General features: G+C 32.9%; 34 protein-coding genes and 14 pseudogenes (1 of these 48 only partly in view). 24 read left to right on the top strand and 24 right to left on the bottom strand.

What is annotated here, in order from left to right; translation table 11 throughout:
• Nucleotides 1-60: 60 nt before the first annotated feature.
• Nucleotides 61-743: pseudogene (locus BWZ41_RS03290) on the bottom strand (IS6 family transposase).
• 87 nt (nt 744-830) lie between these two features.
• Between BWZ41_RS03290 and BWZ41_RS03285 the strand changes: the two are divergent.
• A complete protein-coding gene (locus tag BWZ41_RS03285) occupies nt 831-1,244 on the top strand; it encodes an ankyrin repeat domain-containing protein (RefSeq protein WP_277750551.1) in 414 nt (137 codons plus the stop codon).
• Nucleotides 1,245-1,653: 409 nt separating this feature from the next.
• Nucleotides 1,654-1,926 carry an ankyrin repeat domain-containing protein gene (locus BWZ41_RS03280; RefSeq protein ID WP_143689382.1) on the top strand — a complete coding sequence of 91 codons (273 nt, stop codon included), beginning with the start codon at nt 1,654-1,656 and terminating at the stop codon, nt 1,924-1,926.
• On the opposite strand, the gene BWZ41_RS08675 is transcribed toward BWZ41_RS03280, so the two are convergent.
• Nucleotides 1,809-3,443, bottom strand: coding sequence for a hypothetical protein (locus BWZ41_RS08675; RefSeq protein WP_458695265.1), 1,635 nt, complete (start codon nt 3,441-3,443; stop codon nt 1,809-1,811). The two genes, BWZ41_RS03280 and BWZ41_RS08675, sit on opposite strands and share 118 nt — an antisense overlap.
• Before the next feature lie 19 nt (nt 3,444-3,462).
• Here BWZ41_RS08675 and BWZ41_RS08345 point away from each other — a divergent pair.
• Together BWZ41_RS08345 and BWZ41_RS03245 are read left to right on the top strand one after the other, a co-directional pair.
• Nucleotides 3,463-3,723 (top strand): annotated as a pseudogene (locus BWZ41_RS08345) (ankyrin repeat domain-containing protein); the annotation flags it as partial.
• Nucleotides 3,724-6,255, top strand: a complete 2,532-nt coding sequence (locus BWZ41_RS03245) for an ankyrin repeat domain-containing protein (protein WP_338323584.1) — start codon at nt 3,724-3,726, stop codon at nt 6,253-6,255. It begins immediately after the preceding pseudogene.
• A 143-nt stretch (nt 6,256-6,398) separates the two neighbouring features.
• Here BWZ41_RS03245 and BWZ41_RS03240 read toward each other — a convergent pair.
• The 3 genes and pseudogenes from BWZ41_RS03240 to BWZ41_RS03230 all read right to left on the bottom strand — a co-directional run bounded on the left by BWZ41_RS03240 (nt 6,399) and on the right by BWZ41_RS03230 (nt 9,305).
• Nucleotides 6,399-7,243: pseudogene (locus tag BWZ41_RS03240) on the bottom strand (IS630 family transposase).
• 154 nt (nt 7,244-7,397) lie between these two features.
• Nucleotides 7,398-8,241, bottom strand: a pseudogene (locus BWZ41_RS03235) (IS630 family transposase).
• A 179-nt stretch (nt 8,242-8,420) separates the two neighbouring features.
• Nucleotides 8,421-9,305: an Rpn family recombination-promoting nuclease/putative transposase gene (locus tag BWZ41_RS03230; RefSeq protein WP_241653937.1), complete on the bottom strand. Its 885-nt coding sequence runs from the start codon at nt 9,303-9,305 to the stop codon at nt 8,421-8,423.
• Between the two features lie 128 nt (nt 9,306-9,433).
• Between BWZ41_RS03230 and wmk the strand changes: the two genes are divergently transcribed.
• The 3 genes and pseudogenes from wmk to BWZ41_RS03215 all read left to right on the top strand — a co-directional run.
• Nucleotides 9,434-10,891 carry a WO male-killing family protein Wmk gene (wmk, locus tag BWZ41_RS08670; protein ID WP_143689380.1) on the top strand — a complete coding sequence of 486 codons (1,458 nt, stop codon included), beginning with the start codon at nt 9,434-9,436 and terminating at the stop codon, nt 10,889-10,891.
• Nucleotides 10,891-12,051 (top strand): phage tail protein, encoded by a 1,161-nt coding sequence (locus BWZ41_RS03220; RefSeq protein WP_143689379.1) that lies wholly within the window; start codon nt 10,891-10,893, stop codon nt 12,049-12,051. Before wmk ends, BWZ41_RS03220 begins: the two co-directional genes overlap by 1 nt.
• Nucleotides 12,052-12,242: 191 nt before the next feature.
• Nucleotides 12,243-12,770, top strand: a pseudogene (locus BWZ41_RS03215) (IS5 family transposase); the annotation flags it as partial.
• Here the strand turns inward: BWZ41_RS03215 and BWZ41_RS03210 are convergent.
• The 3 genes from BWZ41_RS03210 to BWZ41_RS03200 all read right to left on the bottom strand — a co-directional run bounded on the left by BWZ41_RS03210 (nt 12,715) and on the right by BWZ41_RS03200 (nt 15,386).
• A complete protein-coding gene (locus BWZ41_RS03210; protein ID WP_143689378.1) occupies nt 12,715-13,518 on the bottom strand; it encodes a hypothetical protein in 804 nt (267 codons plus the stop codon). The pseudogene BWZ41_RS03215 and the gene BWZ41_RS03210 overlap by 56 nt on opposite strands.
• A gap of 115 nt (nt 13,519-13,633) precedes the next feature.
• Nucleotides 13,634-14,146, bottom strand: a complete 513-nt coding sequence (locus BWZ41_RS03205) for an RDD family protein (protein WP_143689377.1) — start codon at nt 14,144-14,146, stop codon at nt 13,634-13,636.
• Between the two features lie 175 nt (nt 14,147-14,321).
• On the bottom strand, nt 14,322-15,386 hold the full coding sequence (locus BWZ41_RS03200; protein ID WP_241653885.1) for an RDD family protein: 1,065 nt from the start codon (nt 15,384-15,386) through the stop codon (nt 14,322-14,324).
• 884 nt (nt 15,387-16,270) lie between these two features.
• Between BWZ41_RS03200 and BWZ41_RS03195 the strand changes: the two genes are divergently transcribed.
• The 5 genes and pseudogenes from BWZ41_RS03195 (at nt 16,271) to BWZ41_RS03170 (ending at nt 24,131) form a co-directional block, all read left to right on the top strand.
• Nucleotides 16,271-21,724 carry an ankyrin repeat domain-containing protein gene (locus tag BWZ41_RS03195; RefSeq protein ID WP_143689375.1) on the top strand — a complete coding sequence of 1,818 codons (5,454 nt, stop codon included), beginning with the start codon at nt 16,271-16,273 and terminating at the stop codon, nt 21,722-21,724.
• Between the two features lie 55 nt (nt 21,725-21,779).
• Nucleotides 21,780-22,209, top strand: a pseudogene (locus BWZ41_RS08665) (IS3 family transposase); the annotation flags it as partial.
• An 80-nt stretch (nt 22,210-22,289) separates the two neighbouring features.
• Nucleotides 22,290-22,460, top strand: a complete 171-nt coding sequence (locus BWZ41_RS07885) for a transposase (protein ID WP_241653884.1) — start codon at nt 22,290-22,292, stop codon at nt 22,458-22,460.
• Between the two features lie 104 nt (nt 22,461-22,564).
• A pseudogene (locus BWZ41_RS03175) lies at nt 22,565-22,744 on the top strand (IS481 family transposase); the annotation flags it as partial.
• Between the two features lie 94 nt (nt 22,745-22,838).
• A pseudogene (locus BWZ41_RS03170) lies at nt 22,839-24,131 on the top strand (IS4 family transposase).
• 42 nt (nt 24,132-24,173) lie between these two features.
• Here BWZ41_RS03170 and BWZ41_RS03165 read toward each other — a convergent pair.
• Both BWZ41_RS03165 and BWZ41_RS03160 read right to left on the bottom strand, forming a co-directional pair.
• Nucleotides 24,174-24,497: pseudogene (locus BWZ41_RS03165) on the bottom strand (transposase); the annotation flags it as partial.
• 15 nt (nt 24,498-24,512) lie between these two features.
• Nucleotides 24,513-24,854: pseudogene (locus BWZ41_RS03160) on the bottom strand (transposase); the annotation flags it as partial.
• A gap of 101 nt (nt 24,855-24,955) precedes the next feature.
• Here BWZ41_RS03160 and BWZ41_RS08660 point away from each other — a divergent pair.
• From BWZ41_RS08660 to BWZ41_RS03125, 4 genes and pseudogenes are all read left to right on the top strand, one after another.
• Nucleotides 24,956-26,102 (top strand): annotated as a pseudogene (locus tag BWZ41_RS08660) (IS3 family transposase).
• Nucleotides 26,103-26,146: 44 nt separating this feature from the next.
• On the top strand, nt 26,147-26,353 hold the full coding sequence (locus BWZ41_RS03135) for a transposase (protein WP_241653883.1): 207 nt from the start codon (nt 26,147-26,149) through the stop codon (nt 26,351-26,353).
• A 104-nt stretch (nt 26,354-26,457) separates the two neighbouring features.
• A pseudogene (locus BWZ41_RS03130) lies at nt 26,458-26,637 on the top strand (IS481 family transposase); the annotation flags it as partial.
• Nucleotides 26,638-26,731: 94 nt separating this feature from the next.
• Nucleotides 26,732-27,715: pseudogene (locus tag BWZ41_RS03125) on the top strand (IS4 family transposase); the annotation flags it as partial.
• Nucleotides 27,716-27,719: 4 nt separating this feature from the next.
• Here the strand turns inward: BWZ41_RS03125 and BWZ41_RS07870 are convergent.
• A complete protein-coding gene (locus tag BWZ41_RS07870; RefSeq protein WP_241653882.1) occupies nt 27,720-27,878 on the bottom strand; it encodes a hypothetical protein in 159 nt (52 codons plus the stop codon).
• The gene (locus BWZ41_RS03120) at nt 27,863-28,876 is read right to left on the bottom strand and encodes a collagen-like protein (protein ID WP_241653881.1); all 1,014 of its coding nucleotides are present in this window, start codon (nt 28,874-28,876) and stop codon (nt 27,863-27,865) included. Before BWZ41_RS03120 ends, BWZ41_RS07870 begins: the two co-directional genes overlap by 16 nt.
• 2 nt (nt 28,877-28,878) lie before the next feature.
• Between BWZ41_RS03120 and BWZ41_RS03115 the strand changes: the two genes are divergently transcribed.
• From BWZ41_RS03115 to BWZ41_RS08460, 3 genes are read left to right on the top strand one after another with little or no spacing between them, the layout of a single operon-like run.
• Entirely contained in the window at nt 28,879-30,036 is a 1,158-nt protein-coding gene (locus BWZ41_RS03115) for an IS4 family transposase (RefSeq protein ID WP_158619486.1), read from the top strand.
• Nucleotides 30,037-30,063: 27 nt separating this feature from the next.
• A complete protein-coding gene (locus BWZ41_RS08465) occupies nt 30,064-30,171 on the top strand; it encodes a transposase DNA-binding-containing protein (protein ID WP_143689681.1) in 108 nt (35 codons plus the stop codon).
• Complete coding sequence (locus BWZ41_RS08460; RefSeq protein ID WP_410543269.1) at nt 30,155-30,412, top strand: hypothetical protein; 258 nt, start codon at nt 30,155-30,157, stop codon at nt 30,410-30,412. The genes BWZ41_RS08465 and BWZ41_RS08460 overlap by 17 nt, the downstream gene beginning before the upstream one ends.
• A gap of 464 nt (nt 30,413-30,876) precedes the next feature.
• Here BWZ41_RS08460 and ltrA read toward each other — a convergent pair whose 3' ends face one another.
• Complete coding sequence (ltrA, locus tag BWZ41_RS03105; RefSeq protein ID WP_143689374.1) at nt 30,877-32,124, bottom strand: group II intron reverse transcriptase/maturase; 1,248 nt, start codon at nt 32,122-32,124, stop codon at nt 30,877-30,879.
• 984 nt (nt 32,125-33,108) lie between these two features.
• On the opposite strand from ltrA, the gene BWZ41_RS03100 reads away from it, so the two are divergent.
• Entirely contained in the window at nt 33,109-33,648 is a 540-nt protein-coding gene (locus tag BWZ41_RS03100; RefSeq protein WP_177429454.1) for a demethoxyubiquinone hydroxylase family protein, read from the top strand.
• A gap of 127 nt (nt 33,649-33,775) precedes the next feature.
• Here BWZ41_RS03100 and BWZ41_RS07865 read toward each other — a convergent pair whose 3' ends face one another.
• On the bottom strand, nt 33,776-34,006 hold the full coding sequence (locus tag BWZ41_RS07865) for a hypothetical protein (RefSeq protein ID WP_241653880.1): 231 nt from the start codon (nt 34,004-34,006) through the stop codon (nt 33,776-33,778).
• Between the two features lie 156 nt (nt 34,007-34,162).
• Complete coding sequence (locus tag BWZ41_RS03095) at nt 34,163-35,008, bottom strand: hypothetical protein (RefSeq protein WP_241653879.1); 846 nt, start codon at nt 35,006-35,008, stop codon at nt 34,163-34,165.
• Nucleotides 35,009-35,257: 249 nt separating this feature from the next.
• On the opposite strand from BWZ41_RS03095, the gene purF reads away from it, so the two are divergent.
• Nucleotides 35,258-36,643, top strand: a complete 1,386-nt coding sequence (gene purF, locus BWZ41_RS03090) for an amidophosphoribosyltransferase (protein ID WP_143689372.1) — start codon at nt 35,258-35,260, stop codon at nt 36,641-36,643.
• Between the two features lie 802 nt (nt 36,644-37,445).
• Here the strand turns inward: purF and BWZ41_RS08655 are convergent.
• A pseudogene (locus BWZ41_RS08655) lies at nt 37,446-38,067 on the bottom strand (transposase); the annotation flags it as partial.
• Between BWZ41_RS08655 and BWZ41_RS03075 the strand changes: the two are divergent.
• Both BWZ41_RS03075 and BWZ41_RS03070 read left to right on the top strand, forming a co-directional pair.
• On the top strand, nt 38,039-38,479 hold the full coding sequence (locus tag BWZ41_RS03075; protein WP_241653878.1) for a hypothetical protein: 441 nt from the start codon (nt 38,039-38,041) through the stop codon (nt 38,477-38,479). The pseudogene BWZ41_RS08655 and the gene BWZ41_RS03075 overlap by 29 nt on opposite strands.
• Nucleotides 38,480-38,510: 31 nt before the next feature.
• Nucleotides 38,511-39,303, top strand: a protein-coding gene (locus BWZ41_RS03070) for an IS5 family transposase (protein WP_143689370.1) whose coding sequence is annotated in 2 segments (ribosomal slippage) — nt 38,511-38,774 and nt 38,776-39,303 — 792 coding nt in all. Because the reading frame shifts where the segments join, the coding sequence is not laid out codon by codon here.
• A gap of 71 nt (nt 39,304-39,374) precedes the next feature.
• Here the strand turns inward: BWZ41_RS03070 and BWZ41_RS07535 are convergent.
• The 8 genes from BWZ41_RS07535 to BWZ41_RS07860 form a co-directional block, all read right to left on the bottom strand.
• Nucleotides 39,375-39,551, bottom strand: coding sequence for a hypothetical protein (locus BWZ41_RS07535; RefSeq protein ID WP_158619491.1), 177 nt, complete (start codon nt 39,549-39,551; stop codon nt 39,375-39,377).
• A 63-nt stretch (nt 39,552-39,614) separates the two neighbouring features.
• Nucleotides 39,615-40,856 carry a citrate synthase gene (locus tag BWZ41_RS03060; RefSeq protein WP_143689369.1) on the bottom strand — a complete coding sequence of 414 codons (1,242 nt, stop codon included), beginning with the start codon at nt 40,854-40,856 and terminating at the stop codon, nt 39,615-39,617.
• Nucleotides 40,857-40,936: 80 nt separating this feature from the next.
• Nucleotides 40,937-41,206, bottom strand: a complete 270-nt coding sequence (gene rpsT / locus BWZ41_RS03055; RefSeq protein ID WP_143689368.1) for a 30S ribosomal protein S20 — start codon at nt 41,204-41,206, stop codon at nt 40,937-40,939.
• A gap of 41 nt (nt 41,207-41,247) precedes the next feature.
• Nucleotides 41,248-41,835, bottom strand: coding sequence for a lysophospholipid acyltransferase family protein (locus tag BWZ41_RS03050; RefSeq protein ID WP_338323581.1), 588 nt, complete (start codon nt 41,833-41,835; stop codon nt 41,248-41,250).
• A 194-nt stretch (nt 41,836-42,029) separates the two neighbouring features.
• Nucleotides 42,030-43,016: a tyrosine-type recombinase/integrase gene (locus tag BWZ41_RS03045; protein ID WP_143689367.1), complete on the bottom strand. Its 987-nt coding sequence runs from the start codon at nt 43,014-43,016 to the stop codon at nt 42,030-42,032.
• A gap of 370 nt (nt 43,017-43,386) precedes the next feature.
• The gene (locus BWZ41_RS03040) at nt 43,387-44,022 is read right to left on the bottom strand and encodes a DnaA ATPase domain-containing protein (protein WP_143689366.1); all 636 of its coding nucleotides are present in this window, start codon (nt 44,020-44,022) and stop codon (nt 43,387-43,389) included.
• A 105-nt stretch (nt 44,023-44,127) separates the two neighbouring features.
• Nucleotides 44,128-45,201, bottom strand: a complete 1,074-nt coding sequence (locus BWZ41_RS03035; RefSeq protein WP_143689365.1) for an AI-2E family transporter — start codon at nt 45,199-45,201, stop codon at nt 44,128-44,130.
• Between the two features lie 49 nt (nt 45,202-45,250).
• Complete coding sequence (locus BWZ41_RS07860) at nt 45,251-46,141, bottom strand: alpha/beta hydrolase (protein ID WP_241653876.1); 891 nt, start codon at nt 46,139-46,141, stop codon at nt 45,251-45,253.
• 101 nt (nt 46,142-46,242) lie between these two features.
• Between BWZ41_RS07860 and ispD the strand changes: the two genes are divergently transcribed.
• On the top strand, nt 46,243-47,290 hold the 5' portion of the coding sequence (gene ispD / locus BWZ41_RS03025) for a 2-C-methyl-D-erythritol 4-phosphate cytidylyltransferase (RefSeq protein ID WP_029237641.1). The gene runs 158 nt beyond the window's last position; only the first 1,048 of its 1,206 coding nucleotides appear in the window; its start codon is at nt 46,243-46,245; its stop codon lies off the right edge, out of view.

Genomic DNA, 47,290 nt, shown 5'->3' with positions numbered 1-47,290 from the left:
GGTTCTGTCGCATCTATAAATTGTAGTACAAGAAGATTGTAAAAACTGGAATTATGAGAGTTATAGAGCCATTAACATAGCAAAATTTTCAAAAGTAGAACCATTATCATTAGCTTTAATAATTTGTCTTTTTTGAATCATACGAATATTTTCTATGCCTGTGATGGTGATCTTTGCAGAATGGAAGCTTTTAAACCCAAGCATTAGTTTTATTAATTTTTTGATAAATCTATCAACAATATTATTTAGATATCTTACTTGAAAAACCGTGATTCTATAAGGTTCAGGAATTTCCGTATTCAAGTCATCAAGAGCAGCAATATTACTGCCGCTTTTATCAATTACTACTTTCTCAGGAAGATTATTCCTTCTAAAGGCTTTACGAAAGAATGCAAGTGCTGCAGACTTGTCTCTACGAGTACACAGCAGAAAGTCTACAGTATTGCCGAGACTATCTAGTGCTCTGTATAGATAAACCCATTTACCGTTTAATTTTATGTAGGTCTCGTCCATTCTCCAGCTACTGCCAACCTGCTTCTTCCTTTTCCTCACCTCTTCATCTATCAGTGGCACAAATCCACCTTTGTAGCGTAGCATGATCAATTTTCGCTCCTCTTATACTCATCATTTCTTCCAAATCTCGATAGCTCAAAGAAAATCGACACTTCATGTATACTGATAACATCTGCTGAAAAGCTAAATCCTTTGAAATAGGGCAATAATTTTGGACTAATACGCAACATCTTTGCTTTTTTAAAGATGATTATATTACTTCTTTTCTATTTTCCTACAAATGAAACTGACTTCGCTCTATAGATGCGACAGAACCTGTGAACCTACAGAATGAAGATGGTATGAGTTCTTTGCACTTTGCTGCTGAAAGTGGTAACTTAGATATAGTTAAGTATCTTATAGGGAAAGTGGATGATATAAATTTACAGGATGAAGATGGTATGAGTTCTTTGCACTTTGCTGCTCAAAATGGTTACTCAAATATCGTCGAGTTTCTTTCCAGTGAGTCTAAGAAAAAAAGATTAGAAAATATGAGCACAACATCCGAAGAAAATACATCAAATATACAGCTATTTCAAGATAATCCATCAGATGTATTAATGCAATTCGAAGATTTTGATGATGGAATACAAAATGACATTTATAATAAGTCAGAGGGGAAAGTTAATAGTCAATTGGAAAATAGTGATTCACAGCAGTTAGTTGACGATAAGTACTGGTGCATGCAATAAAATGAAGAAGCATAAGTGATAAGGTATCTATGCCTTTATTTAACAGAATGGTGGCAGACTAACCCATCCCAAAACAAACTCTTCTCTCACTGGCTAATTTTGGTTGTTAAAAATGGCTGCAATATTTAAGTTATTAGTGATGTATATTATTAAGCTAATGATAGTTTATTTGAAAGTACAAAGAGAAATTTATGGTAGTTTTCTACTTTAACTAGAATAAAATTCTTCTGATTCATACCTCCCATTTTATGAAAATATTCCTAACTTTTCCGCTACTTTTTCTTGTCAAGGTCAATTCTTAAGAAGGGCTATAAGTTATTGCGTGACGATATAACCTATAGAATTTCATCCATAATTTTCCGATTATTAATAACTTTGCTATAAGAATATAATTTTGAAGGGGTGTAGGATGAGCGATTTAAGCAGAAATACAAATGATGAATTACTTAAGGCTGCTAAAATAGGTAGTACTGATGAAGTAACCCGTCTAATAAGTGAAGGAGTAAGTGTTAATGCAGTAGATGATAAAGGAAATACTCCTTTACATTTAGCTGCTGAAAAAGGTCATAAAGAGATAGTAAAGATCCTATTGGATAAAGGGACAAATGTTAATGCAAAAGATGTTGATGGAAAGCCTCCTTTCGGTTTAGCCACTAATGAAGAAATAAAAGCTCTATTGTAAAACACAGATGAATTACTCAAGGCTGCTAAAATAGGTAATACTAATGAAGTAACCCGTCTAATAAGTGAAGGAGTAAGTGTTAATGCAGTAGATGATAAAGGAAATCCTCCTTTACATTTAGCTGCTGAAAAAGGACATAAAGAGATAGTAAAGATCCTATTGGATAAAGGGACAAATGTTAATGCAAAAGATGTTGATGGAAAGCCTCCTTTCGGTTTAGCCACTAATGAAGAAATAAAAGCTCTATTGTAAAACACAGATGAATTACTCAAGGCTGCTAAAATAGGTAATACTAATGAAGTAACCCGTCTAATAAGTGAAGGAGTAAGTGTTAATGCAGTAGATGATAAAGGAAATCCTCCTTTACATTTAGCTGCTGAAAAAGGACATAAAGAGATAGTAAAGATCCTATTGGATAAAGGGACAAATGTTAATGCAAAAGATGTTGATGGAAAGCCTCCTTTCGGTTTAGCCACTAATGAAGAAATAAAAGCTCTATTGTAAAACACAGATGAATTACTCAAGGCTGCTAAAATAGGTAATACTAATGAAGTAACCCGTCTAATAAGTGAAGGAGTAAGTGTTAATGCAGTAGATGATAAAGGAAATCCTCCTTTACATTTAGCTGCTGAAAAAGGACATAAAGAGATAGTAAAGATCCTATTGGATAAAGGGACAAATGTTAATGCAAAAGATGTTGATGGAAAGCCTCCTTTCGGTTTAGCCACTAATGAAGAAATAAAAGCTCTATTGTAAAACACAGATGAATTACTCAAGGCTGCTAAAATAGGTAATACTAATGAAGTAACCCGTCTAATAAGTGAAGGAGTAAGTGTTAATGCAGTAGATGATAAAGGAAATCCTCCTTTACATTTAGCTGCTGAAAAAGGACATAAAGAGATAGTAAAGATCCTATTGGATAAAGGGACAAATGTTAATGCAAAAGATGTTGATGGAAAGCCTCCTTTCGGTTTAGCCACTAATGAAGAAATAAAAGCTCTATTGTAAAACACAGATGAATTACTCAAGGCTGCTAAAATAGGTAATACTAATGAAGTAACCCGTCTAATAAGTGAAGGAGTAAGTGTTAATGCAGTAGATGATAAAGGAAATCCTCCTTTACATTTAGCTGCTGAAAAAGGACATAAAGAGATAGTAAAGATCCTATTGGATAAAGGGACAAATGTTAATGCAAAAGATGTTGATGGAAAGCCTCCTTTCGGTTTAGCCACTAATGAAGAAATAAAAGCTCTATTGTAAAACACAGATGAATTACTCAAGGCTGCTAAAATAGGTAATACTAATGAAGTAACCCGTCTAATAAGTGAAGGAGTAAGTGTTAATGCAGTAGATGATAAAGGAAATCCTCCTTTACATTTAGCTGCTGAAAAAGGACATAAAGAGATAGTAAAGATCCTATTGGATAAAGGGACAAATGTTAATGCAAAAGATGTTGATGGAAAGCCTCCTTTCGGTTTAGCCACTAATGAAGAAATAAAAGCTCTATTGTAAAACACAGATGAATTACTCAAGGCTGCTAAAATAGGTAATACTAATGAAGTAACCCGTCTAATAAGTGAAGGAGTAAGTGTTAATGCAGTAGATGATAAAGGAAATCCTCCTTTACATTTAGCTGCTGAAAAAGATCATAAAGAGATAGTAGACATCCTATTAGAAAAAGAAGCGGATGTTAATGCAAAAGATGATAAAGGAAATACTCCTTTACATTTAGCTGTTATGAATGGCTGTTCAAAGGTGATAGAACAGCTTGTAGGGTCACCAGGTTTTGATCTTAATATAAGAAACAATTTTCACCATACTCCACTAAATTGTCCTCTTAAAATTTACTCATACGATAAATTAGATGCAGTTAAAATTTTAATTAAAGCTCTATTAAATAACGAGATTGATGTTACAGGCTCTGCCGATAGTATTTTAAGTTGGGCTGTAAAATTAGGCTACTCAAATATTGTTAAAGAACTTATCAAGCTACCAGGTATCGATGTTAATCAATTAGATATCCTTTTTAGTGATGGTGGATTTCCTCTATATCTTGCTGTTAAGGAGAACAAGATTAGTATAGTCAAAGAACTATTAAAGGTACCAGATATTGATGTTAACAAACAGCAAGTTCTGTATCGCATTGATAGACCAGAAAGTTATGGTTATAATCCTTTAAGTTTGGCTATTAAAAATGGTTATAAAGAGATAGTAGAGATCCTATTAGAAAAAGCGGATGTTAATGCAAAAGATGGCTATGGTAATATTCCTTTACATTTAGCTACTGAAAAAGATCATAAAGAGATAGTAGAGATCCTATTAGAAAAAAAAGCAGATGTTAATGCAAAAGATGGCCATGGCAATATACCTTTACATTTAGCTGTTGAAAATGGTTATAAAGAGATAGTAGAGGTCCTATTAGAAAAAAAAGCAGATGTTAATGCAAAAGATGTTTACGGAAAAACGCCTTTACTTTTGGCTGTTGTTTATGGTCATAAAGAGCTAGTAGAGATCCTATTAGAAAAAGCGGATGTTAATGAAAAAGGTGCTTATGGATGGACACCTTTAAGTTTGGCTATTCGAAATGGTTATAAAGAGATAGTAGAGGTCCTATTAGAAAAAAAAGCAGATGTTAATGCAAAAGATGTTTACGGAAAAACGCCTTTACTTTTGGCTGTTGTTTATGGTCATAAAGAGCTAGTAGAGATCCTATTAGAAAAAGCGGATGTTAATGAAAAAGGTGCTTATGGATGGACACCTTTAAGTTTGGCTATTCGAAATGGTTATAAAGAGATAGTAGAGGTCCTATTAGAAAAAAAAGCAGATGTTAATGCAAAAGATGTTTACGGAAAAACGCCTTTACTTTTGGCTGTTGTTTATGGTCATAAAGAGCTAGTAGAGATCCTATTAGAAAAAGCGGATGTTAATGAAAAAGGTGCTTATGGATGGACACCTTTAAGTTTGGCTATTCGAAATGGTTATAAAGAGATAGTAGAGGTCCTATTAGAAAAAAAAGCAGATGTTAATGCAAAAGATGTTTACGGAAAAACGCCTTTACTTTTGGCTGTTGTTTATGGTCATAAAGAGCTAGTAGAGATCCTATTAGAAAAAGCGGATGTTAATGAAAAAGGTGCTTATGGATGGACACCTTTAAGTTTGGCTATTCGAAATGGTTATAAAGAGATAGTAGAGGTCCTATTAGAAAAAAAAGCAGATGTTAATGCAAAAGATGTTTACGGAAAAACGCCTTTACTTTTGGCTGTTGTTTATGGTCATAAAGAGCTAGTAGAGATCCTATTAGAAAAAGCGGATGTTAATGAAAAAGGTGCTTATGGATGGACACCTTTAAGTTTGGCTATTCGAAATGGTTATAAAGAGATAGTAGAGGTCCTATTAGAAAAAAAAGCAGATGTTAATGCAAAAGATGTTTACGGAAAAACGCCTTTACTTTTGGCTGTTGTTTATGGTCATAAAGAGCTAGTAGAGATCCTATTAGAAAAAGCGGATGTTAATGAAAAAGGTGCTTATGGATGGACACCTTTAAGTTTGGCTATTCGAAATGGTTATAAAGAGATAGTAGAGGTCCTATTAGAAAAAAAAGCAGATGTTAATGCAAAAGATGTTTACGGAAAAACGCCTTTACTTTTGGCTGTTGTTTATGGTCATAAAGAGCTAGTAGAGATCCTATTAGAAAAAGCGGATGTTAATGAAAAAGGTGCTTATGGATGGACACCTTTAAGTTTGGCTATTCGAAATGGTTATAAAGAGATAGTAGAGGTCCTATTAGAAAAAAAAGCAGATGTTAATGCAAAAGATGGCCATGGCAATATACCTTTACATTTAGCTGTTGAAAATGGTTATAAAGAGATAGTAGATACTCTACTAGAAGTAAAAGGGATTAATGTTAATGCACAAGATGTTCATGGAAAAACGCCTTTACGTTTAGCTGCTGAAAAAGATCATAGAGAGATAGTAGATACTTTTAATGAAAAAATAAAAACTCTATTAAAAGAATCAGGATCAGAAACTACAAATCAAGGAGCTGATAAAATTGTAAGCTTAGAAAGCAAAGCACAACAGGGAGCTATTAATGCAGGACAAGAAACACAAACAGAAGAACAGACGAGCTCTTTTTTTGCCAATTTATTTAGCATAGTTATGAAGCCTTTTTCTTTAATAGGATCATTTTTCAGTGGATTCTTCTCATGGTTATTTGGTTTTAACACTGATGAACCTGTCTCACAATCTGATGATAATATTTATTCATCTGAATCTAATTTATTTGACGATAATAGTTATGATGCAACGCATATGAGTTTTATGGAGTAGCATGATATGTATTAAACAAGACTTGATCTGATACTTTAAAAAAGTAAGTTATAAAATAAAAAAAGAAAGGAGTGTTAGATATGAGTACAATACAAACAAAAATACTAAAACCAAAGTTAGAGTTATAGCTCTTCTCATAATAGTCAGAATAAAAAAGCAGAATCAACAGCTTGACGGAAAGACTTAAAAATAGGGATATTTTTTCTAGCTCTGTTCTTTATAGCAAACCACTGATGCTCAATTTTGTTAAAGTCTGGAGAATATGGAGGAAGATAAAGAATTTCAGCACCAACTCCTTTAGCAAGATTATCTATTTTTTTAGATTTATGAAAAGTAGCGTTATCAAGAATTACAGTTTGGCCAGACCTTAAAATTGGAGTTAAAAACTGCTCAAACCAAGCCTCGAAAACATCCTTATTACAATATCCTTCAAAGGTCAATGGAGCAATGATTTTCTCTTTATTTAGAGCTGCAATCATACTGACCCGCTGAGCTTTTTTACCTGATTTTAGTGAATGAAACCTCTCTCCTTTTCTGCAGTATCCGTATGGGTAGTCTTCTGTATTATCTATTCCAGATTCGTCAATATATACAAGATTTTCATGACGTTTTGTTGCTATAACCTTTGAAAAGTGAGCTCGCTTCTCTTCATTTCTTTCTTTATATCCGTAGGTCTTTTTTTCTTGTAAATCCAATATTTTAAGTGCACGGTGAATCGTTTGTCTACTGATATTGCCCCAGCATCTCTGACTGAGTTTTGCCACCATGGTTTTTTGCAAATTTGGTAAAAACATTCCAGTAAGTAATTTTATGCTACGCTTCCAGGCTTTTTTGACTGAAAATCTCCCGTTTCCTTACGTCTTTTCTGCCACTCATATAGAGTAGTTTTTCCAATTTTAAATCTCTCGGCAACATTTGCTCTACTTTCTCCTTCATCCAATGCTTCCATTGCTTTTTTCCTTAAGTCGTAACTATACGCTGCTGGCATACAAACCCCACTACCATAAATCCATATCTTAACTTCTTTGGATTATTATGAGAAGAGCTATATTATACCAAAATCCATTACTGACCGAAAAAATAAGAAACATTACAAACTCGTTTAATAGTAGTATAGCTCTTTTCATAATAGTCCGAAAAGCTTATAGAAAAGCAGAATCAACAGCATGACGAAAAGATTTGAATAAAGGACTGTTTTTCCTAGTTCTGTTTTTTATAGCAAACCAATAATGTTCAATTTTGTTAAAATCTGGAGAATATGGAGGAAGATATAAAATTTCTGCACCAACTCCTTTACCAAATCTTATTAGACTTATGAAAAGTAGCATTATCAAGGATAACAGTTTTTCCAGGTTCCAAAATCGGTGTCAGGAACTGCTCAAACCATTTATTAAAGATATCCATATTACAATGGCCCTCAAATGTTAACGGAACAACTATTTTTCTACCTTTTAAGGCTGCAATCATACTGATTCGTTGAATTTTTTTACCAGATTTTAGAGCATAAAACCTCTGTCCCTTCTGGCAATATCCATAACTCGGTGTTATCAACGCCAGACTCATCTATATAAACTAAGTTTTGAGGTTCTTTTGTTGCTATAATTTTCAAAAATTCAGCACGTTTTTCTTCATTCCTTTCTTTGTATCCATATGTCTTTTTTTGCGTGTGAGTGCAACTTTTTTAAGAGCTCGATGGACCGTTGGGATACTAACATTGCTCCAAGGCTTAGCCATTTCCAATAGAGTTTTTCCACCATGTTTTTTGGCAAATTCAGTAAATTTATTCCTGTCGGTAATTTTGTGATTATAACCTACATTTCCAAGTTTTTTTGACTGAAAATCTCCTGTTTCTTTTTTTCTTTGCTGCCACTCCCATAATGTAGTTTTTCCAATTTTAAATCTTGCTGCCACTGTTTCTCTGCTTTCCCCTTCTTCTAGCACTTCCATTGCTTTTTTTCTTAAATCATAACTATATGCTGCTGGCATACTTACCTTCACTACTATAAAAACTTATTTTACCTCGTTTGGACTATTATGAAAAGAGCTATAATTGAGCAGTTTCTCATGGCATTTTTACTATATGCTTACCGCATAACATTTGTGCTGCAATTACCGGGTTTTTATCTAATATAAGAATATTCATTTGGGTGTCAAAAGGGATAAAATCAGATCAAATCTTTGACTTCGTCAATTGTGAGACCAGTAGTTTGAACTATAATATCAACAGAAACGCCTGCTTTAAGTAGGTTTTTTGCAACTTCAATTTTACCTTTTTCTTTGCCGATTAGGATACCTTCTTGTCTACCTTTTTCTTGACCTACTTTAAGACCCTCATCAAATTTTTGAGCTAAAGCAGCTACCTCATCCATTATGCGTTTTTTCATTTGTTCATATGCTAGTAACTCTTCTTCTGACCAATTAAACTTATTCATTTCTTCATAAGCTCGTTTTATTATTACGTCACTACCAACTATCTTATCTAGATCCTCTTCGTTTGTTTCTGCTGCATAGCGAAAAAAGTAACACCATTTTTCTACTATATTTTCTAGTTGGTCTTCTTTTGTCTTTGTAAATTTTGGTAGCTCTATGAATACGAAGTAAAAATCCTTCAAGTCATGTTCAAAGCTATTTTGATCTAAAATGACATGATTAGATTTGTACTCAGCCTTATCTGGAAAGATGATACAATCAGCAACAGCAATAAAGATAATTTCCTTGAGATTATGATAATTATCACCTTGATCAGCTTGACTTGAGTATGCTTTGGCAGCATAATACTGAGCACGTTTTTCGAAGCCCTTGGTCTTAGTGAACTGCATTTCTATAATATATCTTGAACCTTGAGAGTCTTTACAAAGAACATCGACAATACTCTGCTTTTTAGCGGCAATTTCAGGGTCCAAAATGGTAGCTAGGAATTCAACATCGTGAATAGCAGCTAAGCCAGTGAAGCCTAAAATATCGTTCAAGAAATGAATGAGAATATCTTTATTCTTCTCGGTGCCAAATATTCTTTTAAAGGCATAATCATTGCGTGCATCAAAGTAAATTTAAGAAAAAGCCATGATAAACTAACCTAAAAAGCATTAATAATTATACACAATTGTGAAGAAATATTCAACTAAAATGCAAACATTTTGTATATCTTTATTTGGTAGTATTAACTTGTATAATATTTATGGCAAATATCTCGATAAGGTACCAAATAGCACAAAAAGTAAGGAGCTGGAGATTAAAACGAAAACATACTCTGAAGGATTTAGCAGGCAAAGCAAACATAAACTATCATACACTGCTAAGATATGAACAAGGAACATGTGGCATTCCAATTGAAAAGTTAAAAATATTAGCAGGGGCATTATCAATTCCTGTTGGAAATCTCTTTCCTAGACGAAAGGTGCTAAAAGAAGATAGTTGTTTTGACAAAGCTAAGACCCAGGAAATGTATAATTTCATAGAAAAAACAGGAGGACACAAAGCAATTTATATGTTAACCAAATCTGTCCGAGCTGAGGAAGAAAGTAATATAAAAGCAGCAAGAATAAGAATTGCAAAGAATCTAGTGAAGGCGGGGTTTGCTACTGAGATTATCTATCGGGCAACAGGCTTATCAACTGATGAATATGATAATAAGAAGGAAAAAGGTTCTGAGCATTCAAATGAAGGACAAGAGATCAAGAAGTGGAGAATAATCAGAGGATATACACAAGAAGAATTAGCAAAAAAGCTTAATGTAGGACCCTCACAGATACATCACTATGAACAAGGTAGCGTTACTCTTTTAAGTGAAAGGTTATGGGAAATAGCAAAAGAATTATCAGTGGATACTGAAGATCTGATAAAGGAATACAAAGAAAATGATTGCGAAGATGGTGAAGCAGAAAATGAGTTATTAGGTTTGGCAAGAGAATATAGAAAAATTGACAATCAAGAATCACGAGATGAGCTAAATATATGGGTAGAATTTTTATTGCAAAGAAAGCAAATTTACAAAGAGAAGATTGATAAAGTAGAGAAAATAAAAGTTACAAATAATTTACTTAAATTTGCAACAGGAGAAGATCTTGACTCTTTAGCTGAATTTTATGGAGTAGAGAGGCAAAATGAAGAAGATGATGAACATTTTAGAAAAAGAATAAAAGCAAAAATAGCAGGTTGGTCAACAGGAGGAAGTAAGGAATATTATAAATATCATGCACTGTCAGCAGATAGTAGAGTAAAAGATGCATTAGTAGAATCACCTATACCAGGGAAAGTACAGATCTCAATTTTATCAACAAAGTTATCCACACTGCCAGAAGAGCTACTTGAAATTGTAAGAAAGCAAGTTACTAGAGATGATATAAGGGTTTTAACAGATACAATAACAGTAGCTGGTTGCAATATTATGGAAATAGATATTCACAGCAGAATGAGCATAAGTCCTGTAATATCGAAGGAAGAAATCAAGAAGCAGTTTATTAAGAAGTTTGAATTAGCAAAAAGATTAGGGTGGAGTGTAACAAGATCATGGATAATAGCGAATCTATTTGTAGAGGGTGTAGAGAATGTAGAATTAATAGAACCAAAAGAGGATGTTGTGGTTCTGGGAAATGAATGTGCAAATTTGCGAAATTTAAAGATTGAGTTGAATTAATGTTACTGCCACCAAACGCAACAAAGCAAGAGCAAGTACTGGTTGATGCAATAGATTATAAGGTAGATCCAAGCTGTATAAGAGGGTTTAAATTTAGATTAGAAGAAAGAATATTACCTTGGCTAATTGAGGAATATGAATTGGGGGAAATTCTACGTTGGATAAGGGATAAAAGAAAAGCCGTAGTAGAAGGAGTAAAATTTCAAAGACTGAGAGGAACACCAGCATCACTCAAAATAGCACTCAAATGGGCAAATATAGAAGATATTACAATTATCGAAGAACCACCTGGCAAGCACTTTTTTGAATTACAGATAGGAATAAAAGATGTTCCAAATAACTTTTTTGTAGATGCAGTAGTAGAGCTTGCAAAACTATCATTACCAGCAAGATCAAGGCTAATGAGGATTTTCAATGATCACTACAACGTTGATAGGTTTATTTTAGATGAAAGTTTTTTTGGAAATTTGTTATCGGATTACTCAGGTATAAAGGTTGAAAAGGATGGACCAGTGTTATCATTTGGAAGAGTAAATTTTTTCAGGTCTAGTGGTCCAGTTATTAGGATTATAGAAAACTATCTACGCGATCATTATGAACGGGCTTTAAACAATGATATATATCGCCTAGATGTAGCAATCCTTGGAGAAACAGAGCCTCACACAAAGGATTACAAAGGCATTTATGAAAGAAGTCATCAGTGGTATAACTTAAAAGCCCTGTATCCTCTAACTCAAAGCTTATTACCGTCGATTAAATTTGCAAAAGCGCAAGTTATATTATCGGACAGTTGGAACTTAGGAGAAACAAATGCGTGCTTTCCAGTAAGTAGCGTAGAAGAAAAAGGAAATAAATTTGTATTGGGAAACGATAAACTTTCAGGGCAACGTTGGAATTTAAAACACAAGCCAATTTTAGAAAGGTTTAGCGTTACTCACCACTACAAAATAGAAAATTATACAGATCAGAAGGTCAGAAAATATGTTTTAGCAGAACACAACGTTTACTATAAAAACGACTTATATTCAGAGCAAAAAGACTCAATACACGAATTAGAAAAGCACATTTTAGTGTTTTACCCGGGAGTACTGAAATGGCACGAACATCGACATTTGCACAGAAGTTGGAAAAATAGTCAAGCAATATGTGTAATAAGTTAAATACTTATATTTAGATCCTCATATATTATATTAATAATAGTTTAAAGTGTATGAAATAAAAAGAAAAGGACTTGCTTTCTTATGCTAAAACGGACATGACTTGAATAGCAGCAGGTAAATATAAGAAATTTATCTAACGCTAGAAAAGCTAATTTTGTGAGGTATGAAATGAGTTTTAGTAAGTTTTTTANAAAAAAAATAGTTGGCGTGGTCCGACAAAACAATGGTCGGAAAGAAAAAACCAGCTTCTGCATAATTGATGCACAAAGCGTAAAAAATGCAGATACTGCTGAAGAAAAAGGCTATGATGCAGGCAAAAAGTTTCAGGAATAAAACGCCATATTGCGTTAGATACGCAAGGTTTACCCCACGCAATTTATATAACAACGGCAGAAATAACTGATCGTAGTAGCGCTGTGAGAATGGTTAAAAATGCTAAAGAAAACCTATCTGAAGTTAAAAATATACTAGTTGATGCTGGCTACACAGGAGAAAATTTTGCAACACAAATAAAAGCAACTATTGGCGCTACCGTTGAAGTAATAAAGCGAAACGAATTACACACCTTTGTCGTATTGCCGAAAAGATGGGTTGTTGAGAGATCTTTTGCTTGGTTGCAAAAATGTAGGCGATTGTGGAAAAATTGCGAGCGGAAACTCAACACTAGCCTGCAAATGGTCGTTCTTGCTTTCGCTGCTTTGCTTCTGAAAAGATTATGAACAGGCTCTGAGGTACTTCTGTAACTTGTTGCTTTCCCGTAACGTTTTGGCTTTCTGTTGTAATCTGCTGTCCTTGAGTAACTTGTGGGATTTCTGTAACTCGTTGTTCCTCTGTAATCTGCTGCCTTTCTGTAGTCTGTTGGTCTCTTGTGATCTGAGGAACTTCTGTGACTTGTTGTTCACTTGTTTCAAAAAGCTTATTTAATGTTTCAGAAATCTTCTCCTTGAATTCAGGTGGAAGATCAGAAATGATCTCTAAGATTTCTTGTATAAAACTCTTAAACTTTCCCTCCTGTATGTTAATTTGAGTAGTCGCTCCTTGTTGCGTTCTGCTTGACTCTGTAGTTGGCTGTTGATTTTCTACAACTGTATTAATCGGAGTAGTAGCCTTTTGTAGTGTCTTGTTATAAAGAATATAATCATAATCATCAAAATATTCTGCAACTTCCTGTGCTACATCCTTGGTTTTTTCCCTATTCTCTTTGTTATTCAATCTATTCCAAGCATGTTTTACACGAAACATTAACTTGCGTAACTCACTATATGCCTTTTCTCCTGCCTTCTTTAACGATTCCTTATCTACTCTTTGTAGTGTTTTGATTATCTTCTCGAGAAACGATGAGCGCAAATCTCTCTTTACACGATCAAACTTATCACTTGTATTAACAATATCACCTATCAGCCTACCTACTTCATCATAATCAATACTATCATCTTTTCTAACGCTACCAGATTGACCTATACTCATTCTATCCCCCAAATACATATAGTGAAGAACACCTATACTATCTTAAATACTAGTATAACTATACCTATATACAAATATTTGCAGTGTCAATATTTTTTAAATCAAACGTTAAGGCTTATAATCTTATTGCAACAGTCCTAGTAATTTTATCGTGAAGAAACTGTTTTTGTCTGTCAAATATCGCATGTATTGAAACTAATATTGTAGCTGCAAAAACTAAAAATAATGAAGGCTTAAACAACCACTCAGGAACATACTTATCAAAAAAATCGCAAAAGCATATAATCAATACAAAATACAACACTGGATTAACCACTTCAGATAAAGCATATCTAATTATTGCTTGCATCAAAGTAACATTTTTCAGTGTATTTGCGTCTTTTATACAGATACAACACAGTAGTTGCCCTGGAGTACCACCAACTCTTTTTACCATGATTACCCTGAATATTATTGATAGCAAAAAAAATAAGCAAATGTACATAATTAAGTATTTAGATTCAGTAAGATCAAGAGTTATTATTACAAGCAAACAATAAACTAACGAAGCTCCCATAACAACAGAGCAGTCAATAATATGTGCTATGACACGCCTAGCTATTCCTGCATAATTTACTTTAGTATCCATCTATACTCCTCACATGCTCACCTAGTATGTAATATTAGCAATTAAATAATAGTAAAATGAGTTTGCTGTTTGATTAAACTACTGGATAAAATTGATTTCATCACAAGAAACTGCATTTATAACTAATGTGAGAAACCCATTACAGTAAATATGAACTTGCGGCCAGAAGGAAAAATTAGCTTGAAGATTTGTGGTATATTGCCACTGTCTTTGCAATTTTATCATGAAGAAATTGCTTGCGTCTGTCAAATATTCCACATATGAAAATTAGTATTATAGCTGTAAAGGTTAAGTCTGATAAAGGTTCAGACCACCATTTAGAAATATACTTATTAAAAAAGAATATATCCATAATAAACAAAGAACTCAATATGAAGCTAATAACTTCAAGAGAAACATATCTAATTATTGCTTGTATTAGAGTAATATTGTTAAGTGTATCTGCATCTTTGATATGAATGCCGCATAACGATTGTCCTGGAGTACTACCAGATCTTTTTATCATGAATACTCCAAATACTATTGATAGCAAAAAAGATAAGCAACTACGTGTAATGAATAATTTAAATCCAGCAATGTGAAAAATTGCCCCTACAAGAACCAGCAAGACTAAAGAAATTCCTATAGTAATAAGATGGTCAATAATATATGCTATGGCACGTCTAGTTATTCCCACATAGTTTAAATTTAAATGACATTCTTCAGGTTTATAGTCTACCACTACCGTATTTGCAATTTTATCGTAGAAAAGCTGCTTGCGTTGATCAAATATTGAAGGTACTAGGATCAATATTGGTAAGATTAAAAACCACTCAGAAATGTAATAGACAGGTATAAACAAAAGCGCCTTGAGAGTACTTCTTGTCACTACTTGCATTAAAGCAGCGTTTTGAAGTGTATTTGCATCTTTTATATACATATCAAGTAGTAATTTTCCTGGAGTCCATCCAAGTTTTGTTATCATTAATACTTCTAATGCTATATATACTAAACTATCTAATAATATACCTATGTCTCCTAGTATTTCATGTCGTTCTGATATAAGGCCAGTATCAGTGTCGGTATCAGAAAAGACATAATTAAAAAAGTTAGTAAGAGATTCTTCTGGTAATATAAATGAAATTAACAAAAAAAAGAATGAACAGCAGACTAGGAATGTTGTTTGGTCAACTAAATACGCTGCAATACGTTTAGTAACTTTTGCATAGTTCACTCTAACACCCATTTTTGTATCCAACACTATTATCTAATGTTATTATGTTAGTGCTTAAATAATAGTAAAATTGCTGCTGGTTGAGAGCATGAGAAATATTTACATTCATATAGAAAACATGGGTTCCTTTAGCATCACAACAAATTGAATTATTTACTTCCTCCAAAAAACATAAAAAGATCGTATATTTGTGAGAACAAGCAGCGTAAAAATAGAGTTGTGAAAGCAGAAGCTTGAAATCTTTGCAACAAAGCTAAGCAAATTAGTTCATATGTAAATTTAGCTGAAGTAGGCTAATATGGATGGTTTTAGCGCACAGTGAAATTACCATATAAAAAAGTTCGCACGGATCATTTGGTAGACCATGCGATTCCAAAACAAACTCTTCTCACAATAGCTGACTTTGGTTACTGGAAGTGGCTGTATCATTTAAGTTTTTAGTGATATGTTGAAGTTGAATTAGTATTGAGAAATAGAAAGAGTACATTGTAGTAAAAAAACTAGAGGTGTTTTTGCTAAGGATTGGCTTTAGTTTTAAAAACATAAATTATGCATTTTAAATAAAATACTAAAACACGTAAAAGTTCTTGCTCTGCTAGATCTTTTTAGCTACAATACAGTTTAACATAATGAATACATGGAGTATTACATTAGATGCATTGTATTATGTACATCATTCAGAAAGCAATCCTGACTTTCTTAAGAATATATCTAGTTTAGTCAGAAATCAAAAGAAAAGCACACTGTTACTCAGCGATCAAAGTTGCTTAGGATTACCGTAAGGTTTCTACAGCAAATTGATTTGGTATAGGTGCATAAAAATCAAATGAATTAGATGTCAAAACCAATCTTCAGAAAAGAGTTTTACGACAAAACAATTCAAATATGATCATTAAAATATAGGGGGCTTTATGTTAAGTAAAGAAAATACAGGGAAACAGATAGCAGGTAATCAATCTAACAGAGAGGGCACACTGCTAACTAATAATCAGCAAATATTACAGCTGCCAGAAGGTTTTACAATAGGAAAAGCAATTGGAGGAGGGGATTGTTTCTTTGATGCGGTTGCACAGACACTTAGACAGCTTAAACCTAATATGGAATTTACTATTAGGTCGTTACGTCAGCTTTGTAGGGAACTAGCTTCAAGTGATCAACAATTAAGAAAGCAAGTTATACAGGATGCTAAAAAGCTTGAGGGTTATGGAGTAATACTTCCGCAGCCTGGTATTAATGATGATGAATTATGGGGTGCTTACTTGGATAGCATAGAATATACTGTTGAAGATATAGAAAAAATGAAGAGCACAAGTCTACCCTTGCATCAAGCATTAACTGGCTTAAAGTATGGAAGTACGTTGCAGGTTCCTATATGGGGCAGGCCTGAGATTGAGGGAAGGATGATTTGTAAAAAGTATAATGTCAAGCTACATGTTATAGAGAGCAATCTATGGTATACTGATGATAAGCAACAAGAGCCTTTTTTGCATCAATTAATAGATGATTCAGGTTTAAGAAATATAGGTGGATATGATAAAGTTGATTATAACGATGGTAGTATCTTGCATATAATAAATCGAGGATATTCTCATTTTGAGCCAGTCTTGAGAAAGAAAGACCAGCAGATATTAACTCATTCTAATCTAACTCAAAGTAAGCCATCTTGTGTTGACATTTCTTGGACGCGGGAAAGCAAAAAAATGGCCAGCGATGTGCCATTGATAAGTGAAATACATAGAAAATTCATTAGCATTATAGAAGATTCTAATCTCACCGAATATAGAAAGCTTGAAAAGCTAAAAGATTTTTTTAGGGTATATAAAAGGTTAGATGTCAATTTTCAAGTTAACCAACATAATGATACACCGTTACATATTGCTGTTTATAGTGGAGAATTGCGAATTATCAAATTTCTACTGAAGGTGGGAGCATGTACTGATATTAAAAATAGAGCGGGAAAGACTTCTATGGATATTGCTGAAGATAATGACAGAGAAGATATTTTTCAGATATTGCAGCCATTTGTTTTTTATAAAGAAGTTTATGTACCAGGAGATGGTAATTGCTTATTTTGGTCTGTTGCTTTAGCTTACTTAACTCCCGTAAAATTTGATGATGATATCTTCTGTGAGAGGTTTAAAAAACTATTTACAAACGATCATGATGTGCATGTAATACAAAGGTTAATTCAACAAGGTAAAGCAGATGTTTATGGAGATAGTACGCTAATAAAGTTGGTAACGAGTGTATTTCGTAGTGAAATTATTGATGCAATGCATTTAAATCAAAAAGTGCTTAAAGCTCAGATTAATATGGAGGATTTTCTTGAGAGTCAAAGTGGAAGTTATTTTATAATTGGTACATTTAAAAAAAATTTTGAATGTAAATTTGGTAATAAAAAAATTAAGCAGTGTAATATTGATACTAATAAACTCCAACCCAACATCTTTGATAAGAGCGCAGTAAAAGAGATTTGCACCGAGCTTAATAAGATAAAAAAATGTGAAATTCAGGAGTTTTTATTTGAAACATACTTAGAATGCATGAAAATGCCTGGAACTTGGGGTGGAAAACATGAAATAAATGTAATATCTGAGCTACTAGAGGCTGCGATAATAGTGTCTCAAAAAGATTTGAAAGATTATGTATTATACAATCAAGAGAAAAAATATTGTAATAAAATATACTTGTCCTATGAGGGATGGCAACATTATCAATTTTATCAAGTAAAGCATTCAAATTTAATAAAGTTTGTTCTAAGTTTTGTACAGTCATTTGAAATGAAGCTTACTATATATGATGTACTTGCAAGTACGCTAAGACAGGAAAATAGAGTGTTTTTTGATGGAATAGACACTAATAATTTTGTACTAAGCATCTTTGGATTTTCAGCGCATGCAGGTAGTAGAATAATGCCTGATGAGAGAGCATCTTTACAAATAGGTCATGTAATAAAAGCGACAAAGAGTTTTATTAGTTTATCAGACTTAATAGAAACATTTAATCAATACAAACTAGGCTTTAGAAAAGTATTAGTAGATGCTGGATGCGATATTTTTCAAAGTTTGGAAATGCAGTTTGAGAAAATTGGTTTTAATTATGTTTCAAAGGTAGTAGACGATATCACAGATAAGATCATTGAATATTATGTTCAAAAAGAACATACGAGAGATTTGAACCATATATGGGTAGCTGAAGCTCTTGTTTTGAATAAATATTTGCAAGAAATGTCTGGTGAAATAGTGCAATATGGAGAGAAAAATTATAATCTTAGAGATTTATATGAAAATATTGGAGTTGTAGAAAGACATAAAAGTTCTTTTATCTATTATAGAAAAAATAATAAAGATAGCCAGTATGGTTATCGTCGTTCCCTTATAGGTGAAAAGTCAAAAGAAGTATATGACACAAAATATACTAGAGTACAAACTACAAACTTAGAACTTGAAAGCTACGTGTATTCTATAGATCCGCAAGACTTCAAGGATATTGTGGAAATGGTATTTTATATTGTTAATAAGGAAATTTACATTCCAAATACAAAAAGATTTGAGGGTTTTATAGTAAGAATTAAATCCCATATTGAACAGGAGGTAAGCTTTTTAAACAAGCATATCTTATCTTATTATCAAGAACGCAAACGAAACTTAGATATGCATATGAAATCCTTGGAGTTCAGTAAAGATATAAAGTGGCTAAAAAAGGCTAAAAAAAACAGTGATGTTATATCTTTGATGGAGAAACATTTAAAAACAATACCAAATTCGTTTTATTATCAGAAAGTAAAAGAAGCATTTGTCAGCCATGCTGAAGTAATCTGTCAAGACTATAACAATCTCTTCGAATTACAGTGTAATGATACAGTGGAATTTAGAAACCTCTGGTCTTGTGTAAAGGCATCAAGTGTAAAAACATTGGCGCTTATGTTAAAGAGAATGGATTTTAAGGGTGTGTGTGCTCCAGTAGAAGAATTCACTGGAAGACAGGAACAAATAAATGATATATATGGGAAATTGCAAGAAGGAGCTGTAGTAATAGTAGGTCCATCTGGTATTGGCAAAACTCAATTAGCTAGAAAATTTGTTGAAGAGAATAAGGGAGTTTATCTTAATGTCTATGAGGTAAATACTCAAGATATGTTATCCATAGAAAGTTCTTTTACCTCTTTTGTTCGAGATAAGTTAGCCATTTCTATGAAAGAAGATAAAGAAAGGAAGAAACATCTATTTCTTTTTCAAGGGGCTAAGAAAGAAGACGTGGAGAAGATTTTGGAGATAAGAGGTCAAAGAGGTGGTTTTGATTGCTTATTTACTTCTTCTGATCAGAATTACAGAAATATGGCGGAAGTAGATTTGAATAGTCTCAAAGAAGAACAAGCTAAACAACTTGTCAAAAGAGTTTTAGAGATAGCAGACAAATCGCAAGACGAACAAATAGAAGCACTTGTAAGAAAGTTAAAAAATTTTCCATTAGCTATAAAGCAAGCAGCAGCATGTATTAAAAACAGGAAATTAGGAGAAGAATTTGGAATTTTTGAATATTTAGTACAGTATGAAGATTATGATCTGGTACTTCCAAAAAGCACCTTGCAAAACGAATACGATAGAGTATTGCAAATAACATTGCTAGTTTCTATAAAAGCAATACAAAAAATCGATTCTAGGAAAGAAATTTTTCAAATCTTAGGTACTATGGCTTATCTTGGTCTTGGTCAGATCGATCCAGATTTATTTTATACCTTAGTTAAAGATGAGCATGAGCTATACTTCATACTTGAATTACTGGAACGATATTCCGTAGTTTACATAGAAAAGAAAGATGAATACAAAGTGTACGTTATGCATGAATTGGTAAAAAAAGCAATACGTTTACAGTTTAGTATAGATGAGGAAGAACAAGTGTTAAGCCATACAATAAAATTAGTATTTGGAACCGAGGAAGATCTTTATATAAGAAATGTAGGTCATTTTTTGTCTTTGTTTTATCATAGCCAGGGGTATGAAAGTTTAGTGAAAGAAAGCTGTGATCTTGCATGCACGATTGTGAGCGTCTTCAATATGTTGTGCGAGTATAAAAAAGCTTTCACATTTGGATCAGAAGCATTAAAAGTACTTATTACAGTAGATGAAGAGACAGTAATAGCTAGATATGAAATAGCTCGTACAATGATTGCCTTAGGGGAATATGATTTAGCATTAAAAATACTTTGGGATTTAAAAAAACGAGACGACTTAAGTGATGTTTTTTCTCTCCTAAGTTTGGATAAAGAAATAATTCTTATTTACTTCAAACAGAAACGTTATGAAGACGTATTCTCTTATATGAGAAGTGATCATTTTCTACTCACAAAATTGCCTGACGAGAAAAATCGATGCTACCTGGATAACTATTTAAGTATAGCAAATACTATAACTAAAATATTTGTAATGCAAGGAAGATATTGTGATGCATTTACAATATTATACTATGGAAGAGAATTAAGGGATGAAATTTTTCTTAAAAGAAATGATTTTGACCCCTATGGTAATCTTTATCTTTATCCTTCTAATATGCATGAATTTTATAATTTAGAAGCAAGATATATCTATGCCTTAGCATCTTTCTTTATAAGTCAAGATAAGAAAAAAGTAACTATAAATGAAGAATTGTTACCACATAAAGAAGATTTACCTCGCGCATTTAGTGTACAAGCTTTGTTTAAGCAATTGCAAGATATTCTCAAAAATCAAGAAAGTAGTAAGTACTTACAACCAGCTCCTTATTCTGTTAAAAGTAATATAGGGGAAGAACTTCAAAAACAAGCAAGAGAGAAAGCATTGCAAAGTTTTGAAAGAGTGCTGCAGCTACAGAAAGGCTATGGATTTTTAGAGAGCCACCCTAAAGTACTATCTGTTAAGTTTTACATAGCCCTTTTACATAGCTACTTAGGAGATAGAGAAAAAGCATTACAGGAGCTTCGACAAGTGCAAGAAGCACAGGAGGAAGTTATAGGGATGAATCATCCTGATACTTTAGAGACTGTAGATGCTATACAAAAGTTGTTTACTAGAGATGAAGATAGATTGACATACTTAAGAAATGGGATAGAAAAAAGAGAGTCACTCTTAGAATTTGAGAAATCTGATTTAAATGCTCAGGGTATTTCAATCTTAAAAAGGCTTTATGTAGAGAAAGATAACAAAGATTCTCCTCCAGTCCATGCTTCATCAAGTGAAGAGTTACTGCTAGGAAATAAAAGGTTCCTAGGCACAGAGAGTACACAAACTAAAAGGAGAAAAATAGATAATCAGCAGCAAGTAAGTAGTTATTTAGATAGTGTCAGCGTTGACTTTAGCCATCAGCAAGATGCTGTAGTCAATTTATAGTATACTGACCTTACAAAAAAAACTCCTTTCTCTCTACTTTTTTTGGGTAAGGTCACTATATTTGGCAGCAATAATAGATTTATATTCACGCATGGTGATTGGCTGGTAAATGAGTAATGCAGTAAATAGGCAATTAGTTATAGATGCGTTATTCATGGCTATTGGTAGGCGCAAATCTGCTAAAAATCTACTATTTCATAGCGATCAAGGATCGCAATACACCTCTAAAAATTATCAATTTTTACTAAGTACAAAAAATATTACTTCTAGTATGAGTCACAAAGGTTGTTGTTATGATAATGCTGTTTCAGAGAGCTTTTTTTAGTTCACTTAAGAGAGAGTTACTCATTGATACTTCACAACACTCTGCACAACAAGCTAAAACCGCAATATTTGAATATATAGAAATTTTTTATAATAAACAGCGTAGACATTCTACTATTAACTATTGCATTCCTGAGCTTTTTGATTCATCATTCTCATAGCAAAAACGTCTTAACTTTCTGTCTACTTTTTCTGGGTAAGGTCAGAGTTTTACAGCAGCGTTACCATCAAGAGCTCTGAATTGCAAATTAAACTTAGGGATTGGGAAGAGTATTATAATAAACACCGCCCTCATAGCGCTCTTCAAGGAAAAACTCCTTGGGAAAAATATAAGGAACTGGAAAATACGATTCCTTGCTTAAGTGAAAAACTATATCTTATCAAAAGAGTCGTTTGTCATGCAAAATTATAAACACAATCAGAAACTACAATCACTTCAAAAATCCAAATCTCTTAACAAGCCAACTAGTTCAGACTCAATCTGACAAGTCAATTGTAATAACCTCTATGAATCACACACATAACCCTGGATACTTAGGTAGTCAAGATACCTATTATGTAGGCAATATCAAAGGTATTGTATCAACAAACTTTTATTGACACCTACTCTAGAGTGGCTTTCGCTAAGCTTTATACGGAAAAACTGCTATCACAGATGCAGATCTTCTCAATGATAGAGTTATACCATTTTTTGAGGGAGTATTAAATAAAGCATACGCGTCAAGTTAAGGAAATAAAGGTATGAAAGAGATAGAATAATAAGGTATAAGTTCTCCCAGAAATACTTTTAGTGAGAGAACCAATGAATAAAATAACTAGCTTATCAAAAAAGCTCAAAGAATTTTTTAATGAAAAAGCAGACAAAATCTCAATTACAACAAGGTTTATAAAAAGAAAGAGAAAGCTAAAAGGTTCATCGTTCGTAAAAGCCATGGTCTTGGGTAATATAGGGGTTGATAATTGTAGCGTAGAAACAATGTGTCAATTACTAAACGAGGACTCGATAGATATAACAAAACAAGGTTTGGATTTTAGATTTACTGAAGAAGCAGTGGAATTTATGAAAAGGATGTATAATGAATCTGTGGTTCTCTTTAAAAATATCTTGCAAGTTAATTGCAAAATCTTACAGCTATTTAATAGTGTTAAATTATTGGACAGTAGCTATATTACTCTACCTAACAATATGGAAGAGATGTATAAAGGTTATGGTACTAGCTACAGTGGCTATGAAAGCAATACTAAGTCTGGAATAAAGTTACAATTAGTTTTCGACTACATGAATCAGATAATAGACCAACTTAATTTAACGGAGGGAGTAAGATCAGACCAGGGATATAGGAAACATTTAAGTAATATATTAAGTAATGATTTGCTAATATCTGATCTCGGTTCAAGTTCTTTTAAACAAATCAATGAAATAGGAGCTTATTTCATAAGTCGTTATAAATCCGATACCAACATATATGATGTAGAAACAAATCAAAAAATGGAGTTATTAGAATGTTTAGAGGATAAGTTATTTTTAGAAAACGAGGTATTGTTAGGAAAAGAAGCAAAAATTAGAGTAAGAATTATATGTCAGAAACTAACTGAATATAGCCAGAAGAAGGAAAGCTAATAGATTAGCAAGATCGCAGATCCTCTAAAAGAAATCAAAAATTGTTGAACTGGTCAAAACTAATATTCCAGAGGATAAAATTAGTGCTGAGCAAGTATTACAGAGTAAGGTGGCAAATTGAGTTATTATTTAAATTGTATAAAAGGCATATCAGACTTAAAAGGAAAGCCATGCAGAGTATTATGTGAACTATATGCTAAATTGTGCGCAATTCTTATATTTCACGGCATAGTTGGTTGCATAGAAGTGAAAAAGAATACAGAACTTAGCTTAACAAAGGCATTTATTGAGCTAAAAAGGCGGGTTAGAGAGTTATTTTTAGCACTAAAGAATAAAGTTAATAGTTTGAAAATTTTTCTTAAAAAGATTACCATAACTTGGTCTCGATTTTCATTAAAAGACAAGTACAGAAAAACTAGAGTATCTACCTTAACTTCCCTGAATTTACTTACAATCTCTTAACTTGACGCGTATGGTTCATTGAACATTACCAAAAGCTTAGACCAAGTACAGATTTGAACTTGCAGCAGACATGGCAGCTGTAAAGAGATTTGAACGAACGTTACTTCTACCACCTATAATCCTTCGATAACCAACATCCTTACTATTTTCTCTAGGATAAAGTGCAACTCCGGCAAGACTTGCTACTTCTCTTCTGTTTAAATAACCAAGCTCTGGTATTAAACACATTGTGATAACTTTTCCAGGAACTTTTTTAAGGATTTTTTGATGTTCTTGTAACTCATGGCTTTCATCAATGATTTTTTGTATAGTATTATTGAGTTTATCTATCTGGCTATTTATAGTTTTTTGACAACTTTCCCTTATAACCTCAACTATGGATTAGCCAGCAAAGAAAGGCATAGAAATATAGAGCTTCTTCGACTGCATGGAATCAGAACAGAAAAAACATGAATTAGGAAATTTGTTGGCGATCTGTGTCTTGTGTGCTCAATCTCAAATTCGTTTTTCAAGGAGTCAAAAACAGTCTCAATCTTTTCCTTAGTAAAATCTTCTCTTTAAATGAGTACGTTTTTCATATCTTTTTTTACTTTAGTGACCTCTATCAAAGAGTTTCTCAAACAGCTCTTTCTTTATATAGACCTTATCTCTAAACAAAAGTCCAGTCTATCTTTTAGTCAGAGTTTGCAAAGGTTTTCTGTCATCAACGTTACCTTTGGTTAAATTGCAATTCAGAGCTCTTGATGGTAACGCTGCTGTAAAACTCTGACCTTACCCAGAAAAAGTAGACAGAAAGTTAAAACGTTTTTTCAAAGAGGTGTGGTATGACAAAAAGAAAAGAATATACAGCAGAATTCAAAATTGAAGCTATAAGACTAGTAAAAGAAACAGGTCAATCATCAGCAAAAATAGCAAGAGATTTGGGTATTAGCGGTAAGCAGATGGGTAAAAACATACAATGATAGAATGTCTGGAGTAGATGCGTTTCCAGAAAAGGGGAAAGTAGCTCATTGTGACAAAGAAAAGTTTGATTTAAAGAAAGAGCTGGCAAGAGTAACGAGGGAAAGAGACATTTTAAAAAAAGCCCTGGGATATTTTGCAAACCAAAAAGAGTAAAATATTCTTTTATAAAAGAACATGAAAACTGCTATAAAATACGGGAATTATGCAGATTTTTGAACGTATCTGCTTGTGGTTATTATAAATGGATTACTAAGGAAAAAAACAACAAAAAATCAATAAGAGAAGAGCTCATACAAGATATTCAGAAGGTATATCGATCATCACAATGCAGATACGGAGCTCCTAAAATTCACGCTGAATTAAAGGCTTTAGGTAAAAATTATAACATCAAAACAGTGCAAAATGTTATGCAGAAAAATGGCATTCAAGCTAAGCTTAGACGAAAGTTTAAAAGTAAAAAACCACAAATAGACAATAGAGTTATAACTCCTAACATATTAAATCAGAATTTCATTGCTGATCAACCTAACAAGATATGGGTAACTGATATTACGTACATAAAAACTAATGAAGGATGGTTATATTTGGCAGCAATAATAGATTTATATTCACGCATGGTGATTGGCTGGTAAATGAGTAATGCAGTAAATAGGCAATTAGTTATAGATGCGTTATTCATGGCTATTGGTAGGCGCAAATCTGCTAAAAATCTACTATTTCATAGCGATCAAGGATCGCAATACACCTCTAAAAATTATCAATTTTTACTAAGTACAAAAAATATTACTTCTAGTATGAGTCACAAAGGTTGTTGTTATGATAATGCTGTTTCAGAGAGCTTTTTTTAGTTCACTTAAGAGAGAGTTACTCATTGATACTTCACAACACTCTGCACAACAAGCTAAAACCGCAATATTTGAATATATAGAAATTTTTTATAATAAACAGCGTAGACATTCTACTATTAACTATTGCATTCCTGAGCTTTTTGATTCATCATTCTCATAGCAAAAACGTCTTAACTTTCTGTCTACTTTTTCTGGGTAAGGTCAGTGTTTTACAGCAGCGTTACCATCAAGAGCTCTGAATTGCAAATTAAACTTAGGGATTGGGAAGAGTATTATAATAAACACCGCCCTCATAGCGCTCTTCAAGGAAAAACTCCTTGGGAAAAATATAAGGAACTGGAAAATACGATTCCTTGCTTAAGTGAAAAACTATATCTTATCAAAAGAGTCGTTTGTCATGCAAAATTATAAACACAATCAGAAACTACAATCACTTCAAAAATCCAAATCTCTTAACAAGCCAACTAGTTCAGACTCAATCTGACAAGTCAATTGTAATAACCTCTATGAATCACACACATAACCCTGGATACTTAGGTAGTCAAGATACCTATTATGTAGGCAATATCAAAGGTATTGTATCAACAAACTTTTATTGACACCTACTCTAGAGTGGCTTTCGCTAAGCTTTATACGGAAAAACTGCTATCACAGATGCAGATCTTCTCAATGATAGAGTTATACCATTTTTTGAGGGAGTATTAAATAAAGCATACGCGTCAAGTTAAGGAAATAAAGGTATGAAAGAGATAGAATAATAAGGTATAAGTTCTCCCAGAAATACTTTTAGTGAGAGAACCAATGAATAAAATAACTAGCTTATCAAAAAAGCTCAAAGAATTTTTTAATGAAAAAGCAGACAAAATCTCAATTACAACAAGGTTTATAAAAAGAAAGAGAAAGCTAAAAGGTTCATCGTTCGTAAAAGCCATGGTCTTGGGTAATATAGGGGTTGATAATTGTAGCGTAGAAACAATGTGTCAATTACTAAACGAGGACTCGATAGATATAACAAAACAAGGTTTGGATTTTAGATTTACTGAAGAAGCAGTGGAATTTATGAAAAGGATGTATAATGAATCTGTGGTTCTCTTTAAAAATATCTTGCAAGTTAATTGCAAAATCTTACAGCTATTTAATAGTGTTAAATTATTGGACAGTAGCTATATTACTCTACCTAACAATATGGAAGAGATGTATAAAGGTTATGGTACTAGCTACAGTGGCTATGAAAGCAATACTAAGTCTGGAATAAAGTTACAATTAGTTTTCGACTACATGAATCAGATAATAGACCAACTTAATTTAACGGAGGGAGTAAGATCAGACCAGGGATATAGGAAACATTTAAGTAATATATTAAGTAATGATTTGCTAATATCTGATCTCGGTTCAAGTTCTTTTAAACAAATCAATGAAATAGGAGCTTATTTCATAAGTCGTTATAAATCCGATACCAACATATATGATGTAGAAACAAATCAAAAAATGGAGTTATTAGAATGTTTAGAGGATAAGTATTTTTAGAAAACGAGGTATTGTTAGGTAAAAAGAAGCTAAAAAATTAGAGTAAGAATTATATGTCAGAAACTAACTGAATATAGCCAGAAGAAGGAAAGCTAATAGATTAGCAAGATCGCAGTATCCTCTAAAAGAAATCAAAAATTGTTGAACTGGTCAAAACTAATATTCCAGAGGATAAAATTAGTGCTGAGCAAGTATTACAGAGTAAGGTGGATTCTTATCGTCTATTTCAAATGTATACTTTTTCATGCTATTACCTTAAATAACCAACAACTTGCTGATTAATGGCACTGAGGCTACTAGGAGGAGCAACATAAGTCATAAAACTCCTTGGCTGCTCATTATCTGCCACTCTTTTTTCAGTATTAACGAAAGCTCTTTGCTGCTCATTGTCTTTTAATCTTTTTTCCATATGATCTTTAAAGTAAACAAACATTTACTAGTTTGTTTGTAATTAGGGAGTGATTTTTTTGCAGTTACACGCAAGAACTCCAACAACTCGTTATGACTTTCATCATTAAGTAATGACTTATTGATAATGGTTGACTGCAGTTCTACTGGATTAAAATTTAGACTTTTCTTTGAAATGCCGCATTTCACAGCTGTTTCTCCTAATACTTCTTCAAATTTTTTTACAATATCTACTGCATCTATTATTTTTGTCACTCGATTAAGCTCCTCTATTTCATTTTTTACTTTATATTCGTCCTGTCCTACCGCAGAGTAAAAGAAATTTATTACTTGAGATATAAATGAAGTTGATCTGCTTGCTCTGCTTGTCACTGGTGAGTTTATCATTTCCCTCTTATTTCTTTTCTCTATAACACAACTTTTATCATCAGGCTGTATTACACAGAACATCTTTTGTGTTTGACTATAAAAAGTTTGAGTATTAGATTCTGAGACAGATGCATCACTTGCAGATTTTTTGCTAGCATTGCAGAAAACTTCAGCTTTCTTTGTGAAGTTTTCTGTTTTATTGTGTAGTTCTATAATGTTATTATTAGCATTTTTAGCTTCTTTAGCAAAACTTTCTGAAGCATTTTTGGCTACCTCTGCTGCATCTTTAGCATTCAGAGTTTCATTCTTTACTTTTTTTATCTCATACAAAAACTTATCAGCTAATGCAGCACCTATTCCATCTTCTCCCTTGGGGCCTGGTATTCCCGTTAGACCAGTATCTCCTTTACTACCCTTAAGACCAGATCTACCAACCTGACCTTTAGGTCCTTGCAAACCTATCTCTCCCTTAGGTCCTGGCAACCCATCTGATCCTTTTGGACCAATATCTCCTCTCTCACCTTTTAGACCTTTAGAACCAGGCTCACCTTTCCAACCCCTTGGCCCATAAGTGTTGAAAGTAGTATCAGAAAAGTATAAAGAACTGTTATTGCAAGAAAATGGAGGCAATAATGGATCAAATAGAAAGAGTACTAAATTTAATAAAAGATGAGGATTTAGAAAGGCTAGGAAAATTAAGTGAAGTAGATAAATGTAATACTAAATTGTTGGGCAAGATTATATTTAAAGGTCTAATGAAGTTAATATTAATGGGGCAAAAAACAAGCTTAAGAGCGCTAGAAATGGTAATAAACAGGTGTATAATGGATAAGAATAGCGATAAAAGTACAGTAACATACAGTGGTTTGTCAAAAAGGTTAAAAGTTATAAATCCAGAATATTTTAAGGGAGTATATATTGATTTGATGAGCAAGATTAAAAAGCTATTACCCCAAAAAACATCAAATAATTTACATAAGTTTGATTCGACAATCATAAATTTATCGGGATATCTCATAAAAGATGGGCTAAAAATAGGCGGTAAAAGTAACGACAGTCAAGTTAAAGTGAGTGTAGGATTAAAGGATCAATTGCCGACAAGTATAAGATTTTGTAAAGGACAAGAAGAAATTAGTGAAGATATAGCATTAGTGAGAGCCATTAATGAAGCTAAAGTTGAAAAAGAGGATATTTTATTATTTGATAGAGGAATCAGAAAAGTTGGAACTTTTGCCGAATTTGATGAAAAGGAGTACAAATTTATCACAAGAGTTAAAGTAGGAAGAAAACATGATGTTATAAGCAGGAACAAAGTTATAGGAGAACAAAAATCGGATGGATCAGAGATTTTAGAAGATATAATAGTTAATCTTTATCGTGCACGAGGTAAAGTAGCAGAAAAGCATGACCTACGTTTAATAAAAATTCGAAATAAGGCAGGAGATGAAATATGGTTTTTAACCAACTTGCTTGAAATGTTAGCTTATGAAGTAACAGAGCTATATAGGCGCAGGTGGGACATAGAGGTATTCTTTAAATTTATAAAGCAAAATCTTGGATATAAGCACTTTTTAAGCCATACTATGAATGGCATGAAGGTGTATATTTACATGATTATTATTACGGCTTTGTTATTTCTTGTTTATAAAATCAAAAATAATCTACACGGATTCAAAATAGCACTATTACAATTCACATTGGATCTTAATGATTCTTTTATACGTTCAATTGTTTTACTATCAGGAGGGAATTTACATGCCGTCAATCACCTTGTATCACTCCACTTATAGCACTTTCAACACTTATGGGATAAATGGCTGGAAAGAGAGTTAAAACATGTTAATTTAGGAGATACAAGACTTAATAAGAGACTTATTAAAACAGGCTATTGTATAGAGGGTAAGGCGTCTGAATCAAAGCTGTAGTGGATGGAAAGAAGCTAAGGGTGCATACAGATTATTTAGCAATGAAAAGCTTAAGGATAAGGAAATTTATTCTTCCCATTACAAAGAAACTATGGAGAGAATGAAAGGAAATCAGTTTGTTTTTTCAGTTCAAGATACAAGTTATTTGGATTTTGACTCTCATATAAAAACCAAGAGGCTAGGTAGTATTTCTAAAGCTTATACGAAGCATAAAATGGGTTTACTGTTGCACAGTGCCTAGCAAAAACGGATTACCTTTAGGTCTATCTTCTCAACAATGTTGGGCACGTTCTATTAGGGAAAAAGAAACGGCACAAGAAAAAGCAAACAGGTACCTCCATAGAAGAAAAAGAAAGTTATAAGTGGATAACAGCTCTCAAAGAAAGCATAAACAACCTTCCTGCAAATGTACAACTTTTGGTGATAGAGAGGCAGATATCTTCAAATTTTTATGGATCACTGAGACATTAGGTAGTGACCTTACCCAGAAAAAGTAGACAGAAAGTTAAGACGTTTTTGAAGTAAAATAAAACGTTTTTTCAAAGAGGTGTGGTATGACAAAAAGAAAAGAATATACAGCAGAATTCAAAATTGAAGCTATAAGACTAGTAAAAGAAACAGGTCGGAGAGTAGACCAGCGGAACTTCCCCACCAGTCTCTCGCAGAACTGTACGGAAACCTCTCGGTTTATACAGCTCCCATTATTTAGCCCTTTGATCCTAACCCAAGTGTCCAATGATAGAAAATATTTGGAGACCTCTTTCTCACTTTTCCTAGAAATTGCTTTGCTAGTCTTCCATGATCTCGAAGTTTCTTATATTTGGTTCTGACCCATCTTATGAGGTATCTCTCTATATTTCTGAGAGATGTATACATCTCCGTTTGGTAAAACCTGCCATAATACTGACACCAGCCTCTGACTATTGGATTTACTTCCTTTGATATTTCCTCCAACTTCTTTCCTGTAAATCTATGTATTTTCCATGACCTTATGGTTTGAGTGATCTTTTTCTTGGCCTTATTGCTAATTGCAGGTAGAAATCCAACAAAATATTCTCCTATTTTGCTCTTTGCTCCTCTAGCTCTAAAGGTATAGCCCAAGAAATCAAAGTTTTGTGTAGGAAACTCATCTCTCCTATTACCATCCTTACAGTACACTATCTGTGTCTTTTCGGGATGTAACCTCAATTTACACTTAGCCAATCTTTCTTCGATCATTACTTTCATAAATTCTGCCTGTCTCTTAGTTCTGCAGTGCACTATCGCATCATCCACATACCTCTCAAATGGTACTGTCGGGTAGTTCTTTTTCATCCATATATCAAACACATGATGCATGAATATATTAGAGATGATTGGGCTAACTGAACCTCCTTGCGGAACTCCCTTATTCCTCACTTCCCTAGTGCCATCTGCTTGTTGAATAGGGGCTTTCATCCACCTCTCAACATACAGTATGACCCATTTGCAGTTTGTATATTTCTTGATAGCTTGCAAAACTAATTCGTGATCCAGATTGTCGAAAAATCCAGATATATCAAGATCTATCGTCCAATCGTACCTCCAGCATCTCTTGCGTGCTGTATTTACCGCATCCAGTGCAGATTTATTCGGTCTATAACCATATGAATCCTCGTGGAATTTTGGCTCTACTAGCGGCTCAAGATACATAGAAGCTGCCGTTTGCCCTATCCTGTCGAATACTGAAGGAACACCTAAAATTCTTTGTCCTTCTCCCGTATCCTTCGGTATTGCTACAGCTTTTACTGGCTCTGGAAAATAACTTCCGGATGACATCCGATTCCATAGTTTGTATAGATTATCTTTTAGATTTTCCTCAAACTTTGTTATCGAAACCTCATCTACACCTGCAGCACCTTTATTTTTCGATACTTGTTTATAAGCTCTCCAAATAAGTTGTTTCGGTATATCAAAAGACTTTGTTTTATTCATTAATTCCTCCCATTACGGTTGACAAAATAATTAAAACTAAATAACTCAGCTCCTTCGCTCCATTTCCATTACAGAAACTTCTTCACTACTATGAGCTAATCCGCCCCTGTTTTTCGCATCGGTACTCTCATCCTCAGAGATCGGCTCTTTGGACTTCTTCCTTATCATCGAAACGACAGGTTCCCGCAGTTCCACACAATAGCCTAAAATAGGTTCACGCCACCTCTATGCCGGACGCCACCTATCCAGTAAACAAGTTCCTGATAGGTTTATCCCAAGAGATTCAGGAGCCCATGGTTTTGACGTCGTCTTTGGAATTTCGACACTTCATCAGTGGTTCATTTTCATTCGCCTCTCTATTTTACACATGATGCATAATTGCACCTTTTCCATAACGCTCACTACCATAGCTCTTTACCACAGCAGCTTATGGCTGTTTGAAGCCTGCTCTTGCAAACCGACTCCGAGGGACCCTCCCTCATCTATTGCATAGCTTCAACACTTCCCGTGTCTCTACAGCGCACTGTCATCTCAGTACCTTCTCCTATCATTCCAGACTAGAATGACACCCTATTGACACGCTGCCTAGTTCATGTTAGTTATAGATATTAAGAAATTTACCAAACAAAGAAAGGCAAAAGAATCCCCGTGTGACGAGTTTTAATAATTTAAATTGATAATGTACTAACAAGCGCGATTTGGCTGAATGTAGAAAAAATAAAAAAGACATGCAGCCGCTATAATTTTATGTAATCTGCCAATATATACCTGAGTTTTTTACTGAATTTTGTTGTTAAATCTGCAGAGATTAAAAACAAGGATAAATACTCTTATTGATATGATAAGGGAAAGTGGGAGAGTCTGTCAAGTAACTTTTGCTATTGCTACTTGAGTTCCTGTAATCACAATGTTGGTGCAATGTATGCATGGAATTTTATTTACTCTATAATATGTTGGTTTATAGTAGTACTAATGCAGAAATAAATGGAGGAGACATTGGAAAGCAATATAAAAAAATTGAAAGGAAATTTTTTAGAACGAGCAATTAGAGTAAATCATGCTGGCGAGTATGGAGCCATTTGCATTTATTCTGGTCAAAAATTTATTCTTAAAAAATCTTCTATAATTGATAAAATAATTGAAATGGAGGAGCAGGAAAAAGAACATTTCCACTATTTTAATGAGAAAATCAAGGAGCAAAGAGTTCGTCCTACTGTTTTGTTGCCAATTTGGCGTGCTTTAGGGGTGTCACTTGGTGTTGTAACTGCTATGATGGGTAAAAAAGCCGCTATGGCTTGCACTGCTGCAGTTGAAGAGGTGATCGGAGAGCATTACAAGAAGCAGGTCTTACATTTAGAAGATGGGGAATTAAGAGAAACTATAAGTAAGTTTCGTGATGAGGAGTTAGAACACAGAGATATTGCAATTCAGCACAATGCTGAAAGCGCACTTGGCTACAACGTTTTATCTTTGTTCATAAAAACAAGCTGCAAAGCTGCTATTTACTTCTCTAAATTGATTTAATCAATCACTATTTGACAACCATATTTGCCTTTAGTCCTTGTGCTAATTGCTGCCCCATATCCTCTACTCCAATCGAATGCGTATGGATGTTTATAATTAACTTCTTAATTCTTATCCTAAAAATACATTAATTTAATTCCCTACTAGAGTTTTCTTGTTGTTGTAAACATGTTTGCATAAGACTAGTAGATGGAACGTTTTTAATAGTCTGAGTTAACTCCTCAGGAATATTTTCAAAACTCTTGCCCATAACTTCTAAAACACTTTTCCCCTTTATAAGACAATTCCCTCCAAAGCTTGATTTGTTTTCTAACTTGCTAAACCTTATTTTGCTTTTCTCATCAATTTCTACTACCATTTTGTTACCATCTTTCCGTAGATAAATACTAATCTCTCCTATTTTAGTAGTAAAAAATATTTCAATACCACCTTTTAAGATATCTGTGTAATTTCTTTTTCCATCTTCTGTAATTTCAACTTTTACTATACTTTCCTCAATCTGAAATATGCCAACTTATAAATCCTTAGCTTTTTCATTATTTAAAGTTCTTGCAGTTTCAACAATACTACCTTGTGGATACTTAATATAAAAATATTTATTATCTACTTCTACTTCAAGATCATATTTATCAATTTGCTTGTTATTTTCTTTCACAATACCTTCATATGCTAGACCCTCTAGCATTTTTTTCTTACTCTTACATTGTTCGTTAAGATCGTTTAAATAATTAGAGCCGTAATATCCGCCTTCAATATCGCTGTAAAAAGATAATCCTTTTTCTACCCCACCTTTTAACACTAAATTACGAGTGATCTTTTGTATGATATTTTTTGTAGTTGAATTGTGTGGATTTGCATGAAAGCGATTAATTAATTCTTCCATTTTTTCAAATATAAAATTTGTTACAGTCTTATTATCCTTACCGTAATATGAGTTTAATCTTATTCCTTGATTTAAATAATCCTCTATTATGCATTCCATGTACTTTAAAACGCTTTCTTGCTCATCGTGTTCTGTTATACCTTTTATCATCTCATCACAAAATTTTTTAACTAGAATTTGTTCATCTGTAGTCAATGGTATTTGCAATTTCGTAGAAGATGGGTCTCGCTCAAAAAGATAAATTATTGACAATTCCTCTGCTCTTTTAACAAAGTCATAACTCCTTAGATATTCTGCGACATCTTTGTTTTTTGCGTACCTTTTCTTGGTTAAATCCATATGCCTATCTTTACGACTTATAGTCGGTAATTTTGGATTTGATGAACTACTCTGCTGACTATTGAAGAAGCTGTTAAAGAACTGTTCAGGCCCTAAAATAAGATTACTTTCACCTTGTTTACCTACTTGCTTAGACATATTATATACCATAACCACTAAAGCTTTTTAGTGGTTACTTCAATACATAGATAAGTCAATAAAAATCTCTTTTTTTCTTCAGTGCTAAAAAATTGTCAAAAATCTCAAAATTGGTTAATTGCATATAACCTACTTTCTAGTATACATCAAAACTACCGCAGAAAGTTTCAACTTTGAAAGGGATTAACAAATAAAATTCTTGTACTTTGCCTCTACTAAAGTACAATCAGGCTTTATTTAATATTTTTCATGCTTGATGAAGTACATGAAGAGTGTGGGGTATTTGGCATAAGTTGTAACCAAAGTGCTGCTTTTAACTCTATACTTGCTCTCCACGCTTTGCAGCATAGAGGTCAAGAGTCTTTTGGTGTAGTAACCAGTAACAACGATAAGCTGCTTTCTTATCACTTTCAAGGTCAAGTGAGCAGCGTATTTGATGATATAGATGAAATAAAGAAATCTTTACCTGGAGATTGTGCAATAGGTCACGTTCGATATTCAACAAGTGGTAGTAAATTTGGAGTGCAGCCCATGTTTGGCAAAAGTGGCAAATTTGGGGATTTTGCCATAGCACATAATGGTAATTTAATTAATATTTCTCCGATACGCGAACAATTAATTAAACAAGAGTGCGTTTTTCAGTCAGATATTGATACAGAAGTGGTAGTGCATCTGACAGCAAGCGGTGAAAAGGATAGCTTCTTAGAGAGTTTTATATATGCATTAAGGCAAATACAAGGTGCTTATTCTTTTGTGGCAATCAATCAAGAAGTAGTTATTGGAGTACGTGATCCATCTGGAATCAGGCCTCTCGTTTTAGGGAAGTTAAGCGGTTCTTACGTTCTTGCATCTGAAACTTGTGCTTTTGATATAGTAAATGCTAAATTTATTAGAGAAATAAAACCAGGTGAGTTAGTCACCGTTGATCAAAATGGTAATTTAACTTCAACATTTCCTTTTTTACAGCAAAAATCAAGTTTTTGTATTTTTGAATACGTTTATTTTTCAAGACCAGACAGCATAATGGAGAATAGGTCTATATACGATACAAGAAAAGAAATAGGAAGAATACTTGCGAAGGAAAGTCCACCAAAGAACAATGTAGATATGATTGTACCAATACCTGATTCTGGAATACCTGCAGCTATTGGATATGCAAAGCATTCAGGATTACCTATGGAACTGGGGATAATTCGTAATCATTACATAGGAAGAACATTTATACAGCCAACCGCTGAAATACGTAAAGTTAGAATAAAATTAAAGTTTAATGCTAATAAGCATATTTTAAAAGGTAAAAACATAATTTTAATAGACGATAGTATAGTGCGTGGTAGTACGCTTAGAAGTATAATAGTTATGTTAAAAGATGCAGGAGTAAAAGAAATTCACCTAAAGATTTCAAGCCCACCAATTAAGCATTCTTGTTTTTATGGAATAGATACGCCAGAGTGCAAAGATTTAATTGCTGCAAATAAATCTGTAGAGGAAATTAAGGAAGTTATAGGAATAGATAGCCTAGCCTTCTTGAGTATTAATGGACTATACAGGGCTGTTAAAGAAGAAAAACGTAACAACGCTACACCGCAATATTGCGATGCTTGTTTCACTGGTGATTATCCGATTGGTAAGTAATCTATTATTAATGAAGGTGAGGTTTTTTCTATATTACATTAACAGTTTTAAAAATAGGTTTTTGCATAACCATATAGTTTTTGCCTGGGCGTCATTTGAGTAAAAACTACTTTACAAATTTCGTCATTCCCTTTACTATGATACTAAGAGTATTTATCCTTGTTTTTGACCTGCAGGCTCAATGACAAAATTCAGATATTTATTAGCAAATTACACAAAAATTATATCGGCTGTATGTCTTTTTTATTTTTTCTACATTCAGCCAAATCGCGCTTGTTAGTACATTATCAATTTAAATTATTAAAACTCGTCACACGGGGATTCTTTTGCCTTTTTTCTTCGTTTAGTAAATTTCTTAATATTTGTAACTAAAGTAATTTTAGAGAGGCGTTATGTAAGTAGCTGACACACATCTGTACGAGCATTCATTTTTGAAGATAGCAAAGGTGTCATTCAAGTAGCTGACACTGGGATCCATCTCTTAATACAGCCTCATCAAAAATGTTGTGTTTTAACATAAAATTAGCTGCTTCTATGCTCATAAACTTAATATCCAATCAAATTTCCTGGATCCCAGTGTCAGCTACTTGAATGAAAAATAAAGATACTGGGATGACAGGAGTGTGAGGTAAGGCTACATCCATATTCCAACAGGTATGACGGTATCATTCCAGCACTTGATGTTGGAATTCAGGAATTTTTTGAGCATGAAAGTTATGCTAAGTTTTTGTTGGTAAGTAAAGGCTGGATCCCAGTGGGCTTTGTTGCATAGCACCTTAAGCAGTGATGGTTTACGACAAATTTATGTAATGATTTCAAATTTAGCCATACCAATATCAGTGAATTTGTTAAGCAAATAGCACTTAATTAGTAATTCTTTTTCACGATTTACTTCAGATTTATTCCTAAACAAATACTTGCTTCAACCTTGAGAAAAATCCTTCTATGTAAGATCTTTTTCCATAAATTACTTCCTTTTTCCACTCTTTTACACCATCTTGTCCATATAATTTTATTAACCTAATAGCAGCATTTCTGTCAGACATATAATCTATTTTTGAATGTTCTGCTGCGTCCTTTTTTGGTAGAACTTTTGTCTTTATATCGTATTTCTTACACAATTTATAAAGTTTGTGCCTATCGTATGCCCTATCTGCATATAATGCTTTTATTTTGTGCTGAAAATTAACTTCTTCAAGCAAGCTCCATAGTGGTCAGAGTAGACGCCATTACTGTATCTTGCAGCTATAGCTTTTTTACTATTCATACTTAACATAACATGTAACTTTCTTACTTGCTCGTAGCTTCGGTACTTTCTATCTGTACTGTTTTCCTTACTGTGGCCAAGAGTGTTACTGTAAATTTGTGCTATCTATGATAATTTCAATATTTTCCATGTTGCTTTTATCAATCCTGCAATCATTTTTAGCTCCTGTTATTGATTGTGGTAGTTACATAGAGTTTTTAAATGAAAAAGAAGTTGATCATATTAATAATAAGATGTTTGGTGGTACAAAAGTATTTCGTGATGTAAAAAATGATATTGCAGAAAGAGATCTGCCACCATATGGTGCCAAACAAATATATGCAATAGACTTTTTTTATCCAGACATTGCTTATTGCGTTATGAATAAAGTAATGGAGAGCTCTTTAATCAGCGAATATAAAGATGAAGATACAGGTAAAGTTAAATATAAGCTATCCATTGATCCTGCGCGTGTGCCAGCTATGAAACCACAAACTCTTGAAGAAAAAGTAGGGACGGGTGGACCAAGTGTAGATAGTGATTTTGGTAGTTCACCTAAGAACCTGTACATGATCTCAAGAAAGGAATAAAGTAGGAGATGATGTATATGGACAAAGATATATGAGAAATTTATACCCAAGTGACATAAGTCGAGAACAATTTGAAAAAATCAGACCAATTCTGGAGAGTAGCAGGAAGAAAACAAAACCAAGAAAACTTGACTTATATGATGTATTTTGTGGAGTACTATACATCCTAAAAAGCTCCTGCCAGTGGAGAATGCTGCAAAAAGATTTTCCAAAATGGCGAAGTTGTTATGATTATTTAAAAAAATGGAGTGAAAAATCAAGCGAAGGTACAGAAAGTATTTTGGAACGTGTATTAAAAAAAATTAGTTGGAGAGGTCCGTATTGGCAATGGGAGGAAAGAGAAAACCAGCTTTTGTATAATTGATGCTCAGAGCGTAAAAAACGCAGATACCGCTGAGAATAAGGGCTACAATGCTGGTAAAAAAATTTCAGGAATAAAGCGCCATATTGCAGTAGATACTCAAGGGTTACCACACGCAATTTATGTAACAACTGCAGAAATAACTGACCGCAGCAGTGCTGTGAAAATGGTCGGAAATGCTAAAGAAACCCTCTCTGAAGTTAAAAATATATTGGTTGATGCTGGCTACAATGGAGAAAATTTTGCAACACAAATAAAGGCAACTATTGGTGCCAATGTTGAAGTAATAAAGCGAAGCGAATTACACACTTTTGCTGTATTGCCGAAAAGATGGGTTGTCGAGCGCTCTTTTGCTTGGCTGGAAAAATGCAGGCGTTTGTGGAAAAATTGCGAGCGAAAACTCAACACTAGCTTACAAATGATCGTTCTTGCTTTCTCTGCTTTACTCCTCAAAAGATTATGAACAGGTTCTTAGAATTCAACTATAGGTAAATCACGTGCTGGACACTCAAGAAAATTACTTGACCCCAATTACTATGATGAAGATGCACAAAGAATTAAAGATGATAATTCGGCTAAAGATAGTGGCCTTGGCACTTCTTCAGCACGATCTTCTTTTAATGATAAGCCCAAACCAATACTTGACCAACCGTCTGTATTACAATCTGAATAGTGTTCTACAAAAAAGCATACATCAGTTGGTAAAAACATAAGTTGCTGTATTTTATAGCTAAAGAAAATTAGACTATTTGAGGACAAATTGTGAATGAAAGTTTATTTGCCAAGGTATAGCTGCCTTGGCCTACAAATCTTGGTTTCTTTATCGGTTACCATTTCATACCACTGGGCAACCCAACCAGTGGTTCTTGCAAGTGCAAAAATGGGTGTAAACATACTTGAAGGGATACCGATAGCATTTATTATTATACCTGAGTAAAAATCAACATTTGGATATAATTTACGCGTGATGAAATATTCATCCTTTAAAGCTACTTCTTCAAGTTTTTTTGCAATTTCAAGTAATTCATTGTTTTGCTCTAGTTTGCTTAAAATCTCATGACAAGCATCCTTTAATATAAGCGCGCGCGGATCATAGTTTTTATAAACACGATGTCCAAACCCCATTAGCTTAAATGGATCTTTATCATCTTTAGCTTTCTCAATGAATCTATCTACATCTCCACTTTGCTCTATCTCTTTTAGCATATTTATAACTGCCTCATTAGCTCCACCGTGTGCTGGACCCCAAAGTGTAGCAACTCCTGCAGACAGGCTTGCAAATAGATTAGAACCAGCTGACCCTACCAATCTGACAGCTGCCGTAGAAGCATTCTGTTCATGATCAGCATGGAGAGTAAATATTTTATCCAGAGCTTTTGCAAAAAGGGCATTATCAACAGCATCGCCAAATATCATCTTTAAGAAATTTTCACTGTAACTTAATTCATTGTTAGCGTTTATGAATTCCTGATTGTTGATATGCCTATAAGTCATTGCAACAATTGCAGGAACTTGTGCTATTGCAGAAATTCCAAAATCTAAATCCTCACCATTGACATTGTTGCTATGCATTTCATGGTAAGACGCTGACAAATTTGCAAAACATGCAATCAAAATCGACATAGGGTGAGCAGTTTTTGGAAATGCTTTGATTACATTTGTAACTTGCTCTGATACTTTGGACAATTCTTGTATTTTGAAAAGAAATTTTTTGTGTTGCTCTGAACTTGGTAGTTCACCATAGAGTAATAAATAAATCACAGCAGTAAAACTATTATTTTCTGCCAAATCAGCTATATCATGTCCCCTATATTTAAGAACTCCTTCATCTCCATCAATGAATGTAATTGCAGAAAAACATGAAGCTGTAGAAACAAATCCTGGATCGTAAGTAAATAATCCAGTTACTTTATATAAATCCTTGATATTTAACACGTCAGGACCTATTGTTCCACTTAATATGGGTAGCTCAATTTTTGACCCACCACTTAGTTCCAACAATGCTTTTTTATCCATCACTTGAGCTACTTAAATTTTATACAAGGTATACAAATTGAAGAGTATACATTAATCCGGTTAACCTTACATTAACCATATTATGCTGTCATCAATGCTTTTACTTTTGCATTTAAACGACTTATTTTACGCGCAGCAGTATTCCTATGAATAACACCTTTATTTACACATCTATGTAAATTGGATTCAGCATTCCGAAATGCCAAGACAACATTCTCTTTATCACCAGAATTGATTATATCAACTAATCTTCTAATAGCAGTACGAGTTTTGCTTTTTCGCATCTTATTCACTAAAGTACGCTTTGCTATTACCTTTATCATTTTTTTAGCACTCTTATGATTTGCCATATATTAATACCTGTTTTTCTTTTAATTATAAAGTCTTTTTGTTAACTTGCAATATCAGTTTTTTCTGGAATTAATCTACTACTTCTCTCTTCAATGATTTTTTCTAAACTTTGCAAGAATTCATTTTTGTTTAACCCGGGATATATGGGCGGTAATATTTCTATTACCGCCTTTCCGGGATTCTTTCTCAGAGAAAGTATGCTTTTTGGCCAAAACAAACCAGTGTTTAAAGCAATCGGTAATACAGGAACAGATAATACGCCATATAAAGCAGCGATACCTGGTTGATATTTTATATTTTGGTTTATAGTCGTTCTTGTGCCTTCAGGAAATATTATTATGCCTCTATTTTCTTTTATACGCATTTTTGCTAATTTTATGATATGACGCACAGAACTAATACCATCTGAGCGGTTAATAAAAATCATTTTTAATGCCATGAGATGCAAACCAATGAATGGAATCCATTTCAATTCACGTTTTAAAATAAAAACTGCTTTTCTAAATAGTAGTATAAAAATAAATGTTTCAAATGGAGATTGGTGTTTAGATGCAATTATAAAAGGTTGCTCAGGAATGTTTTCCATTCCCCTCACTTCATATTTAATGCCACATAATAAACGTAACATGAATAATACAACTCTCACCGAGCAAACGAGGAAAATGGTTATTACACACTCAGGAAAGAAAATTATAGGAAGAGTAATAAAAGTATAGAATACTTCCCATAATATAAGGAGTAAATTAAACAATAAACTTGCAATCACAAACATACGTAAACTTATTTGAATTTAACTTTACTACAAAATTAAAAGCAATAAGTTTAATTATTGATCATCTGAGTAATAGGATGAGAATCAGCTAATTTGTCCTTTAACTTTTCGTTAGCAATATGAGTATATATTTGCGTTGTAGAAAGATTAGTATGGCCAAGAATTTTTTGTATCAGCACAATATTCGCTCCGCTATTCAGTAGATGGGTAGCAAGAGAATGCCTAATCACATGTGGGGAGATTTTATTTTCATCAACATCGCACTTTCTTGCTAATTCCTTTATTAATTGACCAACTCTTTGCCTTGTAATTGGTTTATTAGGTTTATCACCTGGGAATAGCCAATCAGATTTTTTGTCGTTAGGGAGCAGGTTGTCACGAACTGATAAATAATCTTTAAGGCTTTGCAATGCTTGCTCATTAAAAAAGATTTGCCTTTCTCTGCCACTTTTTCCCTTTATTATTATATAGCCTTCTTTACCATTACTGTTTACTAAATGTGATACTTCACATAACTTCATATTAATTAATTCAGAAACACGCATCCCGGAAGAGTAAAGGATATCTAAAATTGCACATAGCCTTTTACTGCTTATCTCTTTATTCGATCCGCTTGCTGATTTTTTTACTGTTTCCATGAGCAAAAATATTTCTTGAACACTTAAATACTTAGGCAAAGGACGGGAAACTTTTGGATTTCTTAATTCATTATCATTAGCCGGTGCTGGATTAAAGTCTATTATTCCATCATTAAATAGGCACTTATAGAAATTTTTGATAGCAGATATTTTTCTTGATATAGAGCTAGTTTTATATTTCTTTTGTGTACGTAAAAAGCTTACATAATCTTTAATATTAGCTTTACTTGCACCAACTAAGGTAGCGCTTCCTTCTAATAAAAATTTTTCAAGTTGGTGTAAATCTGAACGATAACTTTCCAAAGTATTTTGTGTAGAGGATTTTTCGGAAACCAAAGTATCTATGTAATACGTTATGTAAAGATCCTCTTTTTTATTTTGTGGTTGTTTATTTTTCATTATCAGCTCCTATACTTATTTCTTTGACTATAATTTGATTGAAAGTATTTTTTGTGTTTTTTATAAGAAAATATGAGATAAACAAAGTATTTATCAATAAAGTAAGTACTACAAACCTTTGTTTTAACCTTTTTTTTAAATTTGATCTTACTTTTACCATATTTTAATTATAACATTAAATCTATAAAAAACATCCTGTAAATTAAGTTTTACTATCGTAAAAATACCCCTTAGATATGTCTGTTTATTCTTATTACATCATAGTATTTATTATAATTTTAACATAAAGAAATAGTGATTTCAACTTCATTATTGTATGGGTATTAATAAATCTTTAATATATATAACAAATGTCTTGCAGCAGAAGGAATCACTTGGAACTTTTTTTTAATAAAGTGTTAATAAAAGGAATGGTTACATTTGATCCTATGGATTCACTATCTATTTTTTCTATAATTTTATTAATGCTGTGGAAAGAACGTTCTATTCTTGCTAGAATATAATTAATTACCTTTAGATCAATTTTTAATTGTTTATCTGAAAATTGTTTTATTAGCATAATTCTTAATAACTCCTCGCTTGCAGGTAAAATTTTTACGCTGATAGTTGACAATATTCGAGAGCTCAAATCTTTGAGCTTGAAGTTAAGCTTTTTTGGTGAAATTGAAGAAGTGATCAGCAATCTCTTATCATTCTCCTTCATATAATTATAACAATGTAACAACATTTCCTCATCTTTAATGTTTTGTACATCCTCTAAAATAAACGCATTGCTATACCTAATCTCGCTTACAAAATTATTCACGTTGATAAAAATTGCATTGTTTATTGATTGCCAAATATGAGCAAGGTGAGTTTTTCCAGAGCTGTTAGGTCCAAAAAGGATCAGGCATTTCCAAGATAAATCGTTAGCTATTGAGTTATATACGTGCTTGTTTTCGTCTAAGATGATATAATTTTGCCAACAATAATCAACTTGATTATTGTTAAATAAATTTAATTGCACGTAAAGCCTCTTAAATTGCTACTTTTTGATAATAATTTTTGCATAAAAATTTACTTGCATTTCTCAAATGTATCAGAGGTCCTTTTTCTTTTTATCGTGAACTAATTAGCCATTTTTATAAAGCTCACTTTCAAAATATTTATTGACTGCATATTCTACTAATACACTGAACATTGCTATTATTGGAATAAAAAATAATATACCTATAAACCCAAAATATGAGGTACATATGACAACTCCCAAAATAATGATAGTTGGATGTATATGAACTTTTTTTCCTATTAATAAAGGCACTAATATGCTTGAGTCTATTAATTGACCAACACTAAATAATAGCAAGACAGCAGCACTTTCAAACCATCCACTAAATTGAGTAATGGCGCTCAAAAATCCGATAATAGTGTATAATAATGGCCCTATATAGGGTATAAATGTTAATGTTCCTGATAAAATTCCAATAGCTACAGAATGCTTCAGCCCAATTATGCTAAGGCCCACGGAGTAAAAGATCATCATGACTATACATACGTTTAACTGTCCCTTTAGGTAATTAGATATAATGAAATCTACTTTGAAAAAATAACCTGCAGCTTTTTCTCTGTAAAGAATGGGAATTAGTTTATTAGCCTTTTCTACAATTGAAGGCCAATCACGTAATACATAAAAAAACACCACAAGCGTAATAGCTATTAATGATACCATGTAAATCAAACTAAAGCTTGAATTTAGCACTTGAATTATAAGATTACTGCCCATGCTAAGAGCATTTATAAAATAAGATATATAATCACTGTAATTTTCTACTAGATTTTTAGACAAGTGATCAAATAAATTATCTTCAGTTTTTATATTAAGAAATTCTAGCACAGAAGGAATCACTTTAAGCTTTAATGAAGGTATCTTATTCACTAAGAAATTTAATATTAAAGTAATTTGAAAATATATAATAGGTAAAACAAATGTAATAACTAATATAAAAGCTATCAATAAGGCAAGTGTTATAAAAACTACAGAACATGAACGCGGTATTCTGTATTTTTCAAACTTGGTTACTAGAGGGTTAAACAAATGTGCAACAAAAAGGGATATTAGACACGGGACAATCATAGGACGCATCAAAAACAACACTCCTATTATGAAAAGCAGTACGCAACAAATAGTTATATGACGTTTTTGCATGTGTTTAGAATAGCCAATTTATCAAAAAATATACAGTTTTTTGTAAATACTATCTATTTATTGTTTTATTAGGTATGAGATCAAGCAAATTTTTATTCAATTCGCAACTAAATAACACTCCGTTGTGCGGATCATATTCAAAGCTTTTCAAATTAACGATTTTGGTCAAATTTCTATTTAACGATTGATTATCTTCTAGTCCTTTTGCTAATTGTGCAGGATATGGTATTAAGTTGTCTCTTTCATGATTAATGATCACTATTGGTATATTCTCATTTTGTAATCCTCGTATATTGTTTGCTATATCGAAATCTAAATTTAGGACCTTGAGCATTTTTTTCAATAAGCATGAGGGCAGTACACTTAAAATCTTTGCTTGAGGAATTGGAAAATGCTTTATTGCGTTATGAAAAGAGCTAAAAGTGCTAGTAAAAATAATACCTCCAAGTTTAATGTTTTTGTCTGCAAAATATTTCAGCACTTCTGATGCAACTTCTCCTCCAAAAGAATGGCCGAAAAGTATAATGTTTTCAGGCTTCACACCATTGTCAATTAATTTACTAATTTCTTTTATTGAAGGCTGAGACAAGCTTTGATTCTTATTTATAAATGGAATCATAAGTAGTGATACAGATAAAAAGGTGCAAGTCAAAGCTGCTAAGATGGCTAAACTTGCTATCTTAGACGTCATTGGATTAATAAGTAATATTAAAATTGGTAATAGTATGGATACTCCTAGAAGCATGAAGCTTGCTGTTGCGTAGGTTATATAATTTTGAAACGTAGTTGAATATTTATGCGCATGAGTGTGAAAATTAGATCTGTGGGGGTATGTAAATTCACCTTGTATATATCTGGTAGCATTTTTATGATTATCACCTATCCCATGAAAAAATATAAGATGTATCTCATTTTCTTTATTATACTTAGCAACGTGCATTATTTTCTTCTAGCATATATTATACCTAGTAAAAGAATATTCTTTTTTGAGAATTGGATCAACTTTTTTAAAATGCTAGATAACTTGTATTAACACCGAAAATGGTAAGCATGCACACTAACAGACTTGAGAAATACAAGATAGCAGCATTAATAGTTGCAGCAGGAGTAGGCAGTAGATGCAATGCCAAAATCCCTAAACAGTATATAAAATTGGCAGGTAAGTCTGTTTTATTTCACACAATTAGGAAATTCTTAGCTAATCAGTACATAAGTTACATAAGAGTGGTAGTGAATGAAAGTCAAAAAGATTTCTATAAAGAAGTTACGTCATCAACTATAGATACTAAATTGCTGAGTCCAGTATGTGGAGGAAAAAGCAGGCAGAGTTCAGTTAAACTTGGACTGGAGAGTTTGCAAAAGATCAATCCAGATTTTGTTATTATACATGACGCTTGTAGGCCTTTTGTATCAAATATTCTAATAAACAACTTGATTGAATCTATGATTAATGGTCAATATACAGGAGTAGTTCCAGCAATAGAAGTTGAGGATACTATATCGTTGGTGAGTAATAATTTCATTGAATCTACGATTTCAAGAGAAAAACTTAGAGCCATGCAAACTCCTCAAATTTTTAATTTCAGAGAATTATTATCGTGCCATCAATCAGTCAAAGAATTTACTGATGATTCATCACTAATGGTGGAGCATAAAAAACATGTTGCGATTATTGAAGGTGAGAAAAAGAATTTTAAGTTAACTACAAAAGAGGATATCAATATGGCAAAACTTCTCTTTGGAGAGCCAAAATTCCGTGTCGGAACCGGTTATGATATACATAAATTTGTTAAAATTCAAAATGATGCTAAGAGTTTTATAAAAATTTGCGGTGTGGAAATTGAGCATAATATGGCAATAGAGGCACATTCCGATGGTGATGTTGCAATACATGCAATCGTTGATGCAATACTCGGAGCACTAGGATGTGGCGATATAGGAGAACATTTTCCTCCTAATTCCTCTAAATGGAAGGATTGCAATTCATCTCATTTTCTTGACTTTGCTGCTAAAAAAGCACAGGAAAAAGGATATAGCGTGTCTAATTTAGATATTACTATAGTTTGTGAAGAGCCTAAAATATCGCCTT

Origin of the sequence: Wolbachia endosymbiont of Nilaparvata lugens (genome assembly GCF_007115045.1) — a bacterium.
Lineage (GTDB): Bacteria > Pseudomonadota > Alphaproteobacteria > Rickettsiales > Anaplasmataceae > Wolbachia.
The sequence above is the reverse complement of the archived record's forward strand: the minus strand, read 5'-3'. Positions and strand labels throughout refer to the sequence as shown.

Bases quoted from the DNA above. Each gene is read 5' to 3' on its own strand.
- BWZ41_RS03280 (WP_143689382.1), top strand. From the start codon at position 1,654: ATGAGCGATTTAAGCAGAAATACAAATGATGAATTACTTAAGGCTGCT.
- wmk (WP_143689380.1), top strand. From the start codon at position 9,434: ATGGCAAATATCTCGATAAGGTACCAAATAGCACAAAAAGTAAGGAGC.
- BWZ41_RS03220 (WP_143689379.1), top strand. From the start codon at position 10,891: ATGTTACTGCCACCAAACGCAACAAAGCAAGAGCAAGTACTGGTTGAT.
- BWZ41_RS03210 (WP_143689378.1), bottom strand. From the start codon at position 13,518: ATGAGTATAGGTCAATCTGGTAGCGTTAGAAAAGATGATAGTATTGAT.
- BWZ41_RS03205 (WP_143689377.1), bottom strand. From the start codon at position 14,146: ATGGATACTAAAGTAAATTATGCAGGAATAGCTAGGCGTGTCATAGCA.
- BWZ41_RS03195 (WP_143689375.1), top strand. From the start codon at position 16,271: ATGTTAAGTAAAGAAAATACAGGGAAACAGATAGCAGGTAATCAATCT.
- BWZ41_RS07870 (WP_241653882.1), bottom strand. From the start codon at position 27,878: ATGGAAAAAAGATTAAAAGACAATGAGCAGCAAAGAGCTTTCGTTAAT.
- BWZ41_RS03115 (WP_158619486.1), top strand. From the start codon at position 28,879: ATGGATCAAATAGAAAGAGTACTAAATTTAATAAAAGATGAGGATTTA.
- ltrA (WP_143689374.1), bottom strand. From the start codon at position 32,124: ATGAATAAAACAAAGTCTTTTGATATACCGAAACAACTTATTTGGAGA.
- BWZ41_RS03100 (WP_177429454.1), top strand. From the start codon at position 33,109: ATGGAGGAGACATTGGAAAGCAATATAAAAAAATTGAAAGGAAATTTT.
- BWZ41_RS07865 (WP_241653880.1), bottom strand. From the start codon at position 34,006: ATGGTAGTAGAAATTGATGAGAAAAGCAAAATAAGGTTTAGCAAGTTA.
- BWZ41_RS03095 (WP_241653879.1), bottom strand. From the start codon at position 35,008: ATGTCTAAGCAAGTAGGTAAACAAGGTGAAAGTAATCTTATTTTAGGG.
- purF (WP_143689372.1), top strand. From the start codon at position 35,258: ATGCTTGATGAAGTACATGAAGAGTGTGGGGTATTTGGCATAAGTTGT.
- BWZ41_RS03075 (WP_241653878.1), top strand. From the start codon at position 38,039: ATGTTGCTTTTATCAATCCTGCAATCATTTTTAGCTCCTGTTATTGAT.
- BWZ41_RS07535 (WP_158619491.1), bottom strand. From the start codon at position 39,551: ATGTTTTTACCAACTGATGTATGCTTTTTTGTAGAACACTATTCAGAT.
- BWZ41_RS03060 (WP_143689369.1), bottom strand. From the start codon at position 40,856: ATGGATAAAAAAGCATTGTTGGAACTAAGTGGTGGGTCAAAAATTGAG.
- rpsT (WP_143689368.1), bottom strand. From the start codon at position 41,206: ATGGCAAATCATAAGAGTGCTAAAAAAATGATAAAGGTAATAGCAAAG.
- BWZ41_RS03050 (WP_338323581.1), bottom strand. From the start codon at position 41,835: ATGTTACGTTTATTATGTGGCATTAAATATGAAGTGAGGGGAATGGAA.
- BWZ41_RS03045 (WP_143689367.1), bottom strand. From the start codon at position 43,016: ATGAAAAATAAACAACCACAAAATAAAAAAGAGGATCTTTACATAACG.
- BWZ41_RS03035 (WP_143689365.1), bottom strand. From the start codon at position 45,201: ATGCAAAAACGTCATATAACTATTTGTTGCGTACTGCTTTTCATAATA.
- BWZ41_RS07860 (WP_241653876.1), bottom strand. From the start codon at position 46,141: ATGCACGTTGCTAAGTATAATAAAGAAAATGAGATACATCTTATATTT.